Origin of the sequence: Streptomyces sp. NBC_00414, from assembly GCF_036038375.1 — a bacterium.
In the GTDB taxonomy this organism is placed as follows: domain Bacteria; phylum Actinomycetota; class Actinomycetes; order Streptomycetales; family Streptomycetaceae; genus Streptomyces.
Genome location: NZ_CP107935.1, coordinates 10,034,737 through 10,092,407 on the forward strand (window position 1 = coordinate 10,034,737; position 57,671 = coordinate 10,092,407).

At 69.7% G+C, this 57,671-nt stretch carries 47 protein-coding genes and 1 pseudogene (2 of these 48 only partly in view); 29 read left to right on the forward strand and 19 right to left on the reverse strand.

Translation table 11 applies throughout. The annotated features are described in order from the left end of the window. Window positions 1–111, reverse strand: partial view of a DUF4832 domain-containing protein gene (locus OHS59_RS42945; protein WP_328498765.1) — the 5' portion only. Its footprint begins 1,884 nt before the window's first position; 111 of the gene's 1,995 nt are visible here — the first part of the coding sequence; the start codon lies at window positions 109–111; the stop codon falls past the left edge of the window. Window positions 112–382: 271 nt separating this feature from the next. Here OHS59_RS42945 and OHS59_RS42950 point away from each other — a divergent pair, with 271 nt between their 5' ends. The 6 genes from OHS59_RS42950 (at window position 383) to OHS59_RS42975 (ending at window position 7,951) form a co-directional block, all read left to right on the forward strand. After that, the gene (locus OHS59_RS42950) at window positions 383–1,345 is read left to right on the forward strand and encodes a carbohydrate ABC transporter permease (protein ID WP_328498766.1); all 963 of its coding nucleotides are present in this window, start codon (window positions 383–385) and stop codon (window positions 1,343–1,345) included. Between the two features lie 11 nt (window positions 1,346–1,356). Continuing rightward, window positions 1,357–2,307: a carbohydrate ABC transporter permease gene (locus OHS59_RS42955; RefSeq protein ID WP_328498767.1), complete on the forward strand. Its 951-nt coding sequence runs from the start codon at window positions 1,357–1,359 to the stop codon at window positions 2,305–2,307. Between the two features lie 158 nt (window positions 2,308–2,465). After that, window positions 2,466–3,818 carry an ABC transporter substrate-binding protein gene (locus OHS59_RS42960; RefSeq protein WP_328498768.1) on the forward strand — a complete coding sequence of 451 codons (1,353 nt, stop codon included), beginning with the start codon at window positions 2,466–2,468 and terminating at the stop codon, window positions 3,816–3,818. A 43-nt stretch (window positions 3,819–3,861) separates the two neighbouring features. Continuing rightward, a complete protein-coding gene (locus OHS59_RS42965) occupies window positions 3,862–5,361 on the forward strand; it encodes a glycoside hydrolase family 36 protein (RefSeq protein WP_328498769.1) in 1,500 nt (499 codons plus the stop codon). Between the two features lie 106 nt (window positions 5,362–5,467). Then, on the forward strand, window positions 5,468–6,652 hold the full coding sequence (locus tag OHS59_RS42970) for an ROK family transcriptional regulator (RefSeq protein WP_328498770.1): 1,185 nt from the start codon (window positions 5,468–5,470) through the stop codon (window positions 6,650–6,652). Between the two features lie 12 nt (window positions 6,653–6,664). Continuing rightward, complete coding sequence (locus tag OHS59_RS42975; protein ID WP_328498771.1) at window positions 6,665–7,951, forward strand: Gfo/Idh/MocA family protein; 1,287 nt, start codon at window positions 6,665–6,667, stop codon at window positions 7,949–7,951. 4 nt (window positions 7,952–7,955) lie between these two features. Here OHS59_RS42975 and OHS59_RS42980 read toward each other — a convergent pair whose 3' ends face one another. Next, a complete protein-coding gene (locus tag OHS59_RS42980) occupies window positions 7,956–8,744 on the reverse strand; it encodes an IclR family transcriptional regulator domain-containing protein (protein ID WP_328498772.1) in 789 nt (262 codons plus the stop codon). 213 nt (window positions 8,745–8,957) lie between these two features. On the opposite strand from OHS59_RS42980, the gene OHS59_RS42985 reads away from it, so the two are divergent. The 11 genes from OHS59_RS42985 to OHS59_RS43035 all read left to right on the forward strand — a co-directional run bounded on the left by OHS59_RS42985 (window position 8,958) and on the right by OHS59_RS43035 (window position 19,892). Beyond that, the gene (locus OHS59_RS42985; RefSeq protein WP_328498773.1) at window positions 8,958–9,944 is read left to right on the forward strand and encodes an ABC transporter substrate-binding protein; all 987 of its coding nucleotides are present in this window, start codon (window positions 8,958–8,960) and stop codon (window positions 9,942–9,944) included. 1 nt (window position 9,945) lies between these two features. Beyond that, complete coding sequence (locus OHS59_RS42990; protein WP_328498774.1) at window positions 9,946–11,721, forward strand: dihydroxy-acid dehydratase; 1,776 nt, start codon at window positions 9,946–9,948, stop codon at window positions 11,719–11,721. After that, window positions 11,718–12,554: an ABC transporter permease gene (locus OHS59_RS42995; RefSeq protein WP_328498775.1), complete on the forward strand. Its 837-nt coding sequence runs from the start codon at window positions 11,718–11,720 to the stop codon at window positions 12,552–12,554. The genes OHS59_RS42990 and OHS59_RS42995 overlap by 4 nt, the downstream gene beginning before the upstream one ends. Further along, complete coding sequence (locus OHS59_RS43000; protein ID WP_443061596.1) at window positions 12,551–13,336, forward strand: ABC transporter permease; 786 nt, start codon at window positions 12,551–12,553, stop codon at window positions 13,334–13,336. Before OHS59_RS42995 ends, OHS59_RS43000 begins: the two co-directional genes overlap by 4 nt. 8 nt (window positions 13,337–13,344) lie before the next feature. Further along, window positions 13,345–14,133, forward strand: coding sequence for an ABC transporter ATP-binding protein (locus OHS59_RS43005; protein ID WP_443061683.1), 789 nt, complete (start codon window positions 13,345–13,347; stop codon window positions 14,131–14,133). Continuing rightward, window positions 14,130–14,996, forward strand: a complete 867-nt coding sequence (locus OHS59_RS43010) for an alpha/beta fold hydrolase (protein ID WP_328498778.1) — start codon at window positions 14,130–14,132, stop codon at window positions 14,994–14,996. Before OHS59_RS43005 ends, OHS59_RS43010 begins: the two co-directional genes overlap by 4 nt. After that, window positions 14,993–16,336, forward strand: a complete 1,344-nt coding sequence (locus OHS59_RS43015; protein WP_328498779.1) for an FAD-dependent oxidoreductase — start codon at window positions 14,993–14,995, stop codon at window positions 16,334–16,336. The genes OHS59_RS43010 and OHS59_RS43015 overlap by 4 nt, the downstream gene beginning before the upstream one ends. 16 nt (window positions 16,337–16,352) lie before the next feature. Further along, a complete protein-coding gene (locus OHS59_RS43020) occupies window positions 16,353–17,633 on the forward strand; it encodes an aconitase X catalytic domain-containing protein (protein WP_328498780.1) in 1,281 nt (426 codons plus the stop codon). Continuing rightward, complete coding sequence (locus tag OHS59_RS43025; RefSeq protein ID WP_328498781.1) at window positions 17,626–18,039, forward strand: aconitase X swivel domain-containing protein; 414 nt, start codon at window positions 17,626–17,628, stop codon at window positions 18,037–18,039. The genes OHS59_RS43020 and OHS59_RS43025 overlap by 8 nt, the downstream gene beginning before the upstream one ends. After that, entirely contained in the window at window positions 18,039–18,905 is an 867-nt protein-coding gene (locus OHS59_RS43030) for an SDR family NAD(P)-dependent oxidoreductase (RefSeq protein WP_328498782.1), read from the forward strand. The genes OHS59_RS43025 and OHS59_RS43030 overlap by 1 nt, the downstream gene beginning before the upstream one ends. 111 nt (window positions 18,906–19,016) lie before the next feature. Next, window positions 19,017–19,892 carry a DUF3592 domain-containing protein gene (locus OHS59_RS43035; protein WP_328498783.1) on the forward strand — a complete coding sequence of 292 codons (876 nt, stop codon included), beginning with the start codon at window positions 19,017–19,019 and terminating at the stop codon, window positions 19,890–19,892. Between the two features lie 26 nt (window positions 19,893–19,918). On the opposite strand, the gene OHS59_RS43040 is transcribed toward OHS59_RS43035, so the two are convergent. The 4 genes from OHS59_RS43040 to OHS59_RS43055 are packed head-to-tail and all read right to left on the reverse strand — an operon-like array spanning window position 19,919 to window position 25,910. Next, on the reverse strand, window positions 19,919–21,208 hold the full coding sequence (locus OHS59_RS43040; protein WP_328498784.1) for a CHAT domain-containing protein: 1,290 nt from the start codon (window positions 21,206–21,208) through the stop codon (window positions 19,919–19,921). Window positions 21,209–21,264: 56 nt separating this feature from the next. Beyond that, complete coding sequence (locus tag OHS59_RS43045) at window positions 21,265–23,043, reverse strand: tetratricopeptide repeat protein (protein WP_328498785.1); 1,779 nt, start codon at window positions 23,041–23,043, stop codon at window positions 21,265–21,267. Window positions 23,044–23,046: 3 nt separating this feature from the next. Continuing rightward, on the reverse strand, window positions 23,047–24,396 hold the full coding sequence (locus OHS59_RS43050; RefSeq protein WP_328498786.1) for a hypothetical protein: 1,350 nt from the start codon (window positions 24,394–24,396) through the stop codon (window positions 23,047–23,049). Further along, window positions 24,396–25,910 carry a hypothetical protein gene (locus OHS59_RS43055; protein ID WP_328498787.1) on the reverse strand — a complete coding sequence of 505 codons (1,515 nt, stop codon included), beginning with the start codon at window positions 25,908–25,910 and terminating at the stop codon, window positions 24,396–24,398. Before OHS59_RS43055 ends, OHS59_RS43050 begins: the two co-directional genes overlap by 1 nt. A 120-nt stretch (window positions 25,911–26,030) precedes the next feature. Between OHS59_RS43055 and OHS59_RS43060 the strand changes: the two genes are divergently transcribed. Continuing rightward, window positions 26,031–26,459 carry a hypothetical protein gene (locus tag OHS59_RS43060; RefSeq protein WP_328498788.1) on the forward strand — a complete coding sequence of 143 codons (429 nt, stop codon included), beginning with the start codon at window positions 26,031–26,033 and terminating at the stop codon, window positions 26,457–26,459. 173 nt (window positions 26,460–26,632) lie between these two features. Here the strand turns inward: OHS59_RS43060 and OHS59_RS43065 are convergent, their stop codons facing one another. From OHS59_RS43065 to OHS59_RS43080, 4 genes are all read right to left on the reverse strand, one after another. Next, window positions 26,633–29,920: a LamG-like jellyroll fold domain-containing protein gene (locus OHS59_RS43065; protein ID WP_328498789.1), complete on the reverse strand. Its 3,288-nt coding sequence runs from the start codon at window positions 29,918–29,920 to the stop codon at window positions 26,633–26,635. A 637-nt stretch (window positions 29,921–30,557) separates the two neighbouring features. Further along, the gene (locus OHS59_RS43070; protein WP_328498790.1) at window positions 30,558–30,926 is read right to left on the reverse strand and encodes a hypothetical protein; all 369 of its coding nucleotides are present in this window, start codon (window positions 30,924–30,926) and stop codon (window positions 30,558–30,560) included. 137 nt (window positions 30,927–31,063) lie between these two features. Continuing rightward, window positions 31,064–31,717, reverse strand: a complete 654-nt coding sequence (locus tag OHS59_RS43075) for a hypothetical protein (protein WP_328498791.1) — start codon at window positions 31,715–31,717, stop codon at window positions 31,064–31,066. A 186-nt stretch (window positions 31,718–31,903) separates the two neighbouring features. After that, a protein-coding gene (locus OHS59_RS43080) for an IS5 family transposase (protein WP_328499002.1) occupies window positions 31,904–32,703 on the reverse strand; the annotation gives its coding sequence in 2 pieces (ribosomal slippage) (window positions 31,904–32,365 and window positions 32,368–32,703; 798 coding nt in all). Window positions 32,704–33,321: 618 nt separating this feature from the next. Here OHS59_RS43080 and OHS59_RS43085 point away from each other — a divergent pair. Continuing rightward, window positions 33,322–34,305: a bacteriocin fulvocin C-related protein gene (locus OHS59_RS43085; protein WP_328498792.1), complete on the forward strand. Its 984-nt coding sequence runs from the start codon at window positions 33,322–33,324 to the stop codon at window positions 34,303–34,305. A 184-nt stretch (window positions 34,306–34,489) separates the two neighbouring features. Here OHS59_RS43085 and OHS59_RS43090 read toward each other — a convergent pair whose 3' ends face one another. From OHS59_RS43090 to OHS59_RS43100, 3 genes are all read right to left on the reverse strand, one after another. Continuing rightward, window positions 34,490–35,572, reverse strand: coding sequence for an IS110 family transposase (locus OHS59_RS43090; RefSeq protein WP_328492635.1), 1,083 nt, complete (start codon window positions 35,570–35,572; stop codon window positions 34,490–34,492). 327 nt (window positions 35,573–35,899) lie between these two features. Next, entirely contained in the window at window positions 35,900–36,388 is a 489-nt protein-coding gene (locus OHS59_RS43095; protein WP_328498793.1) for a hypothetical protein, read from the reverse strand. 122 nt (window positions 36,389–36,510) lie between these two features. Continuing rightward, window positions 36,511–37,902 (reverse strand): M1 family metallopeptidase, encoded by a 1,392-nt coding sequence (locus OHS59_RS43100; protein ID WP_328498794.1) that lies wholly within the window; start codon window positions 37,900–37,902, stop codon window positions 36,511–36,513. 425 nt (window positions 37,903–38,327) lie between these two features. On the opposite strand from OHS59_RS43100, the gene OHS59_RS43105 reads away from it, so the two are divergent. From OHS59_RS43105 to OHS59_RS43115, 3 genes are all read left to right on the forward strand, one after another. Further along, window positions 38,328–39,185: an endonuclease/exonuclease/phosphatase family protein gene (locus OHS59_RS43105; RefSeq protein ID WP_328498795.1), complete on the forward strand. Its 858-nt coding sequence runs from the start codon at window positions 38,328–38,330 to the stop codon at window positions 39,183–39,185. Window positions 39,186–39,446: 261 nt separating this feature from the next. Continuing rightward, window positions 39,447–42,224 (forward strand): glycosyl hydrolase, encoded by a 2,778-nt coding sequence (locus OHS59_RS43110; protein ID WP_328498796.1) that lies wholly within the window; start codon window positions 39,447–39,449, stop codon window positions 42,222–42,224. A gap of 109 nt (window positions 42,225–42,333) precedes the next feature. Beyond that, window positions 42,334–43,539: a cytochrome P450 family protein gene (locus tag OHS59_RS43115; RefSeq protein WP_328498797.1), complete on the forward strand. Its 1,206-nt coding sequence runs from the start codon at window positions 42,334–42,336 to the stop codon at window positions 43,537–43,539. Window positions 43,540–43,668: 129 nt separating this feature from the next. Here the strand turns inward: OHS59_RS43115 and OHS59_RS43120 are convergent, their stop codons facing one another. Then, window positions 43,669–44,373 (reverse strand): hypothetical protein, encoded by a 705-nt coding sequence (locus OHS59_RS43120; RefSeq protein WP_328498798.1) that lies wholly within the window; start codon window positions 44,371–44,373, stop codon window positions 43,669–43,671. Between the two features lie 365 nt (window positions 44,374–44,738). Here OHS59_RS43120 and OHS59_RS43125 point away from each other — a divergent pair, with 365 nt between their 5' ends. Beyond that, window positions 44,739–45,959 (forward strand): glycosyltransferase, encoded by a 1,221-nt coding sequence (locus OHS59_RS43125; protein ID WP_328498799.1) that lies wholly within the window; start codon window positions 44,739–44,741, stop codon window positions 45,957–45,959. Between the two features lie 30 nt (window positions 45,960–45,989). Beyond that, a complete protein-coding gene (locus OHS59_RS43130) occupies window positions 45,990–46,382 on the forward strand; it encodes a signal peptidase I (RefSeq protein ID WP_328498800.1) in 393 nt (130 codons plus the stop codon). A gap of 14 nt (window positions 46,383–46,396) precedes the next feature. On the opposite strand, the gene OHS59_RS43135 is transcribed toward OHS59_RS43130, so the two are convergent. Further along, window positions 46,397–47,275 carry an AraC family transcriptional regulator gene (locus tag OHS59_RS43135; protein WP_328499575.1) on the reverse strand — a complete coding sequence of 293 codons (879 nt, stop codon included), beginning with the start codon at window positions 47,273–47,275 and terminating at the stop codon, window positions 46,397–46,399. A 105-nt stretch (window positions 47,276–47,380) separates the two neighbouring features. Between OHS59_RS43135 and OHS59_RS43140 the strand changes: the two genes are divergently transcribed. From OHS59_RS43140 to OHS59_RS43155, 4 genes are all read left to right on the forward strand, one after another. Then, window positions 47,381–48,322 (forward strand): NAD(P)/FAD-dependent oxidoreductase, encoded by a 942-nt coding sequence (locus OHS59_RS43140; RefSeq protein ID WP_328498801.1) that lies wholly within the window; start codon window positions 47,381–47,383, stop codon window positions 48,320–48,322. A gap of 133 nt (window positions 48,323–48,455) precedes the next feature. Continuing rightward, window positions 48,456–49,517 (forward strand): hypothetical protein, encoded by a 1,062-nt coding sequence (locus OHS59_RS43145; protein WP_328498802.1) that lies wholly within the window; start codon window positions 48,456–48,458, stop codon window positions 49,515–49,517. Beyond that, window positions 49,505–49,627: a hypothetical protein gene (locus tag OHS59_RS43150; RefSeq protein ID WP_328498803.1), complete on the forward strand. Its 123-nt coding sequence runs from the start codon at window positions 49,505–49,507 to the stop codon at window positions 49,625–49,627. The genes OHS59_RS43145 and OHS59_RS43150 overlap by 13 nt, the downstream gene beginning before the upstream one ends. A 266-nt stretch (window positions 49,628–49,893) precedes the next feature. Further along, the gene (locus OHS59_RS43155) at window positions 49,894–51,333 is read left to right on the forward strand and encodes an FG-GAP-like repeat-containing protein (protein WP_328498804.1); all 1,440 of its coding nucleotides are present in this window, start codon (window positions 49,894–49,896) and stop codon (window positions 51,331–51,333) included. A gap of 88 nt (window positions 51,334–51,421) precedes the next feature. Here OHS59_RS43155 and OHS59_RS43160 read toward each other — a convergent pair whose 3' ends face one another. The 4 genes from OHS59_RS43160 to OHS59_RS43175 form a co-directional block, all read right to left on the reverse strand. Further along, the gene (locus OHS59_RS43160; protein ID WP_328498805.1) at window positions 51,422–54,664 is read right to left on the reverse strand and encodes a family 78 glycoside hydrolase catalytic domain; all 3,243 of its coding nucleotides are present in this window, start codon (window positions 54,662–54,664) and stop codon (window positions 51,422–51,424) included. Window positions 54,665–54,860: 196 nt separating this feature from the next. Continuing rightward, window positions 54,861–55,853: a GlxA family transcriptional regulator gene (locus OHS59_RS43165; RefSeq protein WP_328498806.1), complete on the reverse strand. Its 993-nt coding sequence runs from the start codon at window positions 55,851–55,853 to the stop codon at window positions 54,861–54,863. Beyond that, window positions 55,841–56,488 (reverse strand): HD domain-containing protein, encoded by a 648-nt coding sequence (locus OHS59_RS43170; protein ID WP_328498807.1) that lies wholly within the window; start codon window positions 56,486–56,488, stop codon window positions 55,841–55,843. Before OHS59_RS43170 ends, OHS59_RS43165 begins: the two co-directional genes overlap by 13 nt. A 196-nt stretch (window positions 56,489–56,684) precedes the next feature. After that, on the reverse strand, window positions 56,685–57,314 hold the full coding sequence (locus tag OHS59_RS43175; RefSeq protein ID WP_328498808.1) for an ATP-binding protein: 630 nt from the start codon (window positions 57,312–57,314) through the stop codon (window positions 56,685–56,687). A 167-nt stretch (window positions 57,315–57,481) separates the two neighbouring features. Here OHS59_RS43175 and OHS59_RS43180 point away from each other — a divergent pair. Next, window positions 57,482–57,671: pseudogene (locus tag OHS59_RS43180) on the forward strand (ABC transporter permease); its annotated part runs 62 nt beyond the window's last position; the annotation flags it as partial.

Consider the following 57,671-nt stretch of genomic DNA (forward strand, 5'->3'; position numbering starts at 1 on the left):
CGCGGGGGCCGCGTAGGAGCCGCTGGGGAGTGCCGCCAGGGCGAGGGCCAAGGCGGTGGAACAGAGTGCGGCCAGGACATTTCTGCCGCGTCGCTGCGCGAAGGTGCGCACGGTGTGAACCTCCGGTATCGGGTGGGGACATGCCGTCCGGCGATCCGCCGGACGGCTCGACAGGCCCGCCAACTCCCTTCCGGCCTGCTCCGACCCGCGTGGACACACGCCATCGCGAGGCCGTGAGCGCCGACTTCCGCAGCTGGTTCCGGGGGCCTGAGCCGGATTTATTATGAGCCAGCATTGACAAAGTTTCGCTGTTGCTCATCAATATGTGACCACGGTGCCCCACTGGCAAGAGGTGCGGCGCAGATCTCTTCGAAGGGGAACCATGTGCGCTGACACCGCAGTTGCGCCGCCGCGGAAGAGCAACGGTTCCGATCCGGGTGATCCGGCCGCGGCCCGCGCGCCGGTCGGAGCCCGCCGCAGGCGCGACGACCGCAGGGCCGCCTGGCTGTTCCTGGCACCCGCACTGATCGGATTCGCGCTGTTCTACGCGTATCCGACCCTGCAAGGCATCTACTACTCGCTCACCGACTACAACCTGCTCTCCGATCCGACCTTCGCCGGAGCGGACAACTACAGCCAACTGATCGGCGACGAGCAGTTCTTCAACGCGCTCAAGGTCACCGGCTACTACGTCGTCCTCAACATCGGCTCGCAGACCGTGCTGGGGCTGCTGCTCGCGACGCTCATGCACCGCCTGACCCGGTCGGTGGCACTGCGGGCGATCCTGCTGGTGCCCTGGCTGGTGCCCAACGTGACCGTCGGCCTGCTGTGGATGTGGATGCTGGACGCCAACCTCGGCTTCGTCAACCACATCCTCGACGCACTCGGCCTCGGCACCACCGGCTTCTTCACCTCGCCCACCTGGGCGATGCCGACCGTGGCCGGGGTCAACACCTGGGCGTACACCGGCTACACGGCCCTGCTGCTCTACGCGGGGATGCTCCAGATCCCCCATCACCTCTACGAGAGCGCCTCGTTGGACGGCGCAGGCGAGTGGCGCATGCTCACCAGGATCACGCTGCCGCTGCTGCGGCCCGTCCTGGCCCTGGTCCTCGTGGTGTCGCTGATCGGCTCGTTCCAGATCTTCGACACGGTCGCGGTGACCACCAAGGGCGGCCCGGTCAGCGCGACCCGGGTCATCTACTTCTACATCTACGAGCAGGCGTTCACGAACTTCCGCATGGGCTACGCCTCCGCCGTGGCCGTGGTGCTCGCGGTGATCCTCGGCGTACTGACCGCGGTGCAGATGCGTCTGCTGCGTGCCTCCCGCTCCGACCTGGCCTGAGGAGGCACACGATGACCCCGACCCCGACCCCGGCTCCGACCGAGGACGCGCGCCGCAAGGCATCCCCACTCGTCAAGAGCGCACGGCGGAAGATCTCACCCGGCCGGATCGCCGCCTGGACGCTGCTCTGCGGCGCGCTGTTCGTGACCGTCTTCCCGTTCTACTGGATGGTCCGCACCGCCCTGACACCGGCGGCCGACATCTACTCCGACTCCACGGGCCTGATCCCCGACCACCCCACGATGATCAACTTCCTGCGGGTGCTCGGGCTGACCAGCCAGGCCGAGGCGCGGGCGGCCGGCGGCTCCGGCGCCCACGTGGACTTCCTGCGCTACCTGCTCAACTCCGTCGTCTACAGCGGGCTGATCGCCGTACTGCAGACGCTGTTCTGCGCGATGGCCGGCTACGCCTTCGCCCGGTTGCGCTTCCCCGGGCGGGACGCGGTCTTCGGGGTGCTGATCGCCGCGCTGATGGTGCCGCCGATCTTCACCGTGCTGCCCAACTTCGTGCTGGTGAAGAACCTCGGCTGGCTGAACACCTTCGCCGGCATGGTCGCTCCGAGCGTGCTCATGACGCCGTTCGCGGTGTTCTTCCTGCGGCAGTTCTTCCTGTCCATCCCGCGTGACGTGGAGGAGGCGGCCACCCTGGACGGCGTCGGCTCCTGGGGCATCTTCTGGCGGATCGTCATGCCGATGAGCCGCGGCCCGCTCATCACCATCGGGCTCACCACCACGGTGTGGTCCTGGAAGGACTACCTGTGGCCGCTGCTGACCGGCCGTGAGGAGGAGACCCGCGTCCTGACGGTGGCGCTCGGCATCTTCCAGCAGCAGTCGCCCAACACCCAGCCCGACTGGACCGGTCTGATGGCCGGCTCGACGCTCTCCGTCCTGCCCGTCCTCGTCCTGCTGATCGTCCTCGGCCGCCGTCTGGTCGAGTCGCTCAACTTCACGGGCATCAAGTAGTTCCCGCTGCCACCACGGCGGCGTCAAGCAGTCCCCCCGCTGCCCCCGTGCCGGCGTCAATCAGTGCCTGCTGCCGCCACCGGCGTGAGCACGTCCTGCCGTGCCGACATGCCGACATCACGCACCACCCCTACCCGCACCTGCGAAGAGGTCCCGAGATGAGTTCCAAGCACCTGCGCATCGGCGCCGCCCTGCTCTGCCTGTCCGCCACCACCACCCTCGTCTCCTGCGGTGGCTCCGACGACGACGCCGCCGGTGGGAGGACGACCCTCAACTACTGGCTGTGGGACGACAAGCAGCTCCCCGCCTACCAGGACTGCGCGACCGCCTTCGAGAAGGCCAACCCCGGCATCACCGTCAAGATCACACAGACGGCGTGGGCCCAGTACTGGCAGAACCTCACCACCCAGCTCACCTCCGGCGAGGCACCGGACGTGTGGACCGACCAGGCATCCTACTATCCGCAGTTCGCCACCAGCAACCAACTCCTCGACCTGCAGCCCCTGGTGGACCGCGACAAGGTGGACCTGTCCGCGTACCAGTCAGGACTGGCCGACACCTGGGTCAAGGACGGCAAGCGCTACGGACTGCCCAAGGACTGGGACACCATGGCACTGGCCTACAACACGGACCAGTTGAAGAAGCAGGGCGTGGACGCCGCCGAGCTGGGCGAGCTGACCTGGAACCCCACCGACGGCGGCACGTTCGAGGAGACCATCGCCAAGGCCACCGTCGACACCGAGGGCCGTAACGGACTCGACCCCGACTTCGACAAGAACCATGTGAAGGCCTACGGCTTCCTGCCCGAGTGGGCCGACGGCTCCCAGGGCCAGAACGGCTGGGGGGACCTGGCCGCGGCCAACGGCTTCACCTACCTCGACAAGAACCCGTGGGGCACGCACTACAACTACGACGACCCCAAGCTGGCCGAGACCATCGCATGGTTCAAGCGCCTCATCGACAAGGGGTACGCGCCGCGCTTCGACAAGCAGTCGTCCGTCGCCAACTCCGAACTGCTCATCGCGGGCAAGGGCGCGATCATGGTTACCGGTTCCTGGACCATCTCCACCTTCACCGACCCCAAGAACAAGCAGAAATTCGCCTTCGCGCCCCTGCCGACGGGCCCCGAGGGCCGCAAGAGCGCCATCAACGGGCTCTCCGACGCCATCTGGGCAGGCACCGAGCACCCGGACGAGGCGTGGAAGTGGGTCAAGTTCCTCGCCTCGCCGGACTGCCAGGACCTCGTCGCCAAGCATGCCGTCGTCTTCCCAGCACTCAAGTCCGCCACCGAGAAGGCGCTCGCCGCGCACCGGGCCGAGGGCCGCGACGTCAGTGCCTTCACCGACGCGGCCGCGACCGAGGGCGGCACCTTCCAGCTGCCGGTCACCGAGCACGGCACCGAGATCAACCCCCTGGTCCAGGACGCCGTCCAGTCGGTGATCCTCGGCAGGGAAAAGCCCGCCGCCGCGCTCAAGTCGGTCAACGACAAGGTCAACGACCTGTTCGAGTAGCCGCCCCGCAGGCTACCCATCTCACCCGGACGCAAGGAGATCCATGGCCCAGCTCGCAGACCTCGGCGGACACACCCTCGCCCTCGAACTCGAAGGCGACACCCCGCCCCAGGTCGTCGACGGCGGACTGCTGCTGCCCCCTGGTCGTGTGGCCGTCCTGCACGGCCTCGGCGACGCACTGTTCTACCGCCACGGGCACAACTCCTGGAGCCCTTGCGGATGGCGCCGCCTCTCCGACGCCCCCCTGCGCATCGAGAGCGCCGAACGCCGGCTCACTGCCGACGACACCGTCTGGGACGACCCCGCCCGCCACCACTCCTCCGCCGTGGCCGCCCTCCAGGGAGCCGACGGGCAGGTCCTGCTGCTCGGCGCGCTCGGCCTCGACATCCCGCGCCTGTCGGCGGACCGGGACACCCTCGCCGGCTGGTCGGAGCGAGGCGGAGCACCGTGGTTCCTCGCCCACGGCACGGAACAGGAGGTCTTCGCCGCCTACACCCGCCGTCTCGCCGCCCGCCTGGGCCGCAGCGACAAGCGGGCGGGCAACGTGTGGTGCAGCTGGTACGCGTACTACGAGAACATCACCGAACAGCAGCTCACCAAGGACATCACCGCCCTGCGCGGCCTGCCCTTCGACGTCGTCCAGGTCGACGACGGCTGGGAACGGGCCGTCGGCGACTGGGAACCCAACGACAAGTTCCCCTCCGGGATGAAGGCGCTGGCCGACCGCATCACGGACGCCGGACTGCGTCCGGGACTGTGGATCGCCCCGTTCATCGTCCACCCGCAGTCCCGCACCGCCCGGCAGCGCCCCGAACTGCTGCTGCGCGACGACCGGGGCGAGCCGGTGGTCGCCGGACACAACTGGGGCACCGGCTACTGGGCCCTCGACCTCAGCCGGCCCGCCGCGCGGGAGCAGCTGCGCGAGACGATCCGCCGGGTGAGCCGAGAGTGGGGATTCACCTACCTCAAGCTCGACTTCATCGGCGCAGCCACCGTCCCCGGGGCACGCGCCGAGGATCTCGGCCGCGAAGAGGCGTACCGGATCGGGCTGGGCATCATCCGTGAGGAGGCGGGACCGGACGCGTACCTGCTCGGCAGCGGGGCCCCCCTGCTGCCCTCCCTCGGGCTGATCGACGGCATCCGCAGCGGTCCGGACGTCGCCCCGCTGTGGGAGCACTACGCCACCCAGGACCCCTCCGACGCGCTGGCCCGCAACGCCGTCGTCAACACCCTGCACCGCCTGTGGCAGTCACCGCTGCTGGAGGTAGACCCCGATGTCGTCTACTTCCGCAGCCGCCTCAACCTGCTCACCGAGGAACAGCAGCGGTGGCTGCGCGACCTCGCCGACATCTGCGGCTTCCGGGCCGTCTCCGACCCGCCCGGCTGGCTGCACCCCGACGAACTGGAGGACATGACCGCCTACTTGGCCGCACGCCCACAGGTACGCAGGCTGAGCCGCTACCGCTTCACCCTCGACGGCCGCGAGGTCGACTTCGCCCCGGCGGTCGATCCCGACACCGAGCAGCGCTATCCCATCGCCTGACGTGGCCGCGGCACCGCCCCGCCTGCCGACACGGCCACCGGCATGAATTAGTAAACTGCTCAGCATTATCCAGCGGCGGGGACCCGCCCCCTTCAGGGAGCACCACATGGCGACGACCGGAACAGACCTGTCCCGGATGCGCGAGATGAACATGCTGTCCATCGTGTGGGCGCTCCGCGGCAACCCGCCCTCGACGGTCACCGAGCTCGCGGGCCGGGCGGGGCTGTCCCGGCCCGCCGTCGACGTCCTGGTCCAGTCCCTGGTCGCCGACGGCTGGGCCGAGGTCGAGGAACCGGGCGCCAACAGCGTGGTGGGGCGCCCGGCCCGGCGCTTCCGCTTCCGTGCCGACGCCGGTCATGTGCTCGGCATCGACATCGGCGTCCACAAGGTCCTCGTCATGCTCAGCGACCTGGAGGGCAATCTTGTCCACACCCTGCGGCGCCCCGTCGACCCCGAGGCGGACCCGAAAGCGCGGTTCGCGGCAGTGGACCGCGCGATCGACGAGGTGCTGCGGAGCGCCGGCATGGCACCGGCGGACATCTGGGCGGTCACCGTCGGGGTGACCGGTCCGGTCGACGCCAGCGGGCGTACCACTCTGTTCACCCCGCTGCCCGGCTGGAACACCGCGGACCCCGTCGCCCACCTCGCGGCCCGTTTCGCCTGCCCGATCCAGGTCGAGAACGACTGCAAGCTCGCCGCCGTGGCCGAGCGCTGGAAAGGAGTCGCCCCCGACGCCGACGACATCGTCTTCCTCCTCGCCGGCCTGCGCACCGGCGCCGGACTGATCCTGGACGGCACCCTGCGCCGCGGTCACGGCGGCGCCGCGGGCGAGATCGGCGCCCTCAAGGCGGTGCGGTGGCTCAGTGCGCCCGGCCATCTCGAAGCCTGTCCCGGTGTGCCCGTCACGGCGGCGCCGGGTGAGGCCGCGGCCTGGGTGTTCCAGGCGGCCCGGGACGGCGACCGGCAGGCGAAGGCCGCCGTCCGCCGCTACACCCGGGACCTCGCCGTCGGAGTGGCCGCCCTGGTCCTCGCCCTGGACCCCCAGGTCGTCGTCTACGGCGGCGGTTTCTCCCGGTCCGCCGACGTCGTCCTGGAACCACTGCGCCAGGAACTCACCAAGCACTGTCTGCGGCTGCCGGACCTGCGCGCCTCGACCCTCGGCGACGAGAGCGTGGCCCTGGGCGCCGTACGCCTCGCCCTCGACGAGGTCGACAGCCGCCTGCTCAGCGACGGACTGGCGGCGCCGACGGCCCCACGGCGTGAGACATCCCGCAGCGACGAACTCAACTGAAGGGACGGGCACATGGGAGACGGGCACGCGGGAGACGGGCACATGGGAGACCGCGCCGAGCCGACGGGTACCGAACTGCGTATCGGGGTGGTGGGCGTCGGTCAGCGGGCCCCCCTGGCCACGCTGGCGAACCGGCCGGGCCACGCCCGGGTGGTGTCCTGCGCCGACCCGCACCCCAGGGGACAGGCCGACGCCGGACTGCTGTTCGGCGCGGACGTCGCGGTGCACGAGCGGTACGAGGACATGCTCGGCGACGACCTGGACGCGGTGTTCGTCCTCACCCCCGACCATCTGCACACCGGGCCCGCGCAGTTCTTCCTCGACGCCGGGACACCGGTGTTCGTGGAGAAGCCCCTCGCGATCACGGTCGAGGACTGCGACACCCTGCTCGACGCCGCCTTCCGCTCCCGCACCCGCCTGTACGTCGGCCACAACCTGCGCCACCTGCCGATGCTGCGACGCATGCGTGAGCTGATCGACAAGGGCACGATCGGCACCGTGCGTTCCATCTGGTGCCGCCACTTCGTCGGTCACGGCGGGGACTTCTACTTCAAGGACTGGCACGCCGAACGGGCCCACACCAACGGCCTGTTGCTGCAGAAGGGCGCACACGACCTCGACGTGATCCACTGGCTGGCCGGCGGCTACACCCGTGACGTCGTCGCTCACGGCACACTCGCCGTCTACGGCGACAACCCGCGCCGTGACGCACGGACTCCCGTACCCGACGGCGAGCGCATGCCCGACTGGTACGACCCGGACATCTGGCCGCCGTCGGCCCTGCGTGACCTCAACCCCGTCATCGACGTCGAAGACCTCAGCATGATGCTCGGCCGCCTCGACAACGGAGTGCTCACCAGCTACCAGCAGTGCCACTTCACCCCCGACTACTGGCGCAACTACACCGTCATCGGCGACGAGGGCCGCCTGGAGAACTTCGGCGACGGGATCGACGGCGACCCCGCCACCATCAAGGTCTGGAACCGGCGCCGCTCCGGCTACCGCCAGGACGCCGACCTGAGCCTCGACGTCCCCACACCGGACGAGGGCCTGCACGGCGGCGCGGACCGGGCACTGGTCGACGAATTCCTGCGCTTCGCCGCCACGGGAGGCCGCACCGAGACCTCCCCGATGGCCGCCCGCGAGGCGGTGGCCTGCGCCGCGGCGGCGACGACCTCACTGCGCTCGAACGGCACATCGGTCGCCGTACCGGAACCCGCCCCGGCGCTCGTCGACTACTTCGCGAACCACCAGACGCTTCCGGCCGCCGCCGGGGACCCGGCAGCCCGACAGGCCTGACGGGTCAGGGACCGGCGACCCGGTGCAGGTCGGTCTCGATGGCGGTGGCGCACTCCTGGAGCCGGGGCACCATGGCGCGGAGTTCGTCGAGGCCGCGCATGCCCGCGCTCGCGGCGATGTTGGCCGCGGCGATGACGGCGCCCGACCGGTCGCGCACCGGGACGGCCACGGCCCGCAGCCCCTGGTTGAGTTCCTGGTCGGCGAGGCAGAACCCGTCGGCCCGAGCGGTCTCTATGACCGCCCGCAGTTCGTCGGCGCTGCGAACCGTGCGGTCGGTCAGCGGCTGGAGGTCGATCCGGTCCAGGTAGGCCTGGAAGGCGTCCTCGGCCAGTCCGACCAGCAGCACCCGGCCCATGGCCGTGGCGTAGGCGGGGAACCGGGATCCCACGTTGATGGACACACTGATCACCCCGCCGGCCGGTACACGCGCCACATGCACCACGTGATCGCCGTCGAGCACGGACAGCGCCGTCGTCTCGCGCACGTCGCGCATCAGGCTCGTCAGGTGCGGTTCGGCGATCTGGGGCGTGGACAGCGCCCGCAGATAGGCGTGCCCCAGTTCGAGGGTCTTGGGGGTCAGACCGAAGAGCGTTCCCTCGCTGCGTACGTATCCGAGCTTGAGCAGGGTCAGCAGTGAGCGCCGTGCCGAGGCGCGGGAGAGACCGGTCGCCTTGGCGACGTCGCTGAGCGAGCGGAACGGATGCTCCGCGTCGAAGGCCCTGATCACTTCGAGTCCGCGCGCCAGTGACTGGACGAAGTCCGCGTCCCCAGGCCCGTCTTCGAGCAGTTCCATGTCGTGTCTCCCAGTCCCGGCGGTGGCGGCGACCACCTTCCCACATCCGACGGGAGGGTTCTGCCGACGGACACGAGCAGCAGTGTACGCACAGCGAACGATTGTGCGTGCGTCTAGCGCACATGTGTTCAGAAATGTATGGTCCCTTCCACGCACCCTCTGGTCCGGTCCTCCGGGCCCTTGTCTCGTGGAGGAACGATGGAGTTCCCGATCATGCGCAGAAGAACGGCGCTGGCGGCCGCGGCCGGACTGGCCCTGTCGCTCACCGCTGCCTGCGGCGGCGGCGAATCGTCGGGAGGGCAGGCCCCCTCGTCGAAGACGCCGGTGACCGTCCAGGCCGGATTCATCCCGGTCATCGACGTGGCCGCGCTCTACCTGGGCGAGAAGCAGGGCTTCTTCTCAGACCGGGGCATCAAGCTCGACATCAAGACCGCCCAGGGCGGCGCGGCCCTGGTGCCGCCGGTGGTCAGCGGTCAGTACCAGTTCGCGTTCAGCAACATCGTCTCGGTGCTCTCGGCCCGCGGTCAGGGCCTGCCCCTCAAGGTGATCGCCTCCGGGTCCAATTCCACGGGCACCGAGGGCAAGGACGTGACGATGATCAGGGTCCCCAAGGACAGCCCGATCAGGTCGGCGGCGGACCTCGCGGGCAAGAAGGTCAGCGTCAACACGCTCAACAACCTCCTCCAGATGCTCGGCGAGGTCGCGGTGGACGCGGACAAGGGCGACCCGGACAAGGTCCAGTTCGTCGAACTGCCCTTCCCCGATGCGGTCACCGCGCTGGGCAAGGGCGACATCGACGCCATGGTCACCGCCGAGCCGTTCGACACCATCGCCGCGGACGCGGGCACCCGGGTCATCGCCTCGCCCTACCTCGACATGGCGAAGAGCAGCCTCACCACGTCGGTGTACTTCACCTCCGAGGCACAGCTGAAGAAGAACCCGAAGCTGTTCACCGCGCTGAAGGCCGCCATCGACGAGTCACTGGCCTACGCGGAGGCGCACCCCCGGGAGACCCGGGCCCAGCTGTCCTCGTTCATGAAGATCGACCCCGAGGTGGCCCAGAAGGTGACCCTGCCGACCTTCGCACCCGCGATCGAGCAGTCCTCCGTCGAGACGTTCGTCAAGACGGCCCGCGCGCACGGCCTGATCGACAAGGACATCTCCTACGACGACCTGGTGTGGTCGGGAACGGCCGGCTGACATGACCACCCCTCTTCCTGGGGCCGCACCTCTGCCTGAGGCCACCCCCGCCCCCGGCACGGCCCCTCTCCGCAGCGACCTGCCCGCCGGCAGCTCCCGCTGGGCGGTCCGACGGGCCCAGTGGCGCTCCCTCGGCATCACGGACGAGGAGATGGCCCGGCCCAAGATAGCCATCGTCAACTCCTCCTCCGACCTGGCCGCCTGCTTCGCCCACCTCGACGACATCGTCCCGGTGCTGAAGGAGGCGATCCGGGCAGCGGGCGGGCTGCCCTTCGAGATCCGCACCGCCGCCCCGGCCGACTTCGTGACCAGTGCCGGGGCCGGCGGCCGGTACGTACTGCCCACCCGCGACCTGATCGTCAACGACATCGAGGTCGTGGTGGAGGGCGCCCTGCTCGACGGCATGGTGTGCCTCAGCTCGTGCGACAAGACCGCGCCCGCCCACATGATGGCGGGCGGCAGGCTCGACGTGCCCACCCTGCTCGTCGCCTGCGGCTACCAGCGCAGCGCCCTGCACGAGGACGGCGGCGCCGACATCGAGGACGTCTTCCTGCATGCCGGCCACACCGCCCTGGGCCGTACCTCCGCCGAGGACCTCCTGGCCATGTCCGAGGACGCCATCCGCGGTCCCGGAGTGTGCGCGGGCATGGGCACCGCCAACACCATGCACATGGCCGCAGAGGCCCTGGGCATGGCGCTGCCCGGCACCACCCCGACCCGCGCCGAGGGCCCCGTCATGTGGGACGCCGTCCGCTCGGCCGGCGCGCGCATCGTGGAGATGGTCCACGAGGGGCGCACGGCGCGCTCGGTGCTCACCCCCGCCGCGATCCGCAACGCGGTCACCGTGATGCTCGCGGTCGGCGGCTCCATCAACTCCGTCAAACACCTCCAGGCCGTCGCCGTCGAGGCCGGACTGGACGTCGACGTCTGGCGGACCTACGAGGAACTGGCCGACCGGGTCCCCGTCATCACCGCGGTACGGCCCAACGGCCCCCATCACATCGAGCAGCTCGACGACGCCGGCGGCACCCGGGGCGTACTCGCCGCGCTGGCGCCCCTCCTCGACCTCACCACGGTCGGCGCCACCGGCCGCCCGCTCGGCGAACTCGTCGCCGAAACACCCCGGTCCGAACCGGAGTTCATCCGGCCGCTGGACGACCCGTTCTCCCGTACGCCGTCGATCGTCGTCCTGCGCGGGTCCCTGGCGGCCGACGGCGCGATCGTCAAGCTGCCCGCCGACGAGGAACGGCCCACGTCCTTCCGCGGTCCGGCCCGCTGCTACCCCTCCCGCGAGACCGCCATCGACGGACTCGCCGCGGGGGAGGTGCAGGCCGGCGACGTGGTCGTGCTGCGCGGCATCGGGCTGCACGGCGGCCCCGGCATGGCGATGGCCTCGGCGTTCGTGTTCGCCCTCGACGGCGCCGGACTCGGCGAGAAGGTCGCCGTGGTCACCGACGGCCAGCTCTCCGGACTGGTCAACAAGGGCATCGTCGTCGGCGAGGTCTCCCCGGAGGCCGCGATCGGCGGCCCGCTCGGCCGGATCCACGACGGCGATGTCATCAGCATCGATCTCACCACCCGCACGGTCGACCTGGAGGTCGACCCGGACACCCTGGCCGGCCGCGAGGCGGCCCCCGCGGAGACGGTCCGTACGCCCGGCTGGCTGTCCGTGTACGACCGCACCGTCACCAGCCCCGCCTGCGGCTCCGTCCTGGCCCGCCCGGACTGCGCGAGCGCGTGCGGGCGGTCCCTGGAAGAAGCGGGAGAAGCCCGATGAAAGTGCTCGACACCACCCGGCCCACCAAGGCCCCACCCGCACCGCCCCCGCGCGCCCGCGGGCCCAGGCCCCGGATCGCCCCGCTGGTCGGCATCGCGGTCGCCGCCCTGCTGGCCGAGCTGCTCCCGCGCACCGGCCTGATCGCGGACGGCGCGCTGCCCCCGCTCAGCTCCGTCCTGGCCGAGCTCGGCCGGGAAGCGGGCGACGGCGTTCTGTGGGAGGCCCTGGGCGACACGGTCCGCACCTGGGCCGTCGGACTGGTGGCCGCCGTCGCCGCGGGAGTGGTCGCGGGCGTGGCCATCGGACTCGTACCGGTACTGCGCGCCCTCACCGCCTCCACGGTGGAGTTTCTGCGCCCGATCCCCTCGGTGGCCCTCATCCCGGCGGTCATCCTCGTCTTCGGCACCGGCTACGAGTCGGGTGTGGTCCTCATCGTCTACGCCGGCTTCTGGCAGGTGCTGGTGCAGGTGCTCTACGGCGTCCAGGACATCGACCCGGTCGCCTACGACACCGCCCGCTCCTACCGCTTCGGCCTGTGGGCCCGCGTCCGGCACGTCATCTGGCCGACCGCCCTGCCGTTCGTTTTCACCGGCATCAGGCTGGCCGCCTCGGTCGCGCTGGTCCTCGCCATCACCGGCGAACTGGTCATCGGCACCCCGGGCATCGGACAGCTCATCTCCGTCGCGCAGAGCAGCGGCGCTACGACCGAGATGTTCGCGCTCGTCCTGCTCACCGGCGTCCTCGGCGTCCTCGTCAACGTCGGCTTCCGGTACGCCGAACGCGCCGCACTCGGCTGGCACCCCTCCGTGCGGCGATCGGCGGGCACCCGATGAACGTCATGAACGTCCTGCGACGCACCCTGTACGCCGTCGCCCTGCCCGCCGCCCTCGTCGCACTGTGGTGGATCACCAGCGTCGACAGCACCAGTTACTACTACCCGCCGCTGCCCGACATCCTGGACCGGTTCGGGGAACTGTGGCTGTCGTCCCGGTTCGCCGAGGACGTCGTACCCAGCCTGCTCCGGCTCCTCACCGGGTTCGTACTGTCCGCGGTCCTCGGGGTGGCTCTGGGCGTCGCCCTCGGCCTGACCGACACGCTGCGCCGCGGCGCCGAACCGGTCCTGGAGTTCCTGCGAGCCCTCCCGCCGACCGTGCTCGTGCCGGTCATCGCGATCGTCGCCGGCATCGGGGACGGCTCGAAGGTCCTGGTCATCGTCTCCGGCTGTGTCTGGCCGGTCCTGCTGAACACCGTCGAGGGCGTCCGCGCCGCCGACGAGGTCATGGTCGACACCTGCCGCACGTACGGCATCACCGGCGCCGCGCGGCTGCGCCACATGGTGCTGCCCGCGGCGAGCCCGCAGATCTCGGCGGGACTGCGCCAGTCCCTGTCCATCGGGCTGATCCTCATGGTCATCGGCGAGATGTTCGCCGCCACCAACGGCCTCGGCTTCAGCATCGTGCAGTTCCAGCGCACCTTCGCGATCCCCCAGATGTGGAGCGGCATCATCCTGCTCGGCCTCATCGGGTTCGTGCTGTCCGCGCTGTTCACCGTCGTCGAGAAGCGGGCCCTGGGCTGGTACCTGGGCCTGCGCGAATCACAGAGGAAGAACGGCTGATGACAGACATGGTCACCGTCAGGGGCCTCAACAAGGTGTACGAGTCCTCCGGCCACCGGGTGGAGGCGATCGGCGACATCACCTTCTCCGTCGCCCGGGGCGAGTTCGCCTGCATCGTCGGCCCCTCCGGCGCGGGCAAGACGACCCTGCTGAAATGCCTCGCCGGACTGCTCACCCCCACGGCGGGCGAAGTGCTGCTCGACGGCGCCCCCGTCACCGGGCCACCGCCCGGCATGGCCGTGGTGTTCCAGGAGTACGGCCGCAGCCTCTTCCCCTGGAAGACCGTGCGGCAGAACATCGACCTCCCGCTGCGGCAGAAGGGCCTGCCCCGCGCCGAACGCGACCGGCTGGTCGCCGACTCCCTCGCCGCCGTAGGACTCGCCGACTCCGGCGACGCGTACCCCTGGCAGCTCTCCGGCGGCATGCAGCAGCGCGTCGCCATCGCCCGGGCCGTCGCCTACGAGCCGCAGGTGCTCCTCATGGACGAACCCTTCGCCGCCGTCGACGCGCAGACCCGCGCCGACCTCGAAGACCTCGTCCGGTCGCTGTGGCGCTCCCTCGGCATCACCACCCTGTTCGTCACCCACGACATCGACGAGGCCGTCTACCTCGGCGAACGCGTCCTGGTCCTGTCCGCCTCGCCCACCCACGTCCTCGACGACGTGCCGATCGGGCTGCCCGCCGAACGCGACCAGGTCACCAGCCGTTCGACGCCGGACTTCGCCGAGCTGCGCACCCGTGTGCACCGCGGCATCCAGGAGGCCAAGGCCGGCCGCCGAGCGGCAGCCGCCGCATGACCGCCCACGCCGACGGGCGCGCGAGCGCGTTCACCAGCACCTCCGCCAGCCCCATCACCAGCCCCGCCACCAGCTCCTTCGCCGACGAGGGATCCGGCGACGCGGTCCTGCTCTCCGCCTCCCTCGGCACCACCGCCGCGATGTGGGCACCGCAGCGCACCCGCCTACGCACCGAGCGCCGGGTGATCGCGTACGACCACCGAGGCCACGGCGCCTCCCCGGTGCCCCCGGGACCGTACGACCTCGCAGACCTGGTCCACGACGCCGTCGCCCTCCTCGACTCGCTGGACATCGAGTCCGCCGACGTCGTAGGGATCAGCCTCGGCGGCACGGTCGGGCTCGCCCTGGCCGCGGACCACCCCGACCGGGTACGCAGCCTGGTCACCGTCAACGCACCCGCCTTCGCGGACGACCCCGCCTTCTGGCGCCGACGCGCCGCGGCGATCCGGGAACAGGGCATGAAGGCGGCCACCTCGGGCCTGCTCGGCCGCTGGTACGCCCCCGCCGTGGCCCAGGCCCCGACGGCCCTGGTGCAGGAGACCGTCGAGGGCGTCGGACGGCTCGACCCGGAGGGCTACGCGGCCTGCTGCGAAGCCATCGCCGGCACCGATCTGCGCGACCGGCTGGCCGCCGTCCGCTGCCCCGTGCTCGTGGTGAACGGGCTCGCCGACGCCGTCGTCCCGGCCCACCACGCCCGGACGATAGCGGCCGCCGTACCCGGCGCCCGGCAGGTCGAACTGCCCGACGCGGGACACCTGTTGAGCCAGGAGATCCCCGACCGACTCCACACCCTGCTGACGGAGCACTGGACCTCGCCCACCGCCACCGCAGCAGCCGCCGACGCCAGAAAGGCAACCCCGTGAGCAGCTACGTCACCGAACCAACCCGTGAGACACCGGTGTTCGGCGAGTGGGAGGTCGTCGTCCTCGGCGGTGGCCCCGCCGGACTCGCCGCGGCCACCGCCGCCGCCCGCGCCGGACGCAGCACCCTGCTGGTGGAGAAGAGCGGCTACCTCGGCGGCGCCGGTACCGGCGGGGGCCTGTCCACCTTCTGCGGCATGTACTCCAACGTCCACGGCGAACACCTCCTCACCGTCAAGGGACACGCCACCGAACTCCTGGAACGCATCGACCGCCTCGGCGGACTCCGCGCCCCGCACCTGTCCTTCGCCGACCGCATCCAGGCCCAGGCCTACGACATCCCGGCCTACCGCAGCGCCGCCGACGACCACGTGCTGTCCGCCGGAGCCCAACTCCTCTACCACGCCTTCGCGGTGGGCGCGATATCCGGCCCGTCGGGCGTCGAGGCAGTCGTCGTCGAATCGAAGTCAGGGCGCGGCATCCTGCGCGGCCAGGTGTTCATCGACGCGTCCGGCGACGGCGACCTGCTGGCCTGGACCGGAACGAGCCACGAGAAGGCCGACCCGTACGGCGACATGCTCTACCCGTCCACCATGTTCCGCATCAACGCCGTGGACGACGAGCGCGCCGGGCCCGCGTGGAAGATCCTGCCCCGCCTGATGGACGAGGCCGTGGCCGCCGGGCGCCCCCGCTTCCCGCGGCGCGGCGCGATCGTACGGCCCCAGCGCGACGCCGTGGAATGGCGGGCCAACGCCACCCAGCTGCGCAATCCCGACGGCAGCGCGGTCGACGGCACCGACGTCTGGCAGCTCACCCACGGCGAGGTCCAGGGCCGCGCACAGGCCCAGGAGGTGTTCGGCTTCATCCGCGAGAACCTGCCCGGCTTCGAGAAGTCCTACATCGTCGACATCGGCCCCGAGATCGGCATCCGCGAGACCCGCCGCCTGCTCGGCCGCCACGTGCTCACCGAGGACGACGTCCGCTCCTGCACCCGCTTCGAGGACTCCATCGGCCTCAACGGCTGGCCCGTGGAGGCACACGTCGACGGGGACCTCGACATCCGCTGGCCCTACGGCGACGACCCGGTGGGCTACAACCAGCTGCCCTATCGCATGCTCGTCCCCGCCGAAGGCCCCGGCAACCTCCTCGTCGCCGGACGCTGCGCGTCTATGACCCACGGCGGCCAGTCCGCCGCCCGCGTCGCGGGACCCTGCTTCGCCATGGGCCAGGCCGCCGGCACGGCCGCCCACCTGGCCCTCAAGGACCAGGTCACCGCCGCCGAGGTCGACGTCACGCGGCTGCGCACCGAACTGGAAGGAGAGGGCGCGTGCCTTTCACTGTGAGCACTGTGAGGACATCATGCTGCTGAGCCCCGCCGACGAACGCATGCTGGCCGGCGAGGAGGGCCCGGCGGTCCGCTCCGCCCTGGAACTCCTCGTCCGCTACGGCGAGTTGATGGGCGCCGAACGCCTCATCGACACCGACAACGTGTGCGGCGCCAACCTCTTCGGACCGCGCCACGCCCGGGTCCTGGGCACCACCGACCCGGCCGCCCTGTTCTCGCGGTTCTCCCTCGACCTCGACGAGACGGTCGACGTACCGCCGTTCCGCGCGCACAGCTGCCAGCTCATCGGACCCCGCGACCGCGACCAGTGGGACCTGCAGGGCATCGCGCCCACCGACGCCGCCGCGATGGACGACAGCGAGCGCTACCTCGCCGACAAGGGAGTGGACCTCCTCTCGACCTGCACTCCCTACCAGGTGGGCAACGTGCCCCGGTTCGGCGAGCACTGCGCGTGGATGGAGTCCTCCGCCGTCGTCTACATCAACTCCGTGCTCGGCGCCCGCACCAACACCGAGGGCCGCGAGTCCTCGGCCGCCTCCATGCTCACCGGCCGCACCCCCTACTGCGGCTACCACCTGGACGCACACCGCCGCGCCACGCACCTGATCGAGGTACGGCACCCGGTCGTGACCACCGAGGACTGGAACGTCCTCGGCTACTGGGTGGGGGAGCAGGTCCAGGACGCCGTCCCGGTCCTCACCGGACCCGGGCTCGCGGGGACTGTGCCGACGCCGGTGCAGCTGAAGCAGTTCGGCGCGGCAGCCGCCTCCTCCGGCGACGTCGAGATGTACCACCTGCCCGGCGTCACACCGGAGGCCCGCACGACGGAACAGGCACTGGCCGGGCGGGAACCCGCCGCGGTCTCGGTCTTCGACGCCGCCGCGCGCGCCGAGACGGTGGCATCGCTGTGCCGGACGGCCACCGACCGCGAGGTGGACTTCGTGATGATCGGCTGCCCGCACGCCTCACTGGAGCAGGTCCGCGAGGTCGCCGGGCTGCTGGCGGGCCGCCGCCTCGCGGACTCCACGGCTCTGTGGGTCTTCACCCCGCGGGCCCTGCGCGAGGTGGCCGAGCGTGAGGGCCACGTCGCCGCCATCGAGCATGCGGGTGGGCGCGTCCTGTCCGACACCTGCCCGGCGATCGGACAGTTCCTGCCGCCGGGTACGCGCGTGTTCGCCACCGACTCCGCGAAACAGGCGCACTACCTGCCCGCCATCACGGGCGTACAGGGCTGGTTCGGCAGCGTACGCACCTGTGTCGACGCCGCCCTGACCGGACGGTGGCCCGATGCCTGACCCGCTGTACGGCAAGGGGGTGGTCGCCGGACGGGCCAGCGGACCGGCGCTGGTGTGCACGGCCCCGGTGTCGGGCTGGGGCGGCATAGACCCCCGTACCGGAATCATCGTGGAGAGCCGCCACCCCCAGCACGGGCACAGCGTCGCCGGCACCGTACTGGTGCTGCCCGGAGCCAAGGGGTCGTCCGGCTGGTCCGGGCAGTTCCACCTCGCCAAGCTGCAGGGCACGGCGCCGTGCGCGATCGTGTTCACGCGGATGAACAGCAAGCTCGCCCTGGGTCTCGTCGTCCTCCGCGTCCCGGCGGTGACGGGCCTGGACACCGAGGGAACGATCCGCACCGGGGACCTCGTGGAGGTCGACGGAACAGCGGGCACGCTCCTGGTACTGAAGGAAAGGCTGATCTGATGGACACCCTGCGCATCGACCGACGAGTGGTGCTGGTGACCGGCGCGGCGAGCGGGATCGGTCACGCGATCGCCCGCGCCTGCGCGGTCGAGGGGGCCACGGTGCACCTCGCGGACGTGTCGGACGCGGTCCACGAAGCGGCCGAGAAGCTGGCTGGGGCTGGGGGCGGGATCGGTTCCGAGGTCGGTTCCGGGTCCGTCGCGTCACACGTGTGCGATGTGACCGACCCGGCCGCGGTCCGCGCCCTCGTGGACGATGTCGTGACCGCTTCGGGCCGCCTCGACGTCGCCTTCCTGAACGCGGGCGTCAACGGAGTGCCCTCCCCGCTCCAGCCCGGCGGCGCGATCGACGAGATCCCCTTCGAGGCGTGGCGGCGCGTCATGGACGTCAACCTGGACGGCCTGTTCCACTGCCTTCAGCACTGCGCCCGGGTCATGAAGCGGCAGCGGTCCGGGAGCATCGTCGTCACCGCCTCCACGGCGGGCCTGCGCGCGGAACCACGCGTCAGCTACCCGTACGTCGCGTCCAAGTCGGCCGTGGTCGGCCTGGTCCGCCAGGCCGCGCTGGAACTCGCCCGCTTCGGCGTCCGCGTCAACGCCCTCGCCCCCGGACCGGTGGTCACCAACATCGGCGGCCCCGGCCCCCGGCCCGAAGCCGCCGTGGCCGAGTGGGAGAACTCCGTCCCGATGCGGCGCTGGGGCAGGCCCGACGACGTCACGGGGCTGGCCCTCCTGCTGGCCTCCGACGACTCGTCCTGGATGACCGGCGGCATCCACGTCGTGGACGGCGGTGCGTCGGCTTTGACCCAGGTCCCCAGCGACGCGCTTCCGGCCCCGATTCCGACCCCTGATTCCGGCACCGACTGACCCCGCCCGACACGGACCGGCGACGGGATCGCCGTCGGCGGCGCTGCGAGACGGGTTCAGGCCGACCTGACCTGGGATCGGTAGGAGCAGGCGCGGTGCGAGCGTCGGTGAATGAATTTTCAGCAGATGCTCGGGCTGTGGTGGACGCTGCCGGCGGGGGCGGCGCTGGTCGGCTACTTGTGCTCACTGGCCGGGGTGACGCGGCCCCAGCGCGCGGTGTGGGTGACGGCGCGGGTCGTGGAGGTCCACCGGCCGGCCCACGGTGACTCCAAGCGGCCCGGGATCCCGGTGACCGTCGCCTTCGAGGACCCGTCCACCGGGCGGGAGTTCAGACTGCGGCACGCGGGAAGGAACGGCCACGTTGTGGCAGCGGCCTGGGTGGGCCAGGAGTTCCCGGTGCGCTATCCGCGCCGCCGCCCGGAGCGGTCCCACCTGATGCTCGACATGCGGGGGGAGACGCGGGGGCTGGGCGGGCCGAACTGCATGGTCTTCCTGCTGCTTCTGGGGCTGGTCGTGCAGGCGTTCGTCGTGTGGGGCTGGCCGCTTGGCCTCATCTGCCTGGGTGGCCTGCTGCTCCTCGTCGCCGCGATCAGCCGGGACCGGCAGCACGCGCGTGCCCGCGCCGCTCTGCTGGAGGAGTCCGTCGCCGTTCCGGGCCGCGTGGTGGCCGTCACCAAGGACGTCCATACGGACGGAGAGGGCGACGAGATCGTCAACCACGCCCCCGTGGTCGCCTTCGCCACCCGCGAGGGAGTCCAGGTCACCGCGCTGTGCCGCGAGGGCGTCGCACGGCCCAGCCGGTCCCTCGACCGCGTCCTCACGATGCACTACGCGCCCGCCGACCCGGCCGTCTTCACCCCCGACCTCGACCACGACCGCCGCGAGCGGGAGGCGGCCGTCAGGTTCATGAACATGCTGCTGCTCGCCGGGATCGCGGCGATCGCGGTGGGCGTGCTCCTCCACTACGGCCTCCTGCCAGTCACCTGACCTGACATCGCACGACCTCCGGCACCTCACCTGACGATGCAGGTGAGGGCCGCCCACAGGAGTGGCGCATGCTCGATCCGGCGGCCGGTTCGCCACCGGTCCAGTTGCTCTCGTTGCCAGACACCGAGGCGCCGCACGGGGTCGTGGTGCTCATGCGCGGTGTCGACGGCGACGACCACGTCCGTGAGCGGGCGGACCGACTCCGGCACACCGGCCAGCCGGTGAAAGGCGAAGCTGGTGGGCAGCACCCAGCGGGTGGCGGTGACCAACTGGGCCCCGTTGTGGATCATCGCGGACGCCAGACCGAACGACTCGGCGAAGCGGAGATCGCCACCGCTCTCACAGGCGATCAGCGCGACGCGCTCCGGAGCGGGCCAGATCTCCGCTCCCGGTACGCCGTCCGCGCGCAGGGGGAGGGTGCCCAACAGGAGGTCCTTGGCCGCCAACGGCCGGTGGGTGCGCACCGGTTCGGTCAGCCCGGCCGTCTCCGGGCCGCAGGAGAGGTGGAGGGTGACGTCCTCGCTCCGGCCGCCCTCGACGGGGGCGCCGCTCACGTGTCCGACGTACATCAGACGGCGTGCGCCCTTGCGCAGCACCTTGCTCAGCCAGTCGCGGTCCAGGTCGGTGCGCCGCAACGCCTCGGCGGGCGTGGCGACGGACGGCACGACGACGCCCGTGTCGAGACGGCGCTGTACGAGCGACAGCAGCGCGGGGTCCGAGCCGGGCGGTCCCAGGACCGATCCGAGCGGGGAGTCGGCACGGAAACCGGGCACGCGGGGGTCGAGGACGAGGACCACGGCGCCCGAGCCGGCGTCCGAAGCCGAAGCCGAAGCCGAAGCCGAAGCCGGTGCCGGTGCCCAAGCCGAAGTCGGGGCCGGAGCCTGCTGGGTCGCGGTTCGGGGCCGCCGTAGCGAGGCCGGTACCGAGGTGGCGATGTCGGCGAGGTCGATGAGCCGGACGTCGTCCTCGCCCGCGTCCCCGCCCTCGCCGTCCACGGCCAGGAGCTCCCACGGTACCTGGGCGACCCTGGGCGACGGCTGGATCCGTATCAGCGGACGGCCCAGGCGCGCCGACACCTGACGGATCTGGTCGGTGAGGCCCGGCGGCCACAACGCCTCGGCCAGCAGACGCGCGAGACGGCGTTCGTCCTCGTACGCGGCCAGCGCCCCGGACTCGAACGCGTGCCGCATGCCCGCCGCGCCCTCTCCCGCGCCCGGCAGTGCGGCGGCCAGCGTGCGGATCGCCTCGTCCACGTCGCCGCCGGGACCGTACCCGGTGCCGAACCCCTGGGCGCCGCTGATCCACGTCCACGTCATGTGGAGGTCACCGGCGTCGGCCAGCCGGACCTGGACCACCGGCCGGTTCGGGTTCGTCAGGTCGTCGGCGACCAGAACAGCACCTCTTCCTCGCTCACGATCCGCCGGTGATAGCGGAACTCGGCCGCCTCGATGTACTCCTGCAACGCGATACGGCCCGTCTCCGCGGCCATCAGCACCCTCGGCGGCGGCGCGACGCGCAGGCCGACGGAGGCGGCCGCCTCGGCCGCCGCCCCGCCCAGCACCCTCGGGGCGTCGCCGTCGGCGGGCGCGTACGTCTTCATGGCGGCGTCCGGAAAGGCAGCCGCCTCCCCGGAAGCGGAAGCGGAAGCGGAAGCGGAAGCGGACGCAGGCACGCGGTCCGCGGGGCTCAGGACCAGCGAAGCCCCCGCACAGCGGTGTTCCACCAGCTCGAAGATCAGCCCCTGGTCCTTGCGGCGCAGGGCGAGCCGGAAGGCCAACCGCATGGCGTCGTCCGCCAGTTCCAGCCACTGGCTCCGTGCGTGAGCGCTGGCGAAGTCGTAGCGCGCGGCCTCCAGAGTCAGCGCGGCGGGCAGCGCGAGGGAGAGCGCGTTGTCGATCGACGTCCGCTCGTGGTCGCCGTGGTCCGTCCGGATCAGGTTGTCCTCAAGGGCCTTGGCGAGCATGAGGTCCACCTGGGCGCAGCGCTCGTACAGTTCGCGTTCCTGGTACACGTCGCGGGCGCCCTGGGCGAGACGCTTCATGTCGTCGATGTCACCGCGTTCATAGGCCTGCCGAGCACCCAGCAGCATGGTGTCGGCGGCGGCGATCGTGGCGCCGAGCCGTTCGAAGCGGGCCAGGCTCATCGCCGTCAGGGCCTGCCCTCCGTCGGCGTCGCCACGGTGCTCGGCGAGGAAGGCGCGGGCCTGTTCGCAGACCGCCAGATCCTCGGACTGACCCTGCCGCTCGAAGATCGCGGAGGCTTCGGCGTAGAGCCGCTCCGCCCGGTCGAAGTCACCGCCCCGCATCGCGGCGTACGCCCGATGGGAGATCACCTGCTGGCGCCCGGAGTTGTTCCCCGATGCCTGGTAACCCTCGTCCGCGCGGGCGAAGTAGTCCTCGGCGAGTTCGATCCGCCCGGTCGAGGCGCAGATGACGCCCAGGCAGTCCAGCAGCTGCGGCTCGATGGCGGGAGTGGTGGGGAGCAGCGCGGAGGCCAGCTCCTCGGCGGCGCCCCACTCACTGCGGTCCAGCAGCAGATGAACCCGGGCCAGTCCGAACTCGGCGGTGCGCAGCCCCTCGGGGTCGTCGAACTCGGGCAGCAGGGCGGCGGCTTCGTCCACCGTCGCCTGCGCCTCGTCCAAGTTCCCTGTCCTGCGCGACAGTTCGGCGTCAGCCTTGAGGGTCTTGAGCAGGACTTCCAGCCACAGCTGGCGGCCTCGCGGCCCCATCGGCACGGACGACACACCACGCACCAGACCGAGCGCCTGCTCGATGGAGAGGCCCGCTCCGAGCAGATCCGTGGCCGTCAGCTGGACCGACGCGATATTGGACAACAGGTGCCCGCGCAGCAGCTGCACATCGGGGGAGTCCTCGAACGACTCGGCGACGCCGAGGAGTTCCGCGTAGACGGTCAGTGCGGCAGGCAAGTCCGGTGCGAGCTGGTGCTGTTCGGCGAGTTCGAAGCCGCTGTCGAAGGGCTCGCCGTACAACACCAACGGTGGCTGCCCGGACGCTGCTTCGGCCCGGTCGGCTTCGTCATGCGGGCCGCCCCGGTCGATTTCGGCCTGCGGCCCGTCATCGGCACGCGGCTCGTCGTGTGGTTCGTCCTGCGGTCCGTGGTGAGGTCTGTCGTGTGGCTTCTCGTTCTGCATGGGCTAGAAATCCTCCCCGGCGGAAGCGGCGACGGCGGCGATCTCGGCGAGGAACGGCCGCGTGTACGTGTCCTGCGGCACGTGCAGGGCCACGGCCGCCAGCCGGCGCCGAACGAGGGCACGGACCGCGTCACGGTCGGAACGGCCGCCGGTACCGGAGCCCGACGCGGTACCGAGGTCCCGCTCGGGACCGGAGCCCGGGTCGGGACCGGGGTCGAAGCCGGGCAGCAGGACAGCGACCTCTGTTCGGGTACGCGGCGGCAGCGAAGCCGGTACATCGATGTCCGCCCGCCCGGCCCACACATCGCCGCGACGGGCGAGCGACACACGGGTCGGCGGTCCGCCTTCCATCCTGACCTCGGCCGCGAGACGCACGCCGTCGACGGGCGCCGCGACGTCGGCGACGACCTCGACCCCGATCCGTCTTCCGGCGCCGACCGCGGAGACCGTCCAGGACACCGCGTTCTCGGCCGAGTCCACGAAACCGGGCGGATAGCGGCGCCAGTCATTGGTCCCCGAACCCCGGGCGATCACCCGGCCGCCCGCGACCAGCGGTTCACCCGCCGCGAGGGCGTAGTCGCCGGGACGTGCGAACAAGCTGCCGAGGTCCAGCGGCATCCGGAGCTCCTGCGGGCCACGCGCGTTGTTCGACGTACGGGCGTCGTGTGCCGTATCGGTCCCCGGGCCGGTCTCCAGGGACGATCGGAGTCGGCGCAAGGCGTGCCCGTCCAGTCCGGCGCAGTCCGCCGCGTCGTCGATCAGCCGCAGGACGTCGTCCAGTTGGCCGCCCGGGCCCGCCGACTCCCCTGCGGCTCGCCACCATTGGATCAACGGGTCCAACGCGGCCTGATGCGCCTGAAGCAGTTCGACCGGACTGCCGTCGGAATGGTCCTCCGGATCGTCGAAGAGCTGCTGGCAGCGATGGGTGAGCGCGGCCAACTCCAGGCCGAGTACGTCCGGTTCGAGTGCGGGAATGCCGTCCGTGTACGACGCGGGCCACCACCGGGCCGCCCAGTGCCCGAGGGCGAGCCGGGCCGCGTACCCCGCGAGGGCGGTGTCCGGCTCAGTCGGTGTGACCTCGGCGATGGCTCCCGGTGGCTCCGCCGAGACGACGTGGACGGCGGCAGCGGTACGTTCGCCGTACACCGCCCACAGCCACTGCTGGGCCCGCCCAGGGTCGTGGATCTCCGCAGCGGGGAGGCCGGGCGGGCCGAGAACCGGCCGGCTCAGGACAGCTCCCGCGACATCCAGAACGGTCCGGGTGAAGGCGGTCCCCGCCGCGGGGACACCGATCCGTACGGTGCCGTCCTCGGCCCGTGTCACGCGGACGTCGGTGCCGCCCGCCTCCGGCATCACGCGCTCCTCGGCTCGGCCGCCCGCGCGGTGCTCGTCGACAGGGCGCGCAGTGCCGTGCGGACCCTCGCGCGGTGGTCCATCATCACCGAGCGGGCGACCCCGTCGAGCACGGTCCAGACAGACGCCGCGTCGGACAGCGTCGCGCCACGGACGTCCCGCCCGTGCAGCCGAACCCACAGCCGCCGCATGTACGCGACCCAGGGGGTGCGCAGATCCTGCGCGAGGGCGCTCAGCTGTCCGCCGTCCGGATCCGGGCGGGGAGAGACGGTCATCCTGCGGGCTCGCAGGACCGAAGCCTCCCGCTGCCAGCGGCTGTTGACGATGCGGTGCGCCGCGGTCCGGCCGGGCCCGGCCTCCCTGCCTCCCAGCCGATCGTTGCCCGACGGCTCGGTGCCCAGTGGATCGCTCCCCAGAGGATCGATGCCGAGGGGGTCGAGGCCCACCGCGAGCCGGCCGCCGAGGACGACGGCGACCCGCAGGCTCTCGTCGTCCAGGCCGAGCGGGGCGCAACTGCGGCCGACCTCGCGCCGTACGAGTTCGGGCACCGCCGGCAGTTCCTCGCGGTGCGCCGATGCCTGGAGCACGGTGAAGAGCCGCTCGAAGAGCGTGCGGTCGAACGGCGCCGGGAGCGTGGCGGTCGACGCGCCGCGACCGACCTCGGGCCGCGCCGGCAGGGGATGGGCGCTGAGCCCCAGATGTGTCGGCACATCGTCACGGCCCCAGACACCGCCCGTCCGCGTCCACATGGCCTGCCCGAGCAGGCTTCCGTGTCCGCCCTCCACCAGGATCGCGAAGGCCGACGCGTCCGCCTCCGTATCCCCGTGTGAATCCCTGCGCGAGCCGGACCCGGACCCGGACCCGGAGCCCGAGCCGGGTGCGGCGCAAGTGTCGAGGACCTCGGCCGCCAGGTGGAACGCCGCCGCGCCCGCGTCAGGGCCCAGGTCAGACCCCCGGGCCCGCCGCACGCGGGTGTTCCACGCGGTGTGGAGTTCCGAGTCGAGCCGAGTGCGCCGGGAGACGTCGTCCAGGTACTCCTTCAACGCCTCCACCGTGCGTCCTCCGGCCGCGTCCGCGATGTCTTCGACGACGGTACGCGCCAGCGCGTCCGCATCGGTCGAGGGTGTGCCATGTTCGGTCGCCAGCTCGAAGCAGCGCTGGAAATAGAGATCCTGGGGGTTGCCCGTCTTGATCCCCAGCGCTCGACGCGTCTTCTTGAGCAGCGTGAACCACTGAGCCGTCGCTTCGAGAACCGCGCCTGATTCCCGTATCAGGGTGTCGAGTCGGGCGACCTCCCGAGCGCCGAGGAAGTCGGCGGCGAGCTCGGGCCGCAGTGCGGGCCTGAGGATCAACGGCAGCACGATCAGCTTGACCGTCCGGGTCAGCGGCGCCCCACCGGGGCCGCTCAGCGATTCCAGCCCCGGCCGTGCCCCGAGGCCGCGCCACGCACCGTCGATGACCATGGCACGCGGACGGCGCCCGTCGGTCGGCGGCGACTGGTTCGAGGACGGCATGGCCCGAGGTTACGTGGTGGGGGAACAGGCGGTCGAACCTGGGATCGGTAGGTGCTTGCCCATCCCTACTGTCCAGGTCAGGAGCAGGACAGGACCAGGACGAGAAGGGACGAGAAGAGCATGGGAATCTTCGGGAAGAGCCGCAAGAGCCGCGAGGAGCGGGCCGCGGAGATCGCGGGACAGGTGGCCGAGGGCAAGGGTTTCTACGGCCGTGCGACGCGGGCGTTCCTCGGCAGCGAGGACTTCGCCAAGGTGCAGCAGTCGCTCGGTGCGTACAACTCCGGTGTGAACGTGCAGCAGTTGCTCGCCATGGGAGTGCCGACGACACCCGCCGTCGTCGTCTCGATCGGCGACACCGGCAAGCTGGTCAACTTCGACCCGGTCGTGGACCTGGTCGTCCAGCCGGCCGGAGCGACCACCGACCCGGTCGCGCTCCAGACCATCGTCTCCAAGCTGCGTATCCCTCGCACCGGAGACCAGGTACTGCTGATCGCCGACCCCGCCCGGCCCGGCGGCTACCTCTATGCCGGGGACGGAGTGACGCCCTGACGCCACGACCTCGCCACAACACGAAGCGCATGAAGGCCATGAAGTGCATGAAGTGCATGAAGTGCACGCAGCGCCGCACGGCCACGGCTCTGGTCACAGCAGTGGTCCCGGTGGCGGGAAGAAGCCTCCCACCACCGGGACCACCGAGGGATCTCTGCCGTGCGCGCTGCCGGTTAGGGCTTCTCGGCGCCGTAGAGGGTGCTCACCTCCTCGGCGGTGAGTGCCCGGTCGACGGCCTGGACCTCGTCGACCGCACCGTTCCAGAAGTCGACGTTCGAGCCGTCCCAGTGTGCGCGGCCGACCGTCAGCGGGCCGGTGCTCGGGAAGGCGGGGCCGCCGGTCGTCGTGGCCGCGAGCTTCCCGTCGAGGTACAACCGGATCTCGTTGGTGCCCGCGTCCCGTACGCCGACGAGGTGGTACCAGCGGCCCGTCTCGGCGGCGACGGCGACCTGGGCACGACGTTCACCGGGCGTGCTGAAGGCGAAGTTGCCGTGTCCGTACTGAAGGTAGAACGGGTTGGCCGTGGCACGGGTGTCCTGGCTGACGGCCGTGCCGTAGTTGCCGGGGATCCCGTCGAGCCTGACCCAGGCCGACACCGAGTAGCTGCCACTGGTGTCGAGCACCGGCCCGGAGGTCTCGGCGTACTGCTTCTGGCCGTCGAACTTCAGGGCGCTGCCGTTGACACCGTCGGTCCAGGAGGCACCCTCGCGCAGTGTGAGGGGGTTCTTGCCCGTACCGGTGTCCTTGGCGGTGGTCCCGGTGCCCTCGTCGAGGGTCCAGTGCCCGCCCTTGAGCTTCTTCGTGCCCGCCGCGGCGCCGGCGGCGATCACCTTGAGGTTGACCTTCCGTACTTCGGCGGCGTCCATCTTGATGTCGCGCCGGTCGTACGTGTAGAGGCCGTTGAGCTCGTTCTCCAGGTCGGTGATCTGTGTGTACACCGAGCCGGACAGTTCGGCGCCCGCCTGCTCGACGTAGAACTTCTCGGTGTTCTCGACGTACTTACGGGTCAGCTCCGCCTTGGTGGTGACACCGCTGTAGATCACGGTCGGGGCGCCCGGCCACATGTGCCCGGGGGAGCGGAGGGTGAAGCCGCCGTGCTCGCCGTCCATGGCGGCCCGCTTGTCGTCGGGGAAGGGCGGATCGTCGTTGTTGTAGTCGTGGTGGTCGATGATGTCGCCCTTGCCCGAATCACCCTTGGAGTTGCAGCAGTTGACACCGCTGTGGGCGTTCACGACTCGGGACGGGTCGGCGGCCTGGACGGCCTCGGTGATGCGGCCGGTCTCCTCGCGGTTCCACTCGCCCCAGCCCTCGTTGAAGACGATCCAGCCGATCACGGAGGGAGAGTTGTGGTGCTGGCGCATCGTCTCCCGGCCCTGGTCGACGAACGCCTTCTGGCCCGTCTCGTTGGTGAGGTTCCCGGAGACGAAGTCCTGCCAGACGAGCAGGCCGAGCTTGTCGGCGTGGTAGAACCACCGCGCCGGCTCCACCTTGATGTGCTTGCGCACCGCGTTGAAGCCGAGCTTCTTGTGCGCCTCCAGGTCGAAGGCGAGAGCGTCGTCGCTGGGCGCGGTGTAGAGACCGTCGGGCCAGAAACCCTGGTCGAGGGTGGCGAGGGAGAAGATCGGCTTGCCGTTGAGGACCAGCTTGTTGAAGCCGCCCACCTTCTCGACGCTGATCTTCCGCATCCCGAAGTAGCTGCGGACCTTGTCGCTCGACCGGCCGTCGGTCAGCGTGACGTCGAGGTCGTAGAGGTACGGGTCGTCGGGGCTCCACAGGTGCTGCTTCGACACGGGCAGGGTGAGCTTCTTGTCGGCCGCTCCGCTGACCCTGCCGACGACCTTGCCGCGCGAGTCACGGGCGACGGCCTCGACGCGGGCGGAGGAGGAGGCGCCCTCGGAGTCGACCGTCACCGCGAGGGTGCCGGTGTCGATGTCGGGCGTGGTGACGACGTTCTCGATCGCGGCGGGAGCCACGGGCTCCATCCACACGGTCTGCCAGATCCCGGAGGTCTGCGTGTAGAAGATGCCACCCGGGTTCGTGGACTGCTTGCCCATGGGCTGGTCCGCGCCACCGGTGTCGGTGACGGCGACCACGATCTCCTGCTTGCCGGTCCCCTTCAGCGCGTCGGTGATGTCGGCGGTGAAGGCGTTGTAACCGCCGGTGTGGTCGGCGACCTTCGTGCCGTTGACGTAGACGCGGGACTGGTAGTCGACGGCACCGAAGTTGAGCTTGAGCCGGTTCGAACGGCTGTCCTTGCCGACCTTCCAGCTCTTGGGGACGTCGATGACCCGGCGGTAGAACATGTGGTCCTCGTGCCGCTCAAGCCCGGACAACTGGGACTCGACGGGGAACGGCACGATGATCTTCTCATCGAGGTTCTTGCCGAAGACCGGCTGCTCGCCCGCCTTGGCGGCGCTGAACTGCCAAGGACCGTTGAGGTTCTCCCACTTGGACCGCTTCTGCTGCGGGCGCGGGTACTCGGGCAGCGGGTGCTTCTTGTCGACCTTGTCGCCCCACTTGGTGGTGAGACGGTGGGTCGAGCCGTTCTCCGCGTACCGGATGACCTTCGGTACGGCCTTGCCGCCGACCGTCAGACCGCCCGCACCGTCGTAGGAGACCCGGACCAGCTGGTTCTTCTGGATCGGCTCCGAGAGGTTGACGTCGAGGGCGGAGGAGTCCCCGCGGACGGACGTGACCGACTTGATCGGCATGGCCGTCGTGTCGGCCTCGACCTTCAGATGGTCCTTGACCGCCTGGAGGCCGCCCACCTTGCCCTCGAACCGGGCGCGCAGCCGCTGCCCGTTCTCGGCGATGGTGTACTCCACCGGGAAGACCTCGAAGTCGGCCGGCGGGGTGAACGCCGACATCGGCACGACCTGCTTGGCCAGCGTCGGCGTCGACCAGCGCAGATACATGTTGGCGCCGCCGGTGTCCTGGAACAGCTCCAGGCGGAACGTGTGCTTCTCGCCCGCGGTCAGCTTGACGGCCTGGCTGGTCTGTTCCCGGTCCCAGTCGCCCACCCAGTGGTCGATGACGGGCTCGTCGTCGATGAAGAGGCGGAAGCCGTTGTCGCCGATGGCGTAGAAGGTGTAGTCACCGGTGGCCGGCGCCTCGATCTGGCCCGTCCAGCGGGCGGTGGTGTGCTCCGTCTTCCCGGTCAACTCCTTGAAGGTGTCGGTCAGACCGGAGAAGTTGATCTGCGGGTCGAGCGTCGTACCACCGAGTTCGGCGAAGTCCCGGGCGCCGGGGGCCGACATGCTGAAGTACTCGCCCTTGAGGCCGTGCGTCACAACGGCGGCCTGGTCGGCGGCGGTTGCCGAGACAGCGCTCGTCGACTCTGAGGCCGCCGCGATGGGCAGCATGCCGCTCGGAGGCAGCACGAGGGCCGCCGTGGCGAACAGCGCCAGCACTCTGGCTCTGGCACTGCTTCTGGTTCTGGGGCGGGCGACGTGTCGTCTCATCGAACCCTTCCTGGTACAGGGCCGTGACCGCATTCGACGGCCGGGGCAGGGTTACGAGCTCCGGCGAGGAAGCCCGTAGGGAGAAGCTGCACTGGCTCAGTCACGTACGGTAAGGCGGCCTTTCCAACGTTGGAAACCCTCTGCCAGCGGTATGACAGCACGCTCACAGGAGCCTGTCCAGACCTCGCGCAGCACTCTGTTACCTGGCGTCACCGGGGTGGGGTGCCGGGATGCCGCGAGGTCGTCGGATGTGGTGAAGCGGGCGGGGGAGGGGTGGGCACGCTCGTCAACGGGGGGCATGGAGGGGCGGGTTCGGGTCGTGCGGGTTTTCCGCTACAGGTCGCAGGAGCCTCTCCGTTACGGGAAGGGCGCCTTTGGGGCATGGAAATTCCCTCAACTCGCCGCACCTTCGAGGGGGTAGGCGGCGGGCGCCTGCTATCGGTCATGAAAAGGGATTAGGGCGGTGCCATCAAGAGGTCGCCGATAACTTGTAACGCGGGCGCGGCCTGCGGCGAGCTGAGCCTGATCGAGTTCCTGGCGGAAGGCGAGCGCCGGCGCCGGCCGGGACAGCGGCGGACGACCTGGTAGTCGTCCGGGCCGCATTCCTGCTTTGGTGTATCTCGTTCTGAGGGAGCCGTCAGAGCTGCCAGTCCAGCTGCGGTTCGGGGATTCCAATGGACCGCCCGTGCGCCTGTGCTGCTTGGCGGCCTTGGGCTTGTCCACGTGGATATGGGAAGACCTTGCCGGCGAAAACTACAAAGGTCTCTTGGGCGGTGTGGAAATCGACGTACCAGCCACCTGTCGGAGCAAGGCAGACGGCCATGCGCTGGGCGAGGCGTTCGGCGTCGGCTTCCGGGGCAGTGAAGTGCAGGAGGGTCCATTGCCGGGGCTGGTCGGCAGCCGCGGTGGGCACCGCGATCCGCGCAATCTTGGTCACCTGCAGCGGGATCCCACTCAGTTCGGCCCCGATGCGCAGACTCTCGGCGACAAGCACACCCTCAAGCATCCGGTCCTCCTCGATCTCGGTGTGGCGAGACTGAGGGGGCGGTGAGTTCCGCGGAACCAACGGGGCGGTGAGTTCCGCGGAGCGGCCGTGGTGATCGGGGAACTGTCCGGGCGGGAATCGGCCGAGTCTGCGATACCTCAGCGGGAGTCGGTGGAGTTCCTGCCTGCCAGCCAGCGCCTCACCTCCTGCCAGGCGGCCCGCTTCTCTGCCTCCGGGCCCCACCACCAGGAGAAGGGCGAGTCGCCCGAATCCAGCTCCTCCCGCCACCGGTGGACGCTCTCGTCCAGGTGCTGACGGGCTATTGGGCACTTCTCCGTCTCCCAGCGGGCCAGCCACGGTGTGGCCGAGGACCCCGCCGTCACGCAGCTCTCGAATACCCTGGCTGCCGAGGTCGGCGGAGACTTCGTCCGCAGGGTCGTGGTCCACCACGCGTCCAGGAAACCCGCGACGGCCCGGGCCTGCTGGCGGGGCCACTGCGGCCAGCCTGACGCGGCCAGTCCCCGGGCCATGAGGTCGGACTCGGGCTCCCCCTCAGCCAGGATCGAGACGAGAACCGGCAACACCCGTCTGATGGCCGCAGGCTGGTCGTCCCAGTGGGAAGGGTGCTTCTGGGCTACGCGGCGGGCGAGATCTGCGGGAAGTGGGACATCGGGAGTCCGCAGCAGCGAGGCCTCGCCCGTATCGAAGCACCGGCCGCAGACAGTGTCGTCCACTCGGGCCGTCATGCCGCCGAAGACTTTCGCGACCCTGGCCACCGCAGCGGCGAGGACATCGGCATCCGGAGAAGTCACAAGGCACCCCGTCAGAACTCCAGCAGGTCCCCCGGCCGAAGAGAGCGACGCTACCAGGCGACGAGTCTCCACTGCTGAACAGGGCGGACATTGCCGGATACCGCACTGGCAAGGTTTATCGGTTGGCTGTCCCGGAGTTGCGAAGCCGGGGCTTTGTTCGCCCAAGTGTCGGCATAAGAAGTCATCTCATTTGGTGAGTCTGCGGTAGCAAATCAAGGTGCAGGCGATGCTGGTGAAGGCGAGGAAGTGGTCGGCTTTGCGTTCGTAGCGACGGTGCAGGCGTCGGCATCCGGCGAGCCAGGACATCGTGCGCTCCACGGTCCAGCGGTGGCAGCCCAGGCGGGCCGAGGACTCGATGCCCCTGCGGGCGATGCGGTGCCGGATTCCTCGGCTGGATAACCATCGTCGCAGGTGGTTGTAGTCGTAGCCCTTGTCGGCGTGGAGTTTGTGGGGTCTGCGTCGCCGGGGTCCCCGGCGGGAGCGGATCGGCGGTATGCCTTTCACCAGTGGGATCAGTGCCTGGCTGTCATGCGTGTTGGCGCCCGAGATGCCGATGGACAGGGGCAGTCCGGTCCGCTCTGTGATCAAGTGGATCTTTGACCCGTACTTGCCCCGGTCTACAGGATTCGGGCCTGTCAGTTCCCCCTTTTCAGGGCCCGCATGTTGACCGAGTCGATCGCGCACCGGGACCAGTCCAGCTCGCCACGGGATCCGAGCTCGTCGAGGACCAGGCGGTGGAGTTTGGCCCACACCCGGGCCTTCGTCCACTCGGTGAAGCGCCGATGGGCCGTCGCGCCGGACGGGCCGAACGACGCGGTCGGCACCTGCTGCCACGTGCAGCCCGAGGTCGCCACGAAGACGATCGCGGCCAGCACTTCACGGTCGCCGTGCCGACGCCGGCCACCGCCCTGGGGCCGCGACGGTGCGTCGGGCACCACCCGTTGGAACAGCTCCCACAACTCGTCCGGCACCAGCCGCTCAACGATCTTTGACACGCCACAAGTCTAGTCACCCAAATGAGATGGTGTCTAAACAGGCGGAACGTGTGAGACGTCTGCGGCCAGCACAAGCCGACCGCCCGCAGCCTTCGGAAGCGAGGTCCCGGCCGGCGCCGACGCAGCCGGGCGACATCGATGTAGAAGATCGTGCTCACGATCCATCGCCACGGATGCCTCTACCACCGACCGCTCTTCGGGCCCATCCGCGCCGAGGGAAAGCAACGGCTCCGCCAGCACCCACTGCTCCTCCGTCAGGTCGGACGGCCACTCACTCGCCTCCGAACCGCTCCCTGCGAGCCCAACGAACGCCTCCGCGAAGTGACATGGCAGCTCGCGAACGCGGTCTCGGGCTGAGGCCGGAAAGGGCTCAGTGCACGCAGACCGAAGAACTGTGCACTCACACGTAAGGACAGGCCCGGACGCAGGGTGCATCTTCTCCTGCAGAGGGGCACGGGTGGCCTAGGAATCGGGTTGTGATTCCGCTTTGGCCGAGCCACTTCTTGCCAGTGTTTTGGGACGGAAAGTGACCCGTCGACGAGACCGAAATGGTGCCACACCCGAGAGGGACCCAGACGGCAGCGAAAATCTGACAATCTGGAGGAGACGATGGCAGGGGAGAACACTCGCTGGTTGCTGGCATTCGATGCGTCATGCGGGACGTGTCGGGAAATCTCCGATGCGGTCGAAGCCGCTTGTGACGGCAAGCTGGAGGTACTTCCGCTCACCGACCCGCAAGTGCAGGAATGGCGTGTCCGCGCACTGGGCCCCGAGCCCGCCTGGGCGCCCACCCTGCTGAGCGTGGCGGACGAGGAAGCGCAGGCCTGGACCGGAGCGGGCATGGGCGTCCCCTTGGCCCGCCGTCTGGGACCGCGGTCCGGAGCGCGAGTGCTAGTCGCTTTGGGAACGTTGCGCCGCAGGTCCAAGGCCCGAACCCCGGAGGCGGCGGAACGGGCCGGCATGGGACGGGCGCGTTTCCTGCGCCTGGGCGCCGGCCTCGCAGTCGCAGGCGGCATCGTCATGAGCGGCCGTTCCCCCGCCTTCGCCGGCCAAGCCGCCGAGCGGGCCCGGATCTGGGCTCAGAAGCATCCGCACCAGCTTCCGCGCGACTACGCGGAGTTCATTCGCTATCCAGAGGCGTTCCGGCGTGCCGCCTACCAGCAACTGTCCCCGGCGGATCGTGCTGCCCTGTGGCGCGAGCAGTGGAAACGCTACCGCGCGACTCACGACCTGGCCGCAGATCAAATCCGCGTGCTGGACGGATGCCAGGCCATCCTCGACGACGCCTCCGTCTTCGCGGCTCCCTTCACAGCACCGGCGAGCGACCGCCCGGCGGTGCACAAACGTCTCGAAGAGCTGAGGACCTCTGCGATCCGGGCCTTCGGACGCGACGATGCCCACGGCCTCTTCGCGAGCCTCGGACCACAGGAACCCACGGCGTCACGCGCCGCGGCACCCGACTGCGAGTGCTCCACCGTCTCCGACTTCTGTGCCGTCCGCTGCGTCTACAAGTCGTGCGGCTGCTTGGAACCCATCATCGGCTGTGGCTGGCTTCTCCTGTACAAGTGCAACGGCATGTGCACCTGTCCTTGACGCTGGTGAATCGACCGCGGGTGCGGCCGGACCATCCGCTCCAGGCGTGGCAGAGCACAGCTTCACCATGTGGCGGCGGCACGAGCGGCGCCAACATCGTCCGATCCGCGTCGGACGGATCCTTCGGACCCACGAGCCGCCGCACGGCCGTCTCGGCCTCCCCCCCCGAGGCTGCTATATCGCGTCAAGCAGTTAAGGGAAGATCTTCAAGGTGTCCGGGCGTCCTCCGGTTCGGGTGTTCGAGCAGCTTGAAGATCTGGCGGCAGATGGTCCGCTTGAGACACCGTTGCGCGTCCCGGGAGGTCTTGCCCTCGGCCGCGCGGCGAGCGACATAGGTCTTGGTCGCCGGGTCCAGCCGCATCCTGATCAGCGTGATCGTATGCAGTGCTCGATTCAGCTGCCGGTCACCGCTGCGGTTGATCCGATGTCGGTTGGTCAGTCCGGAGGACGCCGGAATCGGAGCGACGCCGGCGAAGGCCGCGAACGCGGCTTCGGAGCGGAAGCGCCCGGGATGTGACCAGCTGACCAGGACCTGAGCGGCCGTGATGGGCCCGACTCCCAGAAGAGCAAGCAGCTCGGGGGCCAATTGCTGCACGACTCCGAGGATCTCGTCCTCAAGTTCCTTGGCCTCAGTTTGGAGAGCTTTGATGCGCTGGGCAGTCGAGCGCAGAGCCCGTACCGTCATACGGCGCTCGATGCACTGCGCCGGGCGATCCCGGAGTTGAGCACAACGGCTGATCTGGGCAGGGCGCTTGAGTTTGCGCAGTTCAGCACGGAGGTCATCCGGCGCGGACACAATCAGGTTCTTGAGCTGGTTGATCGCGGCGGTGGAAGCAAGGACTGCCCCCTGGCGGGTCACCAACAGCACGCGTAAAGCTTCGCGTTCACCTCGGACGCGGGGCTGGATGAGGTGTTCGGCGGCGAGCGCGTCCTTCGCCCCGCGGATGGCATCGATCATGTCGGTCTTGCGTCCGCCGCGGTCGGGTGTCCGCTTGGGGCGCAGGACCTCGACGACCTCTTCACCGGCCTGATCCAGGAATGCGGCCAGGCCGGCGCCGAAACTACCCACTCCTTCCAGTGCCCAGCAGCGGCGGCCGGGGACGTGCCTACGTGCGAAGTCGAGCAGGCGGCGGTATCCGCGGGCGTTGGCAGGCGAATCCGTGGTGGCCAGGACAGCCCCGATGGGGCTGACGGCTGCCGCAGCGAGGGTGTCTCGGTGAGTGTCGACGCCGATGACGCCGTCGACTCGCTCTGCAAGCATGGTCATGCGGTTGTTCTCCTTGCGGCTGGACGACCGTGGTCGGCGTCGGCCTGGGTGGAGTCACCGCGTGGCATAACTGTGATGAGTCACGTCGAAATGGCGGACAAGCTGCTGATCAAGCCAACAGGGTGGGCCAGGCCGACGCCGACGTCCGGCAGACATCTCGGGGGCACGGCAAGCTCTGACGAGCCGCCAATTACCGTTTCGGGTCATGCCGGAACGCCGACGCCGAGCCTGACAGCAGCCCAACCCGGGCCGCAGTCGAACTATCACAGTTACCGTTTTCATGGCTCCGCAGCGCGGCCTTCTACGAACCCCGCCCAGCCGCAGCGGTCATCTGACCAGGGGATCCGCCAACAGATCCACCTGATCGCTCTCAACATCGAACCCAAGGACCGGATGGCTGGGAGCGCCGCCCTCGCAATACATCACCACCGGCCTGCCCAACCGCCGCCCGATCGCGGTGAGGAAGCCGCAGAGCACGTCGAGTCGCTCTTGGCCCTGAAGCTCCCGCAGATCAACATCGAAGTCGATCTCCTCCACCGAATAGAAACGGAAGATCGCCAATACATCGGCAGTCGGCCAGATCCGCAGTACCGCGCACTCCGCGTCAGCGGGACGAGATAGCACTGCCTCCGCGCGAGGCACCGGAAGCACTGTCTCGCCTTCGGAGTACTGGCACATCCAGCCGCTCAGCCCGACGAGATCGAGGACCGCTTGCCAGTCCTCCACCGAGGTCTCGGGAACAAGCACGTCTGGCAACGACCCCATCATATCGGGGTCGAAGAAGCTCTTGACGTCGTCCCACAGCAGATCAGCCACCCCGCGATCCTGCCCGCCACACCTTCGCAGCACAAACAGTTTCCTTGGCCGAACTCATAGGGGCAGCCCCCGCGAAAGGACCACGAACTCGCCTGCCCTGTAAGGGGTTTCACGGACCCTCACTACAGAGCTGGCTTGCCCTTCGTGAACAGCCACGTCTGGAACAGTGCGTCGAGCTGCTTGCCAGAGATCTTCTCGGCGAGCCGGATGAAGTCGTCGGTGTTCGCGTTCCCGTACCGGTTCTGCTTGGTCCACGCCGGGAGCAGCTTGAAGAACGCCTTGTCACCGATGCGCTCACGCAGGACCTGGAGCGTCATCGCGCCGCGCTGATAGACGGCGGAGGCGAACATCGTGTCGCGCTGCGGATCGCCGACGACCGTCTGCCAGAAGGCCGAGTCGGCGGGGCGTGAGTTGTAACCCGCGAGGAAGGCGTCATGGGCGCTCTGGGTGCCCTTGTGCTCGCTCCACAGCCACTGGGAGTAGGTCGCGAAGCCCTCGTTCAGCCAGATGTGCTTCCACTTCTCGACCGAGACGGAGTCGCCGAACCACTGGTGGGCGAGCTCGTGGGCGATGGTCGACTCGCTGCGGACGGCCGAGTAGACCGGCTTGGTCTGCGTCTCCAGGGAGAAGCCGGCCTGCGGCATGTCGTCGACGATCGCGCCGGTCTCCTCGAAGGGATAGGGCCCGAAGATCTCCGACCAGTAGTCGGTGACCTCGGCCGTGACCCCGTACACGTCGACGTTGTTGCTGTTCTCCAGGACGGGGTCGATGGCGACGTAGATCGGGATGCCCGCCGGGGTCCTGCCCTGCTTCACGTCGAACTTGCCGATGGTGGCGGTCGCGAGATACGTCGCCATGGGCTTCGTCTCGCGCCAGTGGGCGACGGTCTGATCGCCCTTGTCGTACGTGCCGACCAGACGGCCGTTGGAGACCCCTGTCAGGCCCTCGGGAGCCTTGATACGGATGTCGAAGGCGGCCTTGTCCCCCGGGTGGTCGCTGGAGGGGAACCATGTCGACGCGGCGTTGGGCTCGCACGCGACGAAGACGCCGTCGGTGGTCTTCATCCAGCCGTAGTCGGAGCCGAAGACGATGGGGCCGCTCAGCGGCTCGGGCACGCCGCCGTAGGTCACGGTCACAGTGAACGTCCTGTTCTTGCCCAGGCTGTCGCGCGGGCTGACGCGGATCTCGTCGCCCGCGCGCGTGAACCGCGCCCGTCTGTTGTTCACCTCGATCTTCGTCACCTCCAGCTTCTGGAGATCGAGGTCGAAGGAGGAGAGGTTCTGGGTGGCGCGCGCGGTGATCGTGGTGCGGCCGTCGAGGCGGTCGGTGCCGGGGTCGTACGCCACGTCGAGGCCGTAGTGGCGTACGTCGAATCCGCCGTTGCCGAGCTGCGGAAAGTACGGGTCGCCCACGCCGTCGGCGCCCGGGTGGGGCCCAGGGGCGGCGGCGATCAGGCAGAAGGAGGCGGCGGCTGTGGCCAGCGTCCCCAGACGTGCCGAACGGGAGAGAGCCATGAGTCATCCCTTCGCGCGTGTTCCGATGAGACGGACACGCAGACTCTGCACTCTCCCGTATGGGCGTGTACATGACCTGGTGCCGGATCTTTGCCAAGTCATCAGGTGCTACTGGGCAGTTGACGCCTGACCCTTGACCTCCGCTTCCAAGACGTCCTCCGATTCCGAGATGTCCCCCGGGACGTCCTCCGCTTCCGAGGCGTCCTCCGAGACCAGCGCCCCCACGCGCTGCAGGGGAACGGCCCCGTTCGTGCGGCTGCCGCCGCCGGACAACCAGGCCGGAGCCGACGTATCGCGAGGCCGCCGCCCCGTCCTTCCGTCTCATTTCGCGCTTGTCCCACACACCGCATGCGCCGGCCCACAGCCCCGTCCCATAACCTCGTCCGTGGAGACGTCGGATCAAGGATCTCCATGTCGAGGAGGCGATGGTGTTCAAGAGGCGGATGCGTCTGCTCGCGGGCGCCCTGATCGTGGCCTGCATAGTCCTCGTCGGCCCCAGTGCCCCGACCGATGGCCCTTTCGCCAGGTCGATGTCCCTCGAAGCCACCGCGGATGTCGTACCGAACCGCGTCATGACGTGGAACATCTGCAACCCGTGCGAGGAGAGCAGCGCCGACCGGGCAGCGGAGATCGCCTCGTACGCCCCCCAGGTCGTCGGCCTCCAAGAGGCGTGCGTGCGAGACGTCGAGCGGATCCAGGATTATCTGGAGAGCCGACATGGCCTGGTCTACCAGGTCGAATACGGGTCCGTACTGCGGAGTTGGGGCCGTTGTGGGGGACTGCCGTGGAGTCCGGGAGCCTTCGGTCAGGCGATTCTCTCGTTGGCGCCGATGACGGAGCACGTCAACGTGGAGTACCCCGACGGCGGATCCGAGGACCGCGGGTACATGGCCGTCACCACCACCGTGGGCGACCGGTCCGTCCGGATCTTCAACACCCACCTCGCCCAACGGCGTCAAGAGACGATCCGGGCCGACCAGATCGGCGTACTCGCCGCAGCCGTCGCGCAATACGATCGCGCGATCGTTCTCGGTGACTTCAACGCCGTACCCGACGCCCCCGAACTCGCCGAGATGTGGGCACTGGCCACGGATGTGGACCCTCAGTGCCGGCCCGCGCCCTCCGGCGACTGCGAACTGACCACCGACTGGCAGAGCAAGTTCGACTACGTCTTCCTGCGAGGGATCATCCCGCTCGATCACCGTGTTCGTCCGACGCGGTACTCGGACCACCACCCGCTGTACGGCGACCTGGACATGTATACGGCGCAGCCGGGCCGCTGATCCTCCCGAGGTTCAACACTCCGCCACGTTCACCGCGCCACAGCGCGGCGCCGCCACGTTCACCGCGCCACCATGTGGCGCCGCCGCCACGTGCAGCAGGCCACCGCGCGGCGCCGCCAACACGCGAACGCACAACACCCCCGGCGCCGCCGCACACCGCGTGTTGCGTTCAATGCATTGACACGTCCATTACAAAGGCTTTACGTTGCGCTCACCTGAGAGCGCTCTCAGGCACCCGTCGCGTGAGACTTGAGGTGCCGCATGCCATCCCCCCGCATCAGGCCGGCAGCCGGGTTGCTCCTGGCCTCAGCCCTCGTCGCCGTCGGCCTCGGTCCGGCCGCCGTACCAGCGGCAGCCGCCACCGTCCCCGTAGGCTCCGGCAGCTACTCCGACACCCGGCCCGCCGGTACGTCGGGCCCCACCACCAACACCGGCACGCCGGTCACGCCCAAGCTGACCGCCGCCGCCAAGGACCGGCCCGTCCCCACCAACGACTGGTGGTCCTCCCTCGCCTTCCAGCGCTACGGCGACAACCCGTACTCGACCCCCATGTACGGACACCCCCTCACCTACCAGGCCGCGTCCGGCGGGCTCGACGTCGGCTACCCGACGACCCCTGCGATCGTCGGCGACGGCCGCCAGTACGAGTACGCCCACAAGCGCGACCTCACCATCGGGCTGACCGGCCTCAACTCGCCCGACACCAAGGCCGACGACTGGTCCGACTGGACGGTCACCCCCCTGTGGTCCGACGGCACCCGCACCCTGCGCACCACCATCGGCCACGGCTCCCCGTTCGTATACGCCAAGGGTTCCGGCGGCAACGCCCAGATCACCACCGCCGGCGCGCCCACCGTCTTCGCCGACCAGGGCAACGTCCTCGGCATCACCGTCGCCGGACACCACTACGCCCTCTTCGCGCCGACGGGCAGCGACTGGAACGTGGCCGGCTCCACCGTCACCGCGGGACTCGGCTCCAAGGACTACTTCTCCGTCGCCGTGCTGCCGTCCACCGACGCGCTGGCGACCTTCAAGAAGTACGCCTACAGCTTCGTCACCGACTCGAAGGCCACCTGGAGCTACACCGGCGGCACCGTCAAGGCCACCTACACGCTCACCACCGAGGCGAAGGAAGGCACCGAGCGCGGCACGCTCCAGGCCCTCTACCGCCACCAGTGGCTGAACACGACGGACGCCCTCACCTCGTATACCTACGTCTCGCCGCGCGGCACGATGAAGGTCCGCGAGTCGGCCTCCTTCACCACGAGCCAGAAGGCGTCGGCGGTGCTGCCCGGGCTGCCCAAGTCGAACGGTGTGGACACCGGCAGGCTGCGCGGCTACCTGAACGAGGTCGTGAACGCCGCCGACCCGTTCTCCGGAGCCTCCGACACCTACTGGACCGGCAAGGCCCTCGGCCGCCTCGCCCAACTCGTGCCCCTGGCCGACCAGATCGGTGAGACCGGCACCCGTGACAAACTCCTCGGCCTGATCAAGGGCAAGCTCCAGGACTGGTTCACGGCCGGCGGCGCGAACGAGTTCAGCTACGACAAGGACTGGAAGACGCTCACCGGCTACCCCGCCTCCTACGGCAGCGACACCGAGCTGAACGACCACCACTTTCACTACAGCTACTACGTGTACGCGGCTGCCGTCGTCGCCCAGTACGACCAGGCGTGGGCCGCCGACTCCGCCTGGGGCGGCATGGTCAAGGCCCTCGTACGGGACGCCGCCAACCCCAGCCGTACCGACACCACCTTCCCCTTCCTGCGCGGCTTCGACGTCTACGCGGGCCACAGCTGGGCCTCCGGCCACCAGGGTTTCGCCGCCGGCAACAACCAGGAGTCCTCCTCCGAGTCCACCAACCTCAGCGCGGCCCTCGTCCTGTGGGGTTCCGCGACCGGCGACACCTCACTGCGTGACCTCGGTACGTTCCTGCTGACCACCGAGTCGGAGTCGATCGCCCAGTACTGGTTCGACGCCGACGAGCAGGTCTTCCCGTCCTCGTTCGCCAAGGACACGGCGGGCATGGTGTGGGGGAGCGGCGCCGCCTACGCCACCTGGTGGACCGCCAACCCCGAGGAGATCCACGGCATCAACGTCCTGCCCGTGACCGGCGGTTCACTCCACCTCGGCGGCGAGAAGGCCGCCATCCGGCGCAACATCGCCGAGATGGAACGGGAGAACGGCGGCCCCGCCGTCGAATGGCGGGACATCCTCTGGGAGTTCCAGTCCCTGGCCGACCCCGGCACCGCCAAGGCGAAGTGGGACGCGGGCAACGCCGGCTACACCCCGGAACAGGGCGAGTCGAAGGCGCACACCTACCACTGGATCAGCACCCTCGACTCCATCGGCGCCCCGGACGCCACCGTGACCGGTGACATCCCCACCTCCGCCGTCTTCACCAAGGGGACGACCCGGACGTACGCCGCCCACAACTACGGATCGACGGCCCGTACCGTAACGTTCTCCGACGGCAAGACCCTTGCCGTGCCCGCCCGTTCCACCGCGAGCGGCACCGGGACCGGTTCGGAGGACCCCGATCCCGACCCGGACCCGCCGACCGGCGACACCTTCCAGCTGCGCACCGGTGGCGCGCTGACCACGGCGACCGGTGGCACGGCGGGCAGCGACACGATCGCCTCCGCCGGTGGCACCAACCACGACGGCACCCCGTACCAGCCCCTCGTCTACGAAGTGCGCGGAGTCAACGGCACGCTCACCCCGGGAGCGCAGAGCGCGTTCCGCCTCCAGGTGGACGCGGGCAGCACCGTCGGGCTCGGCCAACAGGCGCGGATCAGCTACGACTTCACCGGTGACGGTGCCTTCGATCGCACCGAGACGTACAACTACTTCGCGACCGATCCGGTCACCGGATGGGAGGAGTACTCGCAGGCGCGCGGTCTCAAGGCGTCCACGGGCAGCCTGGGCAATCTGGCCGGCGGCACCGTCCGCCTCGAAGTCTGGAACGCCATCGGCAACGGCACATCGAAGCTGCAGACGGGCACGGACAAGTCCGTGCTGGTGATTCCCTACAGCTGAACCGGCGGACCGCGGCGGCGGGCATGGGCGGCATCAGGCCCATGCCCGTCCACACGGCGGCCCCCACACGGGCAGGGGTGCTCGGCCCGCCCTGTCTAGGGTGGAGAGCATGCCATCCTCAACACCCGGCCAGTCGCCCCTCGTTGACCCCGCCGAGCTGAACACGGACCCGTACGCCGTGTACGCGCGGCTGCGCGAAGCCGGACCTGTGCACCGCATCACCGGGACGGACGGACTTCCGGCCTGGCTGGTCACGCGCTACGACGACATACGCCAGGCCATCGCCGACCCCCGGCTCTCCCTCGACAAGCGCAACGCGACACCCGGCGGCTACCACGGGCTCTCGCTGCCACCGGCCCTGGACGCCAATCTGCTCAACATGGACCCGCCGGACCACACCCGCATCCGGCGCCTGATATCGCAGGCGTTCACCCCGCGGCGTATCGCCCTCCTGCGCGAACCCATCAGGAAGACCGCCGACTCACTTCTCGACGCCATCGCACCGCAGGGCCGCGCCGACCTGATCGCCTCGTACGCCGCGCCGCTGCCGATCACCGTGATCTGCGAGCTTCTCGGAGTGACCCCGGACGACCGGCAGGACTTCCGGTCCTGGACCGACGCCCTGGTGGCCCCGGACCCGGCTCGACCGGACAGGGCCAAGGGAGCCGTCCGCTCCCTGCTGGCCTTCTTCACGCAGCTGATCGCAGGCAAGCGGGCTGCGCCCGCCGACGACCTGCTCTCCGCCATGATCGCCGCCCGGGACGACGACGATGACCGGCTGAGCGAGGACGAGCTGATGTCCCTGGCGTTTCTGATCCTGTTCGCCGGCTACGAGAACACCGTCCACCTGATCGGCAACGCCACGCTGGCCCTGCTCAGCCACCCGGACCAACTGGCCGCGCTCCGCGCCGATCCCGGCCGACTGACCGGCGCGGTAGAGGAGCCGGCACGCTACGACGGGCCCGTACCCCTGGCCGTCCGCCGCTTCCCCACCGAGGACATCACCATCGGCGGGGTGACCATTCCCGCCGGAGAGACCGTCCTGCTGTCCCTGGCCGCGGCACACCGCGACCCACGCCGTTTCGACGATCCCGACCGGCTCGACATCGGCCGCGACGCGACCGGCCACCTCGCCCTCGGCCACGGCATCCACTACTGCCTCGGCGCACCTCTGGCCCGGATGGAGACCGAGATCGCGCTCGCCGCGCTTTTCGACCGCTTTCCCCGGCTCGCGCTCGACCTTCCGCCGGAAGGACCACGCCGGCGGCCGTCGATGCGCTCCCGCGGCCTGCTCGCTCTCCCGGTCCGTTACTGACCACGTCAGAGCGGAAAGCTCCTGGTCGGACAGGTGATTGTGACCGTGAACCCGTCCACCAGGAGCCTGGTCACACGTCCAGGAGCTTCCTCACACATCCGGACGTACGAACCCGTCGCCGCCGGGAGGTCAGCCCGCGACGGTGTTGTAGTTGATGATCTGCTCCACCTTGAGAGCGACCGCACCGGCCAGGGGGCTGTCCGCGCCTTTCCTCACCACATCGGGTAACCGGTGCGCCTCCTCCTCGGTGACCGCCACCATGCCCCAGAACGCGTTGAAGCCCGAAGGCTCCACGGGCTTGTCGACGGCCGCCCCGACGGTCACGACGCCGTCGTCCTCGGACAGGGCCAGCGCGCCCATCTGCCGCAGGGTGTCGGGATCCCGCTCCTCGGCGGCCACGACGCTCCAGCCCGCCACCTCCACCTGTTGAAGGGCGGCGAGAAGGCTGCCGGTGCTGCCGGCACCGCTGACAACGATGTCGGGGAGCACAAGGGCCACCGGCCCCCGCGTCATCGGCAGGGCGGACCGGATCGCGCCGTCGAGATCCGGTTCGAACGACTGGTCCTGGTGGACGAAGACCATCTGAAAGGTGTCGGCGTAGCGCGTGAGATAGCCCACCGTGTCCAGCTTGTGCGTCCCGAACACGACGATCAGACGCACGTTGAGTCCGCTTTTGGCCAGTTCGACGACGGGCTCCAGGCTGCGGTCCAGCACGGTGACCCCAGGAGCCAGACAGTGCAGCTCCTTCGAGTAGGGAGCCCTGAAGCGCGTTCCGAAGCCGGCGCAGGGCAGGATGATCGAGACATCGGGGACGGGCTTGGCCGATCTATGCATGTAGTGGCTCTCAGGTTGTGTTGAGAATCGGGAACCTCGTGCGTCTGGCCGGGTACGGGCGGCCCAGGGCCGACGCTGTACCGTCGGCCCGAAAGGCACGTTGGCGATCACCGTAGCCACGAGGACCGCTCCCCGCGAGAGGGCCTGTGGATCGACGAGCTCGTCCGCGAGCGGTCCAGGTGGCGGCCGGCCGCTGCCCGCCCGGCGTCGACTGCATCCAACTCCCCTGCAACAACGTTCACTTGCGCATCAGCTTGGGTAGGGCCACCACGTGCACGGGGCCAGGCGCTGTCGGTGTGCACCGCTCGAAGGCTGGGCGGGCACAGGGCGGACGCGTGGGAAGGCAGAACGAAAGAGGGCGCGGAATGCGGGTGTTGCTGTCCACGTACGGGACGCGTGGTGATGTCGAACCGCTGGTGGCACTCGCGGTGCGGTTGCAGGAACTCGGCGTGGAGGTGCGGATGTGCGCCCCGCCGGACGAGGAGTTCGCGCGGCGCCTGGCGGGTCTCGGTGTGGAACTCTTCCCGGTCGGGCGGCCGGTGCGGGAGATGATGCGCGGGGCGGCCCTGCCGTCGGCGGCGGATCTGTCCCGGTACCGGACCGAGATGGTCGACGCGCAGTTCGACGTGTTCCCCACGGCGGTCGACGGATGTGACGTGCTGGTGGCGGCCGGTCTGGCACAGATCGCCGCGCGGTCGGTGGCCGAGGCCGCGGGTGTCCGTTACGTGTACGTGTGTTACGCGGCGGTCAACCTGCCCTCGCCATACCACGCGCCGCCACCGCGGCCGGGCTGGCCGGAGCCGGCGGCGGACGACGTCCGGACCCTGTGGGAGCTGGACGCCCGCAACGTCGACGCGCAGTTCGGTGAGCCGCTCAACGGCCACCGGGCCTCGATCGGTCTGCCACCGGTGGACAACGTCCGTGACCACGTCTACAGCGACCGGCCGTGGCTGGCGGCGGACCCGGTCCTGGGGCCGTGGCGTGCGACCCCGGGCCTCGACGTCGTACAGACGGGTGCGTGGAACCTGCCGGACGAACGCCCGCTCCCGGCCGACCTGTCGGCGTTCCTCGACGCGGGCGGGCCGCCGGTCTACGTGGGCTTCGGCAGCATGCGCCCGGCGCCGGACATCGCCCGCAGGGCCGTCGAGGCGATCCGCGCGCAGGGTCACCGTGTGCTCGTCTCCCGTGGCTGGGCGGACCTGGACCTGGCCGACGGCCGGGACGACTGCCTCGCCATCGGCGAGGTCAGCCATCAGAGTCTGTTCGGAAGGGTGGCCGCGGTGGTGCACCACGGGGGCGCGGGCACGACCGTGACGGCCGCACGGGCGGGCGCGCCGCAGGTGGTCATACCGCTCCAGCTGGCGGACAACCCGTACTGGGCCGGCCAGGTGGCGGACCTGGAGATCGGTGCGGCACTCGACGGTCCGACCCTGACCGACGACTCCCTGAACGTCGCGGTCAAGACGGCCCTGGCACCCGAGACCCGGGCACGGGCCGAGGCGCTGGGCCCCAGGATCCGTACCGACGGAGCCGCGGTGGCCGCGAGACTGCTGGTCGAAGCTCACACTGATCACTCCGGCCACTGACGCCGTAACCGACTGCTAGCGTTCGGGCACATGGAAGACAGCGTGTACGTGGGCCACGCGGGCAAGGACGCGGCCCTGGACCGGGGATGGTTGCTCGGTCACTTCAAGGAGCACGGCGATCCTCGCCACAGCGAAGCCGTGGAGGTCAAGTGGGGTGTCCACCCACGAGGCGAGGAGCGGGCGCAGTGGGTGGAGGGCGAAGTGCGCACAGCCCTCCTGGTGCTCATCTCGGGTCGCTTCCGCATGGAGTTCCCCGGTCGTAGCGTGCTGCTGGAGGAACAAGGCGACTATGTCGTCTGGGGCCAGGGAGTGGACCACTCGTGGGTCGCGGAGGACGAGTCGGTGGTACTGACCGTGCGCTGGCCTTCCGTATCCGGATACGCGGTGTCACAGGCGGAAGAGCGCCCGGGTTCGCGGAGCTGACTGCGTCTTTGCGGCTATGCCCCGCCCTGGCGGAACCGGCCCGGCGAGACACCGTACTCGCGGCGGAACGCACCTGCGAAAGCGAATTCCGTCGAGTAGCCGACCTGCCGGGCGATCGCGGCCAGTGACGTGTCCGTCTCCCGTAGCAGCCGGGCGCCGCAACTGAGCCGCCAGGTCCTGAGATAGGTCATGGGTGGCTTGCCGACCACCGACGAGAAGCGTCGTGTGAACGCCACCCGGGACATGCCCACGGTCTCGCTGAGCTGAGCCACCGTCCACGGCGTCTGCGGTCTGTCGTGGATCGTGCGCAGTGCGGCGGTGATCGCCGGGTCGGAGACCACGGGCCGGCCTTGCGAGTCCTCGTCCTCCAGCCACTGCCGCAGGACGTGAACGAGCATCAGGTCGAGCAGCGCCGACCGTGTCACGCTCGTACCCGCCCGCGCTTGTACCGCGTCGTCGTCGAGCAGGCCGATGACCGGGCGCAGTGCCGGGAACCGCTCATGGTCGGGAGTCACCACGAGCGGGTCCGGCATGACCTTCAGATACGGGTGCACCTGGCCGTGGTCCAGGCGGTAGGCGCCGCAGAGGAACTCGAAGTCGGCCGGGCCCGCGGCCGGTTGGTCCAGACTCAGCGTCACCTGCGGCAGCCCGTCGAGCCGGCACGGAGCGTGACTGAGCCCGTGATCCGCTCCGGACGTGATCAGGACGACATCGCCCGGCTTCAGGGCGACGGGCGGCGCGTCGAGGGTGACGAGCCAGCCGGTGCCCCGCAGCACCACGTGGAAACCGCTCCCGGTCAAGCCGGAATACCGCATGCCCCACGAACCCGACTGACGGAATCGTCGAACGGTCTCACGCCCCACCCGGAGGCCGGAGACGGCTTGGCTGATCATGTCCACCCACTGGATTCTATCCGCCGTGCACCGCCGTACAAACGCGTATCGAGCCGCGACAACCGCGTATGTCCGTGCACGTCAGCGGCTGGTTCATTGGGTGTCATGAAGAAGGACTACACCTGTATGACCGACATGAAGGACTGCGTCGTGGTCGGCGCGGGGGCCGCCGGAATGAGTGCCGCGCTCACGCTCGCCCGGGCCCGGCGCAGCACCCTGGTCATCGACGCCGGCCGGCAGAGCAACCTCGTCGCGGCGGAGATCGGCGGCCTGCTGGGACACGATCGGCGTCCTCCCGACGGGTTCTACGCCGAGGGCCGCGCGCAGCTGCTGGCCTATCCGTCCGTCGAACTGCACCTGAGCGAGGTCACCCACAGTGTGCGGGAGGAGGACGGAAGCTTCGACGTCACCTTCGGCGACGGCCGTCGCGAGCGGGCGCGGAGCATGGTCCTGGCACCCGGCGTGGACTACCGCTACCCACAACTGCCGGGCATGGACGAACGATGGGGAGGTGCGGTCTTCCACTGTCCGTTCTGCCACGGCTGGGAAGTCGCTGATCGCCCTCTGGGTGTTCTCGCGACCGGTGCGGTCGGCGTGCACGGCGCGTTGAACCTGCGTGCCTGGAGCGACCAGATCACGGTGCTGACCAACGGCGGCGCACTGACCGACCGGCAACGCGAGCAGTTGGCCATCGGCGGGGTGGGCTGGGACGAACGGCCGATCAGTGTCCTCGACGGGCCGGGAAATGACCTGCGGGCAGCGGTGTTCGCCGACGGCGGCGAAATCCCCCTGGGCGCCCTGCTGGTCAAGTCGACCCTCTACCAGCGCTCTTCGCTGGCCCGCGACCTCGGAGCGTCCCTGAGCGAACCGGACGAGATGCTCAGCGTCGAAGCGATCAAGGTGGACGCCATGTGCCGGACCGGCGTCCCCGGGCTCTATGCGGCCGGTGACGCCGCCACCTCGGTCCCACCGTCCATGGCGGCCGCCGTGGCATCCGGCTATCTGGCGGGCGCCGCCGCCGTCGTGCAACTGGCCGCGGGCTACTGAAGGTGCCGACCCGTTACCTCCCAAGGGTCCCTGTCGGACATCGGCAGGATCCCGCGTCCCCTCGCGCGGGGAAACTGCCCTCGATGTCGCCCCCGCGGACATCCCCACTCGATTGGTCGCCGGATAGGGAGGAGTGAACCTTCGTACCCGTGCCGAAGCGGAGTCCTATATGAAGGCGGGCGCTTTCCAGGACTGGCTTGAGCAGCCGGAGGGCAAACGCCTGCTCGTGGCCACCCTGCGGTGGGAGCAGGAGATCGACGATCGGGGCAAGGGGAAGGACACCGTCGAACCCAGCCGATCGGACTACCAGCTCGGCCGTCACATGGTCATGCACGACGGCGCGACCCCGCAGCGCGAGAAGGACCAGCTCACGGGGGAGTGGAACGAGCAGATCTTCCAGAACCTCGTCGACACCATGCTGCCTCCCGGTATCAGCGACAAGGTGCCGGACGCCAAGAAGCACCGGGAGCGGGTCAAGCGTGGCACCGACCTGCTGACCAAGATCTTCCTGATCCTGAAGGAGGGCTTGAAGGTCTTCAACCCGGAAGAGGGCGTTCACGAGGACTTCAAGGACGACGTCGCCCACGCGCTGGCCTACGGCGGACGCGTCAACATCCGCGTTCCCCAACTGGCCGACGGCCAGCACGGTTACGAGCTGCCCCAGTGGCTCCACATCACCAAGGAGGACCGGAAGTTCTGGGAGCCCAGGTCGACGCCCGACAAGCCGGTGTACCGGCGCGGGTTCGGCGCACATCACATGGACATCGGCAACAACCAGAAGGACGGAACACGGGGCCGCTTCGTCGAGAAGGGCGAGATCGGGGCCACCGTGCAGAACTGGCTGGCCCCCCACAGCCACCTCTACGGCCTGCCCCTGGCCATCAGAGGCATGGGAAACAAGGACTTCCACGGCGACACCATCCTCCCGAACGAGTCGTACGGACAGGCGTTCATGGGCTACAAGCCGCCGACTCACAAGCGCGACGGCGCGCTGCAGGTCGGAATCCAGACCGCCGGGCCGGGAGGCAGAACCCCCGACGGCTACGAGCACGGCCTGACAAGCAGCGAGAAGAACAGCAACCCCGTGAGCCAGGTCGGTGGCCACAAGGACGACAGACCCGGCGCCAAGGCCCCCTCGCTTCGAGTCAGCGCCATGTCGACCTGCACGAGTTCGGCGACTGGGTGCAGAGGCTGAAGAACCTGGAGAAGGAGTGGAAGACCGCACTGGACGCGGCGAAGACCCATGAGGAACGCGCGGCCCTGTACAGGGACTTGATCGGCAAGCGCGGCAATGCCGCTTCGTGAGCCGTACCGGGTGAGCCGTACCGGGTGAGTCGCCCGGTGAGAGGCACCGACTGACCGGACCGTCTCCGCTGCGGGGTCTCCGGGACCGAGCGCCCCCGGGAACGGCCCGCCTACATGCTCCGTGTCATCGGTTCATGTTCCGTTTACCGCGCAACCATCCGCCGTTGCCGCGTGTCTCACAGGCGAATGTCACCCGTGCGCGGCCTTGGGGCCGTGTGCTTCTAGGAGGACTTGTGGGCATCCGTCGACCAGCCGTATCGACAGCCGTGGCAGCCGCTCTGATCGGCACCTTCAGCGTGCCGATCGTGGCGGGCACCGCATCCGCCGCGGGCCGCGCCACCACCGTGCGCGAGGACTTCAACGGCGACGGCTACCAGGACGTCGCCGTGGCCGCCCCCGGCGCCACGGTGGGCGGTCACACCTGGGCCGGCTACATCACGGTCACCTACGGCTCGGCGAACGGCCTCGACACGGCCCACACCACCGTCATCGACCAGGACTCCCCGGGTGTCCCCGGTGTCTCCGCCGACAACGGGGTCTTCGGCTACTCGATGGTCCCCCGCGACCTGGACGGCGACGGCCTGACCGACCTGGCCCTGACGACCCGGGAGTACCGTCCCGAAGACAACGTCGGCGGATCGGTGATCGTCCTGTGGGGCCGCAGGACGGGTATCTCGGGCCAGGACTCCGTCCGTATCGGCGCACCGGCGAACGCCGATGTCGGCGCCGACATCACCGCGGGCGATTTCGACGGCGACGGTCACACGGATCTGTTCTTGGACAACAGCGAGGACTACGACTACCGCGACGTCCTCTACGGGCCGTTCGACCGGGCCGGCGCACCCGCACGCGAGCAGCAGATACTGGCGTTCAGCTCCGACAACACGATCTGCTCCACCGCGGCCGGCGACTTCAACGGCGACGGCATCGAGGACCTCGCGACCTTCTACGTCTACGAGAACCACGCCGAGGGCGGCAAGCTCTGGCTCGGCACGAAGGACGGTCTGTCCACGGTCTCGCAGCGGCTGTCCTCCGCGGGCACCACCGCCGTCGCCGACTTCGACCAGGACGGTTACGCCGATCTCGCCACCCGCGTCTTCCCGGGCGGCGACACCGAGATGGTCGACGACCCGGGGACCGTCAAGATCTACTACGGTTCGGCCGCGGGCCCCAGCCAGACCCGCACGCAGACCATCACACAGCAGACCGCGGGCGTGCCCGGCGTGAGTGAGAAGAACGACGCCTTCGGCGGGCGGCTGAGCGCGGGCGACGCGAACGGCGACGGATATCCCGACCTGGCCGTGGGTGTCCCCGGTGAGGCGATCGGCTCGGTGGCCAAGGCCGGTTCCGTGGTCCTCCTCAAGGGCGGCAGGGGCGGACTCACCGGCACGGGCGCGCAGGCCTTCCACCAGGACACCGCGAACGTGCCGGGGGTCGCCGAGAAGAACGACGTGTTCGGCGGCTCGCTGCGGCTGCTCGACGTGACGGGTGACGGAAAGGCGGACCTGACCGTCGGCGCGCCGGGAGAGGACCTCGGCACGGTCAGGAACGGCGGCGCGGTGTGGCTGCTGCGCGGCGCGACAGCCGGCCTGACGGCTTCGAAGTCGGCCGCGCACAACCCCGTGGACCTCGGAACGCCGTCGGCACAGGCCGAGTACGGCGAGAACCTCAGCGGTGACAACGGCCCGGGCGTAGAGATCCGCTAGCCACCGCTGCCCGACCGACGAGTCGACCGCCCTGCCGCTTCCGGTGCCTGCCGCTCGGGCAGGCACCGGCCCCTGAATCCTTGGCGTCCTAGCCGGTGACCCGGAAGACGTGGCTGCCCGCACCGACGGTGAAGCGGGCGTAGCCGTCCCTGCGCTCGCCGCCCTTCGCCGCCGCCGGTGCGTGTGCCTTCTGCCGGGCCGTCACCGGTACGAGGACTTCGGCGGTCGACCCCACGGGCACGTCGACGCGCAGGGTGACTTGTCCCTTCTTCCGGGTCCATGACGAGGCGATCCGGCCGAACGGCGACTCGACGTGGGCGGAGGCGTGTGTCAGGTCGCCGACGAGGCTGGGGCGGATCCTCACCTTCGTGTAACCGGGTGCGGCGGGTTCGATCCCGGCGACACCCTGGTAGAGCCAGTCGTCCACCGTGCCCATGAACGCGTGGTCGTGCGAGCGCGAGTTCGCGTTCCACTCCTCCCACATGGTCGTGGCGCCCAGGCTCTCGAACCAGTAACCCCAGCCTGGATAGGTCGGGTTGGTGGCCACGGTGTACGCCAGGTCGGCGTGCCCGGCCTCGGTGAGGACCGGCAGGAGCACCTTGGTGCCGAGCGCGCCGGTGTCCAGATGGTCGTCACGGGTGTGGATGTCGTCGACGAGACTGTCGATCACGGCCCGTCGGTGCTCCTCGGGCACCAGGCCGAAACTCAGCGGGAGAAGGTTCGACGTCTGGCGGTAGCCCGCGTCCCTGTTGTCGTAGTAGGCGTGCTCGTCCGGGTCGTAGAACGTGGCGTTGAAGGTGTCCTTGACCTGGGCGGCGAAGGACTCGAAGTGCCGCGCGTCGGCGTCGTGACCCAGCGCCCTCGCCATCGTGGCGAGCCGTGTCGCGGTGAGGTAGATGTACGAGGTCCCGGACAGCCGGGTGCCCTCAGGAGCGTTGGCACCTTCCGGGGAGAGCCAGTCACCGTAGCTGAAGCCGGTGTAGATACCGCCGGTGGCGGCGATGTCGTGCTCGTAGTACGTCAGCCAGGCCTTCATGCCGTCGTAGTTGTCGGCGACCGCCTCGGTGTCGCCGTAGTACCAGAAGAGGTCCCAGGTGCCGAGGATGTAACTGGCTGACCAGATGGGGTCCTTGACCTTCTTGCCCGACTCGGTGGTGGGGACGGTGGGACCGATCGATCCGTCGGCGTTCTGGTCGTCGCGGTGCGAGCGCATCCAGTTCGCGAGGAAGTTCTGCATGTCGAAGTTCGCGATCGCCGAGTCCGCGAACAGGAAGCCGTCGGCCGTGTAGGGCCGCTTCTCGTACATGGGTGTGTCGGTCGGGATCGAGTGCAGGTTGTTGAGGATCGTGTCGGCCTGCGCGTCCTGGTAGCGGTTCAGCAGGCCGTCCGAGCTGGTGAAGCCGCCCGTGGACGTCACCGCGGTGTGCACCCTCATCCCGTCGGCCGAACGGAGGGTGACTCCCTTGGGAACGACGACCTGGGCGTAGCGGAAACCGGCGTAGCTGTAACTCGGCTGGTAGTGCTCCACTCCGTCGCCCTTGAGGGTGTACGAGTAGGTCTGCAGCCCCATCCCGAAGGCGCCGGTGTTGTCGACGGTGCCGTCGGCACGCAGCTTCTCGCCGTAGGTGACGGTGACCGTCGCCCCGGCCGGCCCTTCGACGCCGACGCGCGCCCAGCCGGCGGTGGGGCTGCCGTAGTCGTAGACGTGGGTGCCGTCCGCCGGAGTGGTGGTGTGCTCGGCCTTCAGCCGGTCGGTGACCTTGATGGGCGGGAAGTCCTCCGAGCGGAGTGTGCCCTTCGGGCCGTCGACCTTCAGCGCGGAGTGCCAGGTGCTGTCGTCGAAGCCCGTACGGTTCCACCCGGGCTGTTCCGCCCGGGCGTCGTAGGTCTCACCGAACCAGAGCGACTGCGTGGCCGTCGGCCCGTCGGACACCTTCCACCCGCCGCCGCTGACCACTCGCTGACGCTTTCCGTCGGCGTAGGTGATGTCGAGCTCCAGCTTGAGTTTGGGCTCGCCCCACCAGGACGACGCCTTCCACTCGTCCGGGTTGTCCATCGCGTAGTAGCCGCGCCCCAGGCTGACCCCTACGGCGTTGCCGCCGGTGCGCAGCGCGTCGGTGACGTCGTACGTCGAGTACAGGACGGTCTTGTCGTACACCGTGAATCCGGGTTCGAGTTCCCGGTCGCCGATCCGTTTGCCGTTCAGGTAGAGCTTGTTGTAGCCGAGGCCCGCGATGTGGGCCCGTGCCGACGCGACGCGCCTGCCGGCGGTGAACTCGTCGCGCAGCAGCGTCTCGGGGGGCGGCGGAGCCGACACCGACCGGCCCCAGGGACCTGCGCCGTAGGCGGCGGCCTTGAGGGCGCTCGGCCACTTCCCGTCGTCGTACGCGGGCTGCTCCCACCCGGCGTCCAAGGAGCCGGAAGCTTTCCAGCTGTCGTCGGTGACGAGGTCGGCGGGCGCTCCCGACCCCTGGAAGTTCAGGCTCCCGAGCACGCCCGACGGGCCTTGGTTGGTGTTCGTCGCCTCGACGGCCAGCACGTTGGTGCCCGCGTGGAGGTACGAGGCGATGTCGATGACGCTCGCCGACTTCCATGCGTCCGCGACGCGAGGAGAGCTCGCCGCCCGGGTGCCGTTGACGTACAGCGTGAACTGGTCGTCGGCGGTGAGTTGCAGCTCCGCCGTCGTGAGCTGAGCTTCGGTGGGCAGATCGAAGCTCCGGCGCAGGTAGCGCGTCCCGGCGGGGGCCGAGTCGGACGGGTCGTCCTCGGGGTACCAGATCCAGTTCGCGTCGTCGAGCCGCAGCGTCGGCGCCTTGTCGTGCGCTCCGATCCACGTTCCCTGGAAGTCGGCGGGATCGACGAAGGCGGTCTCGAAGCGTGTCTCACCGCTCCACGGCGACACCTTCGCGGACCCGTCCCAGACCCGTACACGCCAGTAGTAGCGCGTACGCGAGGTGAGGGCGGGGCCGTTGTACGTCACGTCGAAGGACCTGGCGGAGCGCACGCGACCGCTGTCCCAGACCCCGCCCCGGCCACCGGGCGCTGCCGACACCTCGACCTGGTAGGCCACCTGCCGGACACCCGCGCGACCGGCAGCGTTCCGGCCCGGGGACACCTGCCAGCTGAGCCTCGGCCTGGCGGTGTCGACCCCCAGCGGCCTGACCTGATGCTCGACCTTGAGCCCGCTCACTGCGAGCGCCGATTCGCTTGCCGACAGGCCCCGTTGCGGGTCCTCAGGGGGCACGCCGGCCGCGCTGGGCGTCGAACCCAGACCGGACATCACCGTCACGAGCGCCAGCATCAGCCCGGCAGCCGTTCTGCGCTTCCTCACGCTTGCCTCCATCGATGACATACAGCCCGGCGCGCCGCGCGAAACAGCCTCGCGTAAGAATTGAATCGTTTCAATCCAGCCTTATGTCACTCAACCACAGGCGTCACAAGGGCGACAAGGGGTCGTCAGTGAGCTTGTTCATCGATGAGCGGGGCCATCTGCCCGCAGGCATCACCGGCCCGGTGCCGGCCCTGTATCAGGGGGTCGCGGTGCTGTGGAACCGGGCGCGGTACTGCGTCGGGGCGATACCCAGGACGCGCTGGAAGACCCGTCGCAACGACTCCGACGAGCCGAACCCCACCTGCTGCGCCACCTCTTCGACGGTGCCGCCACCGTCCTCGAGCAGTGCCTGGGCGGCCTCGATCCTGACGGACTCCACGTACCGGCCGGGCGTCATACCGATTTCGGTGCGGAAGAGCCGTTCCAGGTGCCGGCCGCTCAACCCGGCCGCGGACGCCAGGGCCGTGAGGGTGTGAGACGCCGCCGGATCCTCGGTGACGCGGTCCATCACCCGGCGCACCGACGGATGCTGTGGCTGCCGCGGAGCCAGCCGGGCGCTGAACTGGGCCTGCCCACCGGGTCGGGCCATGAAGACGACCAGTTGCCTGGCCACGCTGCGGGCGATCTCCGCACCCCAGTCCTCCTCGACCAGGGCCAGGGAGAGATCGATGCCCGCGGTGACACCCGCTGACGTAAGGACATGGCCGTCCCGCGCGAAGACGGGGTTGTCCTCCACCCGCACCCGGGGGCACGCGGCAGCCAACTGGGCCGCGAGCTCCCAGTGCGTGGCGGCGCGGCGGCCGTCGAGGACACCGGCCTCGGCCAGGAGGAAAGCTCCCGCACACACCGACGCCACGCGCTCCACCTGCCCGGTCAACCGAGCGACCAACGTGACCAGGCCGGTGTCGGCCACCGCCGCGCGCCAGTCCGACTGCCCCGCGACCAGCAAGGTGCTGCGGCGCCGCGAAAACCTGCCGGGCGGTCCACCGGCACCGATGACCAGACCCGACGAGGTGGTGACGGACTCGCCGGTCGGCGACACCACCCGCACGTCGTAGTCGGCCCCGTAGCGGTTGGCTGTCGTGAAGACCTCCACCGGGCCGGTGACATCGAGGAGCTGCACCCCGTCGAACGCCACGATGACGACCGTGCGTCGACCACGGGGCCCGCGCCGCGCTACTCCTTCCACGTGGAGTCCTGGATCGTCCGGACGAAGTCTCCCCGCTCGAAACCGGGAACGAAGTGCTCCAGGACGTCCGCCTTCACATTGCCGAAGGTCGTCTCCGGCTTGGAGCGGATGCCGTCGGTGAACGCGTCCAGGATGCGGCGCTTGAAGTCGGGGCGCGGATGCAGAGCCACGACGGCACCGCGGTCCTCGGCGGAGACACTGTCGTATCCGATGCCCAGGACGTCGTACTCGACCCCCGCCGTGACCAGCGCCACCTCCGGTTCCATGAACTGCGGGATGCCGGGGGTGGTGTGCAGCGCGATCGCCGTCCAGACACGGCGGACGCTGTCCTCGGGCACGCCGTAGGACTGCAGGAACCGCCTGGCCTCGTCCGCGCTGTCCACCTCGAACCGGCGTCCGCTGTGATGGAATTCCTCGTTCAGACCGACGTCGTGGAACATCGCCCCGAGATACAGCAGTTCCGCGTCGAAGCTGAGGTCACGCTCGCGGCCCCGCAGGCTCCCGAAGAAGTACACCCGGCGTGAATGGTGGTAGATGAGCTCGTCGGTGGTGTCCCGGATCAGCTCCGTCGCCTCGCGCGCCAACTTCGTGGCAGGCACCGTCACACCCGCGGCCGTAACAAGATCGCTCGTCATGCTTCCGCTCTCCGCTCCTTGTCGGCGCACCCGATCGGTCCGCCACCTACAGCTTCGTCCGACGGCATGCCGTCCGCCATGGCGATATCGTCCCCTGTCCCACAGATGACGACATGTCGCGGGACAAGTGGGCCCGAGCCGTTCCTGAGGCCGATCGGGGCTTGTCCAGGGCTGGGGCCCGCACGTTCTGCACGTTCTACGGGAAACGGACGGTGACGGTCATCCCGCCGTCCGGGTTGGCGCCGGCGACAACCCGGGCGTGGTGGGTACGGGCGATGGTGGCGACGATGGAGAGACCGAGACCCGCTCCTTCCCCCGGCGCGTGGCTGCGCCTGCCCAGGCGCCGGAAGGGCTCGAACAACTGGGGCGCGACCTCGCCGGGGATGAACGGGCCGGTGTTGACGACGATCAGCGTTCGGCCCGTGACAGTGACGTCGATGGCGCCACCGGCGTGGTCGTCCCGTGACACGTCGATGGCGCCACCGGCGTGGTTGTAACGCAGTGCGTTGTCGAGCAGGTTACGCACCAGCAAGGACAGGAGGACCACGTCACCGTCGACGGTGACGGGCTCGCACCGGGAGGTGAGGGTGATGCCGCGTTGTTCCGCCTCCCGCATCCTGTCGGCGACGACGTCGGCCACCGTCTCGTCCAGTCGCAACGGCACGACGTCGATAGGCTCCTGGTCCGCGGCGGCGAGCAGGAGCAGGGATTCGACGAGGTGCTCGCTCCGGTCGGCGACGCGCAGCAGCTCTTCGAGTATCCACGCGACGTGATCGGGATCGGGGTCGGCGAGGCCGATCTCGGCCGCCGAACGCCAGATGGCCATGGGAGTGCGCAATTCGTGGGCGGCGTTCGCGGCACATCGCTGCTGGGCGGAGACCAGCTTCTCCAGACGGTGAGCATGGCGTCCAAGGTGTCTGCGAGGTTCTTCAGTTCGCCGGGCGGCCCGGCAAGCGCAATGCGCTGGTGCAGGGTCTCTCCGGAGAGCCTGCCCGAGGGCAGATCAGGGGCCAGTTCGTCACCGAGTCCCTGCTGCTGTCCGGCCTCGGAGGCGTCGCCGGAATCCTGCTCGGCACGGCCGTCACAGGCACGTACGCCCTCGGAAACCGTATTCCCTGGGTCATTCCACTGTGGGCGGTCGGCGGCGGATTCGCCGCAGCGCTGCTCATCGGCAGCATCGCGG

Excerpts from the sequence above, each read along its gene's own strand:
- OHS59_RS42970 (WP_328498770.1), top strand. The coding sequence starts at position 5,468 with ATGGCGACGACCGGAACAGACCTGTCCCGGATGCGCGAGATGAACATG.
- OHS59_RS42975 (WP_328498771.1), top strand. The coding sequence starts at position 6,665 with ATGGGAGACGGGCACGCGGGAGACGGGCACATGGGAGACCGCGCCGAG.
- OHS59_RS43010 (WP_328498778.1), top strand. The coding sequence starts at position 14,130 with ATGACCGCCCACGCCGACGGGCGCGCGAGCGCGTTCACCAGCACCTCC.
- OHS59_RS43105 (WP_328498795.1), top strand. The coding sequence starts at position 38,328 with ATGGTGTTCAAGAGGCGGATGCGTCTGCTCGCGGGCGCCCTGATCGTG.
- OHS59_RS43045 (WP_328498785.1), bottom strand. The coding sequence starts at position 23,043 with ATGCAGAACGAGAAGCCACACGACAGACCTCACCACGGACCGCAGGAC.
- OHS59_RS43025 (WP_328498781.1), top strand. The coding sequence starts at position 17,626 with ATGCCTGACCCGCTGTACGGCAAGGGGGTGGTCGCCGGACGGGCCAGC.
- OHS59_RS42955 (WP_328498767.1), top strand. The coding sequence starts at position 1,357 with ATGACCCCGACCCCGACCCCGGCTCCGACCGAGGACGCGCGCCGCAAG.
- OHS59_RS43005 (WP_443061683.1), top strand. The coding sequence starts at position 13,345 with ATGGTCACCGTCAGGGGCCTCAACAAGGTGTACGAGTCCTCCGGCCAC.
- OHS59_RS43085 (WP_328498792.1), top strand. The coding sequence starts at position 33,322 with ATGGCAGGGGAGAACACTCGCTGGTTGCTGGCATTCGATGCGTCATGC.
- OHS59_RS43020 (WP_328498780.1), top strand. The coding sequence starts at position 16,353 with ATGCTGCTGAGCCCCGCCGACGAACGCATGCTGGCCGGCGAGGAGGGC.
- OHS59_RS43100 (WP_328498794.1), bottom strand. The coding sequence starts at position 37,902 with ATGGCTCTCTCCCGTTCGGCACGTCTGGGGACGCTGGCCACAGCCGCC.
- OHS59_RS43030 (WP_328498782.1), top strand. The coding sequence starts at position 18,039 with ATGGACACCCTGCGCATCGACCGACGAGTGGTGCTGGTGACCGGCGCG.
- OHS59_RS43125 (WP_328498799.1), top strand. The coding sequence starts at position 44,739 with ATGCGGGTGTTGCTGTCCACGTACGGGACGCGTGGTGATGTCGAACCG.
- OHS59_RS43050 (WP_328498786.1), bottom strand. The coding sequence starts at position 24,396 with ATGCCGGAGGCGGGCGGCACCGACGTCCGCGTGACACGGGCCGAGGAC.
- OHS59_RS42985 (WP_328498773.1), top strand. The coding sequence starts at position 8,958 with ATGCGCAGAAGAACGGCGCTGGCGGCCGCGGCCGGACTGGCCCTGTCG.
- OHS59_RS43000 (WP_443061596.1), top strand. The coding sequence starts at position 12,551 with ATGAACGTCATGAACGTCCTGCGACGCACCCTGTACGCCGTCGCCCTG.
- OHS59_RS42990 (WP_328498774.1), top strand. The coding sequence starts at position 9,946 with ATGACCACCCCTCTTCCTGGGGCCGCACCTCTGCCTGAGGCCACCCCC.
- OHS59_RS43065 (WP_328498789.1), bottom strand. The coding sequence starts at position 29,920 with ATGAGACGACACGTCGCCCGCCCCAGAACCAGAAGCAGTGCCAGAGCC.
- OHS59_RS42960 (WP_328498768.1), top strand. The coding sequence starts at position 2,466 with ATGAGTTCCAAGCACCTGCGCATCGGCGCCGCCCTGCTCTGCCTGTCC.
- OHS59_RS43135 (WP_328499575.1), bottom strand. The coding sequence starts at position 47,275 with ATGATCAGCCAAGCCGTCTCCGGCCTCCGGGTGGGGCGTGAGACCGTT.
- OHS59_RS43060 (WP_328498788.1), top strand. The coding sequence starts at position 26,031 with ATGGGAATCTTCGGGAAGAGCCGCAAGAGCCGCGAGGAGCGGGCCGCG.
- OHS59_RS43115 (WP_328498797.1), top strand. The coding sequence starts at position 42,334 with ATGCCATCCTCAACACCCGGCCAGTCGCCCCTCGTTGACCCCGCCGAG.
- OHS59_RS43110 (WP_328498796.1), top strand. The coding sequence starts at position 39,447 with ATGCCATCCCCCCGCATCAGGCCGGCAGCCGGGTTGCTCCTGGCCTCA.
- OHS59_RS42980 (WP_328498772.1), bottom strand. The coding sequence starts at position 8,744 with ATGGAACTGCTCGAAGACGGGCCTGGGGACGCGGACTTCGTCCAGTCA.
- OHS59_RS43040 (WP_328498784.1), bottom strand. The coding sequence starts at position 21,208 with ATGACGTGGACGTGGATCAGCGGCGCCCAGGGGTTCGGCACCGGGTAC.
- OHS59_RS43055 (WP_328498787.1), bottom strand. The coding sequence starts at position 25,910 with ATGCCGTCCTCGAACCAGTCGCCGCCGACCGACGGGCGCCGTCCGCGT.
- OHS59_RS43090 (WP_328492635.1), bottom strand. The coding sequence starts at position 35,572 with ATGACCATGCTTGCAGAGCGAGTCGACGGCGTCATCGGCGTCGACACT.
- OHS59_RS42965 (WP_328498769.1), top strand. The coding sequence starts at position 3,862 with ATGGCCCAGCTCGCAGACCTCGGCGGACACACCCTCGCCCTCGAACTC.
- OHS59_RS43035 (WP_328498783.1), top strand. The coding sequence starts at position 19,017 with ATGAATTTTCAGCAGATGCTCGGGCTGTGGTGGACGCTGCCGGCGGGG.
- OHS59_RS43130 (WP_328498800.1), top strand. The coding sequence starts at position 45,990 with ATGGAAGACAGCGTGTACGTGGGCCACGCGGGCAAGGACGCGGCCCTG.
- OHS59_RS43140 (WP_328498801.1), top strand. The coding sequence starts at position 47,381 with ATGAAGAAGGACTACACCTGTATGACCGACATGAAGGACTGCGTCGTG.
- OHS59_RS43175 (WP_328498808.1), bottom strand. The coding sequence starts at position 57,314 with ATGGCCATCTGGCGTTCGGCGGCCGAGATCGGCCTCGCCGACCCCGAT.
- OHS59_RS42995 (WP_328498775.1), top strand. The coding sequence starts at position 11,718 with ATGAAAGTGCTCGACACCACCCGGCCCACCAAGGCCCCACCCGCACCG.
- OHS59_RS43070 (WP_328498790.1), bottom strand. The coding sequence starts at position 30,926 with ATGCTTGAGGGTGTGCTTGTCGCCGAGAGTCTGCGCATCGGGGCCGAA.
- OHS59_RS42950 (WP_328498766.1), top strand. The coding sequence starts at position 383 with ATGTGCGCTGACACCGCAGTTGCGCCGCCGCGGAAGAGCAACGGTTCC.
- OHS59_RS43120 (WP_328498798.1), bottom strand. The coding sequence starts at position 44,373 with ATGCATAGATCGGCCAAGCCCGTCCCCGATGTCTCGATCATCCTGCCC.
- OHS59_RS43170 (WP_328498807.1), bottom strand. The coding sequence starts at position 56,488 with ATGACGAGCGATCTTGTTACGGCCGCGGGTGTGACGGTGCCTGCCACG.